Below are 57671 nucleotides of genomic sequence, written 5' to 3' on the forward strand. Positions count from 1 at the left end.
TTTCGGCGCGGTGAGCAAAGCTCACCGCGCCGAAACTTTTTTTACATTAACAATTGTTATTCAGAACGAAACGCAGTGGGAAGAATCTACCTTAATAATTTAAACCTCTTAACAAAAACTTAATGGTTGAATTTTAAGATATTAAAAGACTTTCGTGAAATTTGTGTTTAAAATTTAAAATAAAATATCTTTGCCCAATGAATCAAAGCACAAAAAAAACCGTTCTCATTCTAGGCGCAAATTCTGATGTTGCCAAACAAGCCATCAAACAATATATTGAAAAAGGATTTTCAGTAATAGCTGCTTCCAGAAATACAAAGTCTTTGGATGAATTTGTGCAGGAAAATAATTTCGGTTCAAAAGTGAAAGTTTTATCTTTTGATTCGGTAGATTTTGATTCTCATCAGAAATTTTATGATGAACTACCTATAAAACCTCATATCGTTGTTTATGCAGCGGGATTTTTAATTGATAATGAGAAAGCGTTGAATGATTTTAATGGAGCTCAACAAATGATGTTTGTAAATTACATGGGAGCAGTTTCTATTCTGAACATCATCGCAACCGATAAAAACAATAAAAACTTAAAAAGAATTATCGGATTGTCATCGCTTTCAGGAGTTCGTGGTAGAAAAAGTAATTTCGTTTATGGAAGTACAAAGGCTGCCTTTACGACTTATTTGGCAGGTTTAAGACAGGAATTGGTTTCACGAAATATTAAAGTAAATGCTTTGGTCATTGGTTATATCCGAACAAAAATTAATGAGGGTTTACAATTGAATGAATCTTTGATCATGGAACCAGAATACGTTGCAAAACATATCGTCAATGCCGGAAATTCTTTCACCATTGTTCCGAATTTTAAATGGAAACTTATTTATTTGATTTTAAAAGTTTTGCCGGAGGTTTTGGTGGCGAAGTTACCGTAATTACTTTTTTTTATTAGATTTTTTCTTCAAAAAATCGATTATATTTTTATATTGATTAGTCTCTTCCTCGTTTACAATATACGTGAAAGGTGTTCCCATTTGAACAGTAATATAAACGGTTTTTCCAGAAACCTCGTATGAAACATATTTCCAAATACTTCTGATATCATACTGCTCACTTTTGATGTAAAAAGAATTTTCATCAAAGTATAGTTCTGAAACAGGGTTAAATCCCTTAATTTCAGCTATGTGTTTGTTTAATTTAGAAATGTGGTTTGCTTTATTTAAAAGGAAAATAAATAGATAGACAACGCTGAAAATGACCAGGAAGATCCCGAGAAACTTTAAAAAATCAATTCTGCTTCTATCGCTTTTGAAAATACTATCAACGATACTTAAAAATAAAACAATAAAGAAAAAATTCTTTAGTAAGGTTGGTAATTTCTTTTTCCAAGTGTAGAAATAGTATTTCTCGAGTTGCATTTTTGTGATTTTTTCATCAAAACTGATGAATACCTGTAAATAACTTTCCATGAGCATTTAGTTTTTGTAAAAATATTGATTTACTCAACATCCTGCAACAATTCCAGAGCCTTCATCATATCAATTCCCTTTCCTAAAACAGGTTTAAATAAATCTCCCTTTTCCTTAATTCTTTCCAAAGCATTATGAATATTAAAATCGGTTGGTTTCAAACCTTTTTTCAATTCTTCCCATTCCAAAGGCATTGAAACAGGTGCTCCTTCCTTTGGTCGAATGCTGTAAATACTTGCCAAAGTCTGCCCGGTTCTGTTTTGAAGATAATCAAGATAGATTTTCTTATCGTCACGTTTCTGTAAACTTCTTTCCAATGTCGTGAGTTTTGGTAATTTTTCATTGACTTGTTTCATCAAAATATGCGCAAAATCTTTTACTTGATTGAAGTCATATTGTCCACCCATCGGAATATAAATGTGAATTCCTGTACTTCCTGAAGTTTTGCAATAGCCTTTAATCTTAATAGATTTTAAAACTTCATTTACCTGTAAAGCAGTTTCAATCACATCATCAAAAGTATTTTTCTTGGAAGGATCGAGATCTAAAACCAAATAATCAGGATGCTCCAAATCAGGAAGCGAAGAGTTCCACGGATTCATATCGATGCAACCTAAATTATTCAGATAAGCCAAAGTCGCTTTGTCATTGCAGTAAACATAATCGATATTTTTGTCTGTAGATTCCGAATAAACTTCCGTCGTTTTTACCCAATCTGGTATGCTGTCGCCTGCATCTTTCTGATAAAATCCAAGTTCCTCAATACCATTCGGAAAACGGTTTAAAGAAAGCGGACGATTCTTTAAATGAGGCAAAATATACTTTGAAACAGATTGATAATAATCTATCACCTCACCTTTGGTAATTCCATCTTTTGGAAAGTAAATTTTATCTTGATTCGTTAGTTTTACTTTTTGTTTATTCACAGTAATTTCCTTGTCATTATCGGAAGTTTCTGCTTTTTTAGTTGATGTTTTGGCTTTCATTTCTTTAGGTTTTTGATTAAGATCTTCAGGATTTTTGTCTTCCCGAATTGCCACAAATACAGGGTGTCTGAAAATACCGTCTTTCGTTATTTCTGAGAATTTTATTTCACAAACCAATTCAGGTTTTGTCCATGTTGCGGGCATGTTTGTTTTAGGAATATTTTCAAACGGTGAATTTTTATTAGCTAATTTCAAAAGCCTTTTATGAATTTCATGAATTAATTCTTTGTTAAAACCTGTTCCTGTATGACCAGAATAAATTAGTTTTCCATCAATGTATTTCCCCAAAATTAAAGCCCCAAAACCTTCTCTTGAACCTCGTGGCTCCGTAAATCCGCAGATAATTGCTTCTTCAGTGTTGTTAAATTTTATTTTAAGCCAATCTGAACTTCTGCTATTTTCATTATAAACACTGTCAGATTTTTTTGCAATCATTCCTTCAAGCTGCATTTTTTTCATCTGCTTGAAAAAATCAATTCCTGTTTCTTGAATATGATCGCAATATTTTATGAGATCTGTTTCAACTAAAGCATCTTTAAGCAATTCTTTTCGCTGAATTAAGGGCAGTTCTTCTGTAGAATGACCATTCAGCCAAAGCAAATCAAAAACCTGATAGGTAAGAGCTAAATCAGGATTGTCAGCAATTTGTTGTAAGAATTGAAAGCTCGGTTTTCCGTTTTCATCGTAGGCAACAATCTCACCGTCAAGAATCATTCTATGTTTCTGATTTTCTAAATCGACAGCGATTTTGTCAAATTTAGATAAGAAAGAAATCCCATTTCGGGAGTAGAATAATGGCTGTTTTTTGCTGAGATCGGCAATTGCACGATAACCATCCCATTTTATTTCAAAAATCCAGTCTTCATCATCAAATGCTTTGTCGTGAAGTTTTGCGAGCATTGGTTTAATGAAATTCTCAATTTTTTTCTCGTCAACTAAAGAATTAAATCTCTGGAATTTTGGTTTGGTTTCAGAAGTTATGACTTCTTTTTGCTGTTTTTTAGGCTTTTTTTTTCCTCTAAAAATTTTGTGACCTGAGAGTTTTTAGCAGTGTTTTCTTCAGCATCATATTTTTCAGTCGCAAATTTATCTTTATGTTTAATGAGAAGCCAGGCGTTGTTTTCGGCATTTTTCATTTTTACTAAAGCAAATTCACCTTTCAGTTTTTTTCCATGTAGAATAAATTTTAAAGAACCTGCCTTTAATTCTTTCAATAATTCTTTTTCATCGGAAAGTTTAGAAGTCTCATCTAAAGGTTCGTACGTTCCACTATCCCAAACCTCAACTTGTCCTGCACCGTAGTTTCCTTCAGGAATCTTTCCTTCAAAATCTTTGTAATCGTAAGGATGATCTTCTACCATCATCGCCAAACGTTTATCATCAGGATTTAATGACGGACCTTTCGGAACGGCCCAGCTTTTTAGAACACCTTCCATTTCTAATCTGAAATCGTAGTGAAGACGAGATGCTGCATGTCTTTGAATCACAAAAATAAGTTTGTCGTCACTCTTTTTTGTTTTTCCTTTCGGTTCGGTAGTTTCGTTGAACTTCCTTTTGTCGTTGTAATTTTTCAGAGCCATAATCAGGAAGCGGTTTTAGATTTCGGAGGTTGCAAACTGGCTTTCAATTGAGCCATCAAATCGATTACTTTGCCTTGCTTGGCTGGTTCAGATTTTTTCAGTTTAACAGATTTTCCTTTCGCTTTTTTCTTAATGATTTTAAGCAATTCTGCTGAATATGTATTTTTATAAAATTTAGGGTCAAAAGGTTCTGAAAGCTGCTCAATCAGATTTTTTGCCATCTTCAGTTCGGCTGGTTTCGGTGCTTTTTTAGCAGGAATTTTCAGTTGTTTGTAATCTCTGATTTCCTGATCAAATCTCAGTCGGTTTAAAACCAAAACATCATCATTGTAAGGACGAATCATCCCGATCGCTTCACTGTCGCGAAGAACGAATGTTCCGATACCGACCATTTTTGTCTGTTGAAGTGCTTTAATTAAAAGTCTGTATGCATTTTCGCCATTCTTTTGTGGCTCAAGAAAATAGGGCGTTTCAAAATAAACTGAATCTACTTCTGCTTCTTTCACAAAATGTTCAATAGAAAGAATTTTAGATTTTTCCGGACTTGCTGCAGCGTAATCATCTTCATCTAAAACAACATATTTGTCATCTATGAGATAGCCTTTTACAATGTTTGCCCATTTCACCTCTTTACCTGTTTTTTCGTTAACTCTTTTGAATTTAATATTAGAAAAATCAGATTTATCCAGCATATCCAAATCGAGCTTGCTTGTTTCTGTTGCAGAATAAATTTTCACAGGAATATTGACTAATCCAAAGCCAATGGCACCGTTCCAAATTGCTTTCATTTTGTCTGTTTTTTAGATAAAACTTACAATGATTGTGCCGTGAAAAATTATTTGTAATTTGAGCACAATTAAATAATTTTTAGATGAAAACAATTTTTACTTTTTTATGCGTACTTGGAATTAATATTTTCCTTTCTGCGCAAAAGGTTGATTACAAGAATAATATTATTACAGTTGATGGTCAGAAAATAGGAAAAGTCGAGGTGCAGAAACAAAATTTAGGCTTAACCAAAAATTTTAATCTATATTCAATGGAAGGCGAAAAATTAGTAATTGCCGTTTTGAGTACCGAGTTTGAAGGTGATAAAAATGACAATACAAGTATGTATTATCGTTTTACTTTTTTGCCTACTAATCAGGTTGGAATTTTTAAATTATCAACATTGGGCATGGAAAAAGGTTTCGTAAACCTTATCGGAAAAGGAGGTGTTGTTGATGGAAGTAGTTTGAATGAAGCGAAAATTACTGAGCTTATTGCGTCAAAAGGTGTTTCACCACGAACTGCCGTGAATTATACTTTAGTTTCACGAAACAAAAGTTGGCCAATTGAATTAAAGGAAACAAAAGCAATTGAGCAAGGTGGTGAACAAATTGGATTTTTTAATCCTACAGGAAATAGAAATGGTCAGGATTTTTACGAATTTTTTATTCCTGGAGGAATTTTGGTCGCTAAAGTAAATTTTGCAGGTGGTAATAATGCGCAGAATTTTGAACTGTTTAGCGCTAAAGATAATGTAAGAAAAATAGTTTCTATTCCTCAAAAGGATAATGTTAAATTTCTTTCATCTGCTGTAGATCCGAATGCCCTTACTCTAAAAAGAATTACGGCTTGGTTGGTGCAGAATGGGTATTTGTAAATCGAATTTATATTAAAGTTTCAAAAAAGCGGAGAAATGGTTCTCCGCTTTTTGTTTCAAGATGGATTATTGCTTTTCATGCTGAAAATAAATTGACTTAAAATCAATAATATTCAATCTTTCTGATGTATTTCTTTTTTTGATTCTCTTTTTTAGGTGCATCGTTATTATAAATTACATTGATGGTTTCGGAAATATTGATCTCATTCCAGTTTCCATTTTTATCGTAAGTATAATGCGATTCTTTGATGAGTTCATTTTTGTCATCGTAATATTTCTGTACAGCTAGTTTTTGGTTTTCATCATATTCATAAACCGTTCTGTAGCCAACTCTATTATCAGAAACATTTTGTTTTTCTACAATCTTACCTTTTTGTTTTGGATATGTTAACTCAATTTGGTACAGCTTTTTATCTTTTGGCGGACTTGCAGAATATTTTAAAATTTTTGCCGTGTCATTTTCTTTAATATAATCATAAGATGTTTCATACAGGCTATTGTTATAGTTTTGTTTTTCAAGTTTTATTCTTCCGAGATTATCGTAGAAATAATTCATTTTTAATTCAGGTCGGTTTTCACTTTTATTGATTTCTTCAGTTATTAAATTACTTTTGTTGTAAATATTTTTAGTACTCGAAAGCAATTTGTTTTCATCATCATAACTTTCTCTTGAAAGAAGTTTTGATTGAATATTGTAAGTAGATTTTGCGACAGAAGTCAGATATCCATCTTCTGTATAATACTTTTCCAAAACAACATTGCCTTTTTTATCTGTGGTTTTGAAAATTTTTCGTTTTACACTGGGATCATTAGTTAGATATCCGGAATAAGGATATTTTTGATTTTCTTTAATCGAAAATTTAGAAAAATATTGGTCAAAATTATCACCACAAGATTCACAAAGCGTTGTAATAATTTGATTGGGTTTGTACTCGTTTCGTTCTTCGCTTCTGAAATATCCATCACTGTATTTCTTTACAACGAGAGGTCTTCCTTTAATGTCAAAAGTTTTTAGTTCAACAGGTTTTTCTTTATTACCATATTCAATAATAAACAAATCGATAGATTTTACATTTCCTTTTAGTTTTTCATTCTCAACTATATAATTTTGAGCTGAACTGAAAAATCCTATCAGAAGAAAAAGATAATTTAATTTTTTCATATCAATAAAATAAAAAAGCGGAGAAAAATCTCCGCTCTAAATTTATGCTTTTAGATTTAATTTCAATTCCAATTCATCAAGCTGTTCATCAGCGATTGCAGCCGGAGCATCGATCATTACATCACGTCCTGAGTTATTCTTAGGGAAAGCGATATAATCTCTGATCACCTCGTTTCCATCAAGAATTGCTACCAAACGGTCAAAACCAAAAGCCAAACCACCGTGAGGCGGCGCTCCGTATTTGAAGGCGTTCATTAAGAACCCGAACTGAGCTTCTGCTTCTTCTTTTGTAAATCCTAAAAGGTCAAACATTCTGGATTGAAGATCTCTGTCGAAAATTCTGATAGAACCACCTCCGATTTCGTTTCCGTTCAACACCATGTCGTATGCGTTGGCTCTTGCTTTTCCGGGATCTGTTTCCAATAAATGGATGTCTTCAGTTTTTGGTGAAGTAAAAGGGTGGTGCATTGCGTGGTAGCGTCCGCTTTCTTCATCAAATTCTAGTAAAGGGAAATCGACAACCCAAAGTGGTGCGAAAACATTACCTTTTCTTAACCCTAAACGGTTTCCAAGTTCCATTCTTAACGCTGAAAGCTGAGTTCTTACTTTGTGTTCGTTTCCTGAAAGAATCAACATTAAATCGCCTTCTTTCGCTCCGAAATTTTCAATAATTTTTGCTAAATCTTCTTCGTTGTAGAATTTATTCACAGAAGAAGTTTTCACCCCATCATTCTGGAATTTAGCCCAAACCATTCCCGAAGCTCCGATTTGTGGTCTTTTTACCCAGTCAACAAGCTCATCGATTTGTTTTCTTGTATAATCTGCACATCCTTCAACATTGATTCCGACAACCAATTCTGCATCATCAAATATTTTGAAATCTTTTCCTTTTACTAAGTCGTTCAACTCAACGAATTCCATTCCGAAACGGATGTCCGGTTTGTCGTTTCCGTATTTCTGCATTGCATCCGCAAACGTCATTCTTGGGAAAGTTCCGAATTCCTGACCTGTAATGTCTTTGATTAATGTTTTAGTCATTCCTTCAAAAACATTCATCACATCTTCCTGCTCTACAAAAGCCATTTCGCAGTCGATCTGTGTAAATTCAGGCTGTCTGTCTGCTCTTAAATCCTCGTCCCGGAAACATTTCACAATTTGGAAATATTTATCCATCCCACCAACCATCAACAATTGTTTGAAAGTCTGCGGCGACTGTGGCAATGCGTAAAACTGTCCCGGATTCATTCTGCTCGGTACAACGAAATCTCTTGCTCCTTCCGGAGTTGATTTAATTAAAACCGGAGTTTCAACTTCAATAAATCCTTCGTCTGAAAGATAATTTCTCACTTTCTGAGCCATTTTGTGACGGAAGATCAATTTATCTCTTACCGGAGCTCTTCTGATATCCAGATAACGGTATTTCATTCTTAATTCTTCACCACCATCCGTTTCATCTTCAATGGTAAAAGGCGGAAGCTGAGATTCATTAAGAACTTCTAATTTTTCAACTAAAATTTCAATTTCTCCTGTTGGAATATTGGGGTTTTTGCTTACTCTTTCGATGACGCGTCCAGTAACCTGAATGACGAATTCACGTCCCAGTTTTTTTGCATTTTCCATCAATTCCGTTGAAGAACGGTCCTGATCGAAAACCAACTGCGTAATTCCGTAACGATCCCGAAGATCTATCCAAATCATAAATCCTTTATCACGAATGGTTTGTACCCATCCTGAAAGTGTAACTTCTTCATTAAGATGTTGAAGAGATAATTCTCCGTTTGTGTGCGATCGAAACATTGTTTTTAGATGTTAGATATTAGACGTTAGATATTAGACTTTTATGAGCCTAATTTTTCGTTGGCAAAGATAAGGTTTTTGAAAGTTTTTAAAACAAAAAAACTCCCCGAAGGAAGTTTTAAATATTATTTTTGAGATTTTCTAAAGAATTGCAGCAGTTGCTGTATGTTTGTACTCTACAGCGTAATCTTTTGCTGTTTTACCATTTTTATCTTTGATATCTTTCTTTGCACCATTTTTAAGCAAAACTTTTGCAGTATCTGTTAAACCATACATTGCGGTGTACATCAAGGGAGTCATATCGCTGCAAGATTTGTTAACGTCAACTTTATTGGAAAGAAGATAATTCATTACATTTTTTCTTTCGTGTATTGCACTAAGAGTGAAAAGATTGAATGATGTTTCTTTAATCTGAAAACATTTTGTAAATTCTTCTTTCGTGAATGCCTTTTTTACGTCTTCCAGTTTATCTGTTTGGAAAATTCTCATTTTATCACCTGACATATCCTGAGCAAAAAGAGTATTACCAAAAATAGCAATTCCAAATAATAGAGTAGTAGTAATTATTTTTTTCATAAATCTTAATTTTATCTAAACAATAAACAAAGTTAATTAATTTTTTTGATACATGTTGCTAATTATTAATCCATTTCGTTGCTTTTTCCAAAACTTCGTCTTTGTTGTTTTTGATACCATCAATTGTTGGTTTTACTTCTTCATCAGGAATAATTCCTATTCTTTGGGTTTCTTTTCCATCAGGATAATAAATTCCGATTCCGCTAATTTGGGTTTTAATATTTCCGGGAAGTACAAATTCTGAAACATTCCCATCGGCTCCTGCAGTTTGAGAACCAAAAACTTTTGCATTCGGAGCTGTTCTGAAAGCCATTGTATGGTATTCTGCGCTACTTTGAGTCGTTTCATTAATTAAAATAGCAATTTTTCCTTTGTAAGAATTATTTCCAGATCCGGGAACTTCTAAATTTGAAGAGAATGTAAAAAGTCCGGGTTGATAATTTTTTGTATGTGTGAACTTAACAAAAGCAGAAGCATCAGGTTTTAATAGTTTTCCCATTTTGAATACAACAAAATCTGAAGGATAACTTCTGAAGTCTACAACCAAACCTTTAGTATCTTTAATTTTCTCAAAAATTGCAGGAAGATCATCGGCTTTCACACTTCCCATGTAAAAATAAGCGGTATTATTATCAAGCATTTTTAAAAATTCTTTCTTGTCTCTTTTAAAATTTAGCTCAGTTGGAGTATAAGTTTTAATGGTCTTCTCTTCGGTGTTTCCGTTTCTTAGCAATTTTATTTTAATGGTTTCATCATTGCTTTTTAAAAGATTTCCTGCAACATCTCTCAATTGGGCAGCGTAATTGGAACCTGGAATATATTTCAGCAGATTGTTTACAAAATCTTCTGTTTTTATGCCGTTAATTTCTGTAATCACATCACCAATCTGAATTCCGGCTTCTTTAGTGAGATTTTCATTATAAAAATCATCAACAACTGCTTTGTTCTCCACAAAATTTAACTGAAAAGCGGGATATCTTTTCCCAAAAAACTCATATGTGTTTTTATTATAATTAATGATGTTGGCATGGCTGTCTTTTACTCGTCCTATAATTTCCAAAGATGCCAAAGCGTATTCCTTTTCATCCTTCGCATTGATAAATTTAGGTACAAATTCTTTCAACACATCTTTCCAGTCTTCCTCAATAAGATTTTTATAAGGAAAATAATATTGAATCATATTCCAATACCTGTAAAGTGAAAGCAAACGGAAACCTTCGTCTGGATAAGTCATTTTGCGGTAAGCATTTTCATTTTTAAAATCTGGATTTCCTACATTTGGAAAAAAGTCTACATAATAGTTTTCACGCGGTCTTTTAGCATTTTTTAAGTTTATAAGTTCCTGCGAAAGTTCTTTTGAAAAATCAGAATTTGTAATCCAATCTAAATCTGGTTTAAATTTTACATTTTCTGGCTCAGTATTTTTTATGGTTTGATATTTACCCAAATTTTTAATCCATTGTAAAAGAATGGCATCCCTTTGATTTGACGAAACACTTTTTGTTTTTTCATATATTCTGAAAAGTTCATAATCCCAATTATAATTTCCTTCTGCAACACTTGGATGATAATATTTCAGGTAACCCCAAATTAAACCCAGTTTTGTAAGATAATCTACATTTTCTTTTTCAAGATTGATGTTTGAAATTTTTGAACCAAGGTCGAATTCTTTATCCAGCTCAACTTTAGTCAGCTTTTTCTGAAAAACTTTTGCGTTTTTAATGTCTTTTCCATCAATAGAAACCGTAAGATTATCAACCCACATTTTTCCTTTTCCGACCAATAAAGCTCCCAAAACAATTTTATCTGTGTTTTCTGGCGATAAATTGAGTGTGACTTCGTACTTTTTCCAGTCTTTAGTTCCTTTCAAACCTACTTTTTGCATATTCTCGAAAGCTACATCAGGATCAATTCTCAACCAAAGACCGGCATATCCATCGGAAACGTTTTCTGTTTTGATATATCCTGAAAGTGTAATTTTTTTGCCTGCGTAATTTTCGGGAAGTTTGTACATCAATGCTTTAAATCCTGAGTTTTCTGTCGCATTGAAGAGAACCGAAGTTTTTCCCTCCTGTTTTACTTGATAATCTGCAGTTATTGTTGCTGAACTTTCACCAAATGTTGTCCAATGAGTGGGAAGTTCTTTATCAAAACTTTCAAAATTTAGATTTTCAATTTTTTGTTGGGCAAAAGAATGTAAGGCAAGAAATAATGAGGTAAGAAAGAAATATTTTTTCATAGTATTAAATTTTTCCAAATGTAGTGAGCTGTGTCCTTTTGAATCTACAAAAGGACTGTGTTTTAAGATAGTTTGGTAAATTGATATTTGAATTTAACAGAATCTTAGAAGTAAGATTCTTAATAAATCTTAATCTTTTACGTATTCTAAAAGATCTCCAGGTTGGCAATCGAGAATTTTACAGATTGCTTCTAATGTTGAAAGCTTCAATGCCTTTGCTTTTCCGGTTTTTAGGATGGAAAGATTAGCCTGAGTAATTCCTATTTTCTCTGCAAGCTCCTGAGATTGCATTTTTCTTTTCGCCAACATGACGTCTACGTTGATTATTATTGGCATAATTTATATTGTTAAATCGTTTTCAGATTGTAATTGATACCCTCTTTTGAAAAATGCGGAAGTAAAATACATTGTAATTCCTAAAAAAAAGAAGATAAAACAAGTAATGAGCATAGAGCTATCTAAATGAGCGTTAAAAAGATAAAGCCAAATGAAAAAATATAAGGGAGCATAAAGAATATTTATAATCGAAAAAGTTTTTAGTTGCTTTATTATTTTTTCTGTGAAAAGCCTTTGACTGCTCAACTGAGTAAAAATTTTATACAAAAAGTAAAAAAATAAACAGAAGAATATATTTTGAAAAGAATGAAACATTACAGTTTGCTTGGTGAAAAATCCCATCATCATTTGTTGATTTGAAAATGGATATTTAAAGATAAAATAAACATCAAACGGAGGCGAATAATTTCCTTTTGATTTTCCCATCTCGATGACTTCGGGTAATAGATTCTCAGAGTAACTGTGGTTATAATAACTGACTCCAAATAAAAAACTCATGTAAAGTGTGTGTAATAACAAAAAGATAAACAGGAATAGAAATAAATAAGATAATCCTGTAGAGATAGATTTTTGTCCGAGTAGTTTCATTGTTTTAATATTTTATTATTGCAAATATATAATTAATTATTGTTTTACGATAATTAATTATTAAAATTTTAAAATTTTTTAAATTTGACATAAAAAAAGTACCGAAGAAAAATCTTCGGTACTTCCTTATTTGTATGTTTGAAAACTATTTTCCTCCAAAAAGACCACCAAGAAGGTCTCCTAAACCGCCTCCGCCTTGTTGTTGTTTTTGTTGTCCGCCTCCCAAAACGCTTCCTAAAATATCGTTAAGTGGATTTCCTGAAGATTGCGATTGTCCGCCTCCTAAAACACTTCCAAGAATATCGTTCAAAGGATTTGACTGTTGTTGCTGAGCCTGACTTTGAGCACCGCCCAGAATTCCGCCTAAAAGATCTCCAAGACCTCCTGCTCCAACATTATTTTGTTGTTTTTCTTTTCCGATGTAGCCCATAATTACAGGAGCAAGCATTGCTAAGATAGGTCCTATTTTATCGATAGAAATTCCCGTATTTTGAGATAATTGATTTTCTACATTGTTTTTCTGATTTCCGAAAACATGAGAAAGAATCGATCCGCCTTCATCCTGTCTATTGTCAAGCTGTGAAGTGTCGTCTAAAATGCTTCCGTCATGATCTTTATCTAGTGCGTTGTTTAAAGCTTCAGCTTCCTTTGCATCCTGAGATTTGTTTCTAAGATAAGAAATTACCAGTGGAGTAGCCACTGCCAAAAGCGCAATAATTTGATTTTTGCTGATTCCGAATTTGTTTTCAGCCTGTTCTGCAACCTGATTTCCAGTGTTTCCTGTAAGTAAGTCGATTAAACTCATTTTGTGTTTATTTTTTAATTGTTACTAAAATCAAAGTTATCAAAAAAAATGAAATACTGTGATTTATTTACAATTAAAATGTTAAAACTAAACTTTGAAAAATGAAATTTAATTTTTCAGAATTGGAACGTTCGAACAAGCCTCCCCAAACATCAGAGATTTTACAATCGGTTGAATTTTTTCCACCAATTCTACATAAGCGTTTTCAGGAATTGCTTTATCCGAACAGCCTTTTACCAAAACTCTTTTTCCGTTCATTTCTGAAAAATCGTGATTTGTAATGGCATCATGCATTAAAATTATTTCTAAATTTTCCAAGTTTCCGAAAACGATTTTCTTAGTAACACCGGTTAATTTAGCAGTAATGAGGAAATAAGCCCAAAGCGGAACAATGGCATCTGCAGAATTATACACATAAACATATGAATCTTGGTATTCTTCAACATTGATTGCAGCTACTTTTTCACGGAAATCTTTTTCTTTTAAAACCATTTCCATAAACAGAAAATCTTTTAAATCAATTCCTTTTCTGATGCCTTTCGGAACCAAATCGGTAAGGTCGAAATTGATTAATCCGCTTGCAGCTACTTTATTTTTTATTTCAAATTCTTCTGACATTTTTATCATTATCTTTGAAGCAAATTTACTCAATTATTATTTGAATTTTGATGTTTTGAAACTGTCAGTTCAATAGATAAAATCATTCATCGTACATCACTCATCCTTTATGAAATATTACATCATCGCAGGTGAAGCTTCCGGAGATTTGCACGGAAGTAATTTAATGAAAGCTTTAAAAGAAAAAGATTCCAACGCAGAATTCAGATTTTGGGGTGGAGATTTAATGCAGAAACAAGGCGGAACTTTGGTAAAACACTATCGTGACTTAGCTTTTATGGGTTTTCTTGAAGTTGCGATGAATCTGAGAACTATTTTAAATAATATTAAAATTTGCAAAGAAGACATCAAAAACAATAAACCAGATGTTTTGATTTTGGTTGATTATCCGGGTTTCAATCTTAGAATTGCAAAATTTGCCAAAGAATTAGGAATTAAGGTGATCTACTATATTTCTCCACAACTTTGGGCGTGGAAAGAAGGTCGTGTTGAAATTATCAAAAAGTATGTAGATGAAATGATGGTAATTCTGCCTTTCGAGGAAGATTTTTATCATAAACATGGCGTGAAATCTCATTTTGTTGGTCACCCCTTATTAGATGCAATTTCTTCACTTCAGGAAATTAATATTGAGAATTTTAAATCTGAAAATGGTTTAAAGGAAAAAGAAATTATTGCACTTTTGCCCGGTTCACGTAAGCAGGAAGTCGAAAAAATGCTTGAAATCATGCTCTCTGTTCGTCCGCATTTTGAAAATTATCAGTTTGTGATTGCTGGTGCGCCAAGTTTAGAAAAAGAATTTTATCAAAAATACGTTGATGAAAATGTACATTTTGTTTCCAATAAAACCTACGATTTATTGAGGTGTTCAAAAGCTGCTTTAGTTACTTCCGGAACAGCAACTTTGGAAACCGCTTTGCTTAATATTCCCGAAGTGGTTTGTTATCGTGGAAGTAAAATTTCTTATGCTATTGCCAAAAGATTGGTGAAAAATATCAAATATATTTCATTGGTAAATTTGATTATGGACAGGGAAGTGGTGAAAGAATTAATTCAAAACGAACTCAATACAAAAAATCTTGTCGAAGAACTGAATTTCATTATCAAAGGTGAAAAAAGAAGCGAAATGCTTGATGATTTCAGACTTTTGAGAGAAAAATTAGGTGGAAAAGGGGCGAGTGAAAATGCGGCAGATATTATTTTAAATCTAAAAAAATAGTGTGATCTAGTTTTAGTATTCCAAATTTTTTTAACTTAGTCTGTACAAACACAAATGATTTTGGACAGACAACCTCTCTTGATTCTTGTCATTTCTTTTATCCTAGGAATTTTCTTTCAGGATAAATTTTCTTTGGAGCAGAATTCAATTCTAATCATTTTACTGTTTTCTTTTCTCTTTTTGGGGTTACTTTCTCTGAAAAATCAGATTGTATTTAAGCTTAGAAATGTTTTTCTCGTTAGTTTATTTTTCGGATTAGGAATTTCATTTCATTTTTATAATCAGTTGAATGATGGAAAATTTAATTTAAAAACCAATGAAACCATAATTTTTAAAGTTTCAAAAAAATTAAACTCAAACGAAAAATATAAAAAGTATGAGATTTTTGCTGAGGTTGGAAATCAATCTTTCGACGCAATCGTAAGTGTTGAAAAAGACCAGAAAGAATTAGATTTTAATTATTATTACAAAGCAAAAGCTTATGTTGTTCAACCCAAATCTCCCGAGTATGATTTCCAGTTTGATTATTCTAAATATTTACAGCGAAAGAATATTTATTACCAATGTTTTATCAACGGAGAAATTTCTTCTGCAACAAGAAATGATGTAAGTTTTTCTGAAAAAATCAAACAAAAACGTTTAGAAACTTTACAGGAAATCGACGATTCTAAAATGAATTTTCGCAGTCGTGAATTTCTAAAAGGAATTATTCTCGCTGACCGCACAGAAATTGATTCTGAAACTGTTCAGGATTTTAATCGTTCTGGTTTAGTGCATTTTTTAGCTATTTCGGGAACGCATATCGTCGTAATTTTTGGAATGTTTTATTTTTTGATGATGAGGTTTTCATCTGTTAAATTTAAAAAATATGCAATCATCATCAGTTTAATTTTTATCTGGATTTTTGCTGTCTTCATCGGATTTGGAAATTCTGTTGTGCGTTCGTGTATAATGATTTCTGTGTATTTTATTTATGTTTTGCTTCAAAGAAAACCAGATTTGCTTCATTCTATGGCGCTTTCTGCATTTATTATTTTAATGATTGATACGCAGCAGATTTTTGATGTTGGTTTTCAATTAAGTTTTCTCGCAGTTTTGGGGATTTATTGGCTGAATCAACCCATTTTAAAATATCTTCCAAGACAGGATAATTATTTTAAAAAGCTTATTTACAATACAATTTCGATTTCAATCGCAGCGCAATTGGCAACTTTGCCTTTGGTTTTATATTATTTTCATCAGTTTTCTTTGATTTCAATCTTAGCAAACTTTTTTATCGTACCATTTTCAGAATTGATTATTGTTTTTTCTTTCTTAATGACTGCATTAATTGGATTTAATTTAGATTTTGAAATTGTTAATTTGATTTATGATTTTATCATTCAAATTTTATTGAAAATAATTCATTGGTTTGCTGGTTTTGATACTGTTTTCTTTGAAAATATTCCGTTAAATTTAGCTGAGGTTTTTGCTTTATTTGGAATTGTCTATTTCTTGAGATTTATGCTTGAAAAATTTAATTTCAGAAGTATTTCAAACATCGTTTTAAGTATCTTAATATTCTCTTTGATTAGAATCTCATTTAATCTTATTGAAAATCGAAAAGATGAAGTTCTGGTTCATCATTATAAAAAAGAAACTATTATTTCAATCAAAAAAGGAAGTAAGGTAGAATTTTGGTTGAATTCAGAAAAAGATAAAAGTAAAATTCAACAGTATATTATTAATCCCTATCTATCTTCACGAAGAATAAAAAATATGGAAATCAAAAATATTCCAACTTCTGCAAGGATGGTTAGATTTAATAATCAAATTTATCAATTAAAGTAATCTCAAATTTTACAGGTTTTTCTTGAATTAAATATCGTTACAAATCTTATTTAGAAACATTACAAACTGTCTAATAGTGAGATTTCTCACTTTTTAGTATTGTTAACATTTCCTAATTTTGTGGAAATTCAAATTAAAAGCTAATTATGGCAGGTTTAACAAGTTCTACTATAGGTAGGAAGTATGCAATGGCACTTTCGGCAATGTTTCTGCTGAGTTTCTTGGTGATACACGTGTCGTCAAACATCACATCGATTTTCAGCGTTGATGTTTACAATGAAGTTGCTCATTTTATGGGTTACAATCCTTTGGTTCAGTACGCTTTGCAGCCTGTGCTTACCATCGGGATTCTTTTCCATTTTATTATGGGATTCATCCTTGAAATCAAAAACAACAAAGCACGTCCGATAAAGTATGCCAACAACAACGGTTCGGCAAATTCTACTTGGGTATCGAGAAATATGATTATTTCAGGTGCTGTAATTTTAGCATTTTTTGCACTACACTTTTATGATTTCTGGTTTCCGGAATTGGATTATAAATTTATTCAGGCTAATACTCCTGACGAAACAAGATACTGGGATGAGCTTCATCATAAATTTCATGATATATGGAGAGTGGTGCTTTATGTAATTTCATTTGTTCTTTTAGGACTGCATTTGGCTCACGGATTCCAGTCTTCATTCCAATCTGTTGGAGCGAGACACCCAAAATACACACCGGTAATTAAAGCTGTTGGGTTTTGGTTTTCAGTAATCGTTCCGCTTGGATTTATTATCATCGCAGTTTTTCATTACGTAACTCAATAATTTCAATATACTAATATGAGTAAATTAGATTCAAAAATTCCTGCTGGTCCTCTTAAGGATAAGTGGAAAAATCATAAAGACCATATGAACCTTGTTGCACCAAACAACAGAGATAAAATTGATATTATTGTTGTTGGTACTGGTTTGGCAGGTGGTTCTGCTGCAGCTACTTTAGCTGAGCAAGGGTATAATGTAAAAGCATTCTGCTATCAGGATTCTCCAAGAAGAGCGCACTCGATTGCGGCTCAAGGAGGTATTAATGCAGCTAAAAATTATCAAGGAGACGGTGACTCAACTTACAGATTATTTTATGACACGATTAAAGGTGGAGATTATAGAGCAAGAGAGGCAAACGTCTATAGATTAGCTGAAGTTTCTGCAAATATTATCGATCAATGTGTTTCTCAGGGAGTTCCTTTCGGAAGAGATTACGGCGGACAATTAGATAACCGTTCATTTGGTGGAGTTCAGGTTAAAAGAACTTTCTACGCAAAAGGACAAACTGGTCAGCAGTTATTATTAGGTGCATATTCTTCATTAAGCCGTCAAATCGGAAAAGGAAGAGTGAAAATGTATAACCGTCACGAAATGCTTGAATTAGTAATCGTAGACGGAAAAGCAAGAGGGATTATCGCAAGAAACCTGGTAACAGGTGAAATCGAAAGACACTCAGCTCACGCAGTGGTTATTGCTTCAGGTGGTTACGGAAACGTATATTTCCTTTCTACTAATGCAATGGGATCAAACGTTTCTGCAGCTTGGAAAATTCACAAAAAAGGAGCATATTTTGCAAACCCTTGTTATGTGCAGATTCACCCAACTTGTATTCCGGTTCACGGTACGCAGCAGTCTAAATTGACTTTGATGTCTGAATCACTAAGAAACTCTGGAAGAATCTGGGTTCCTAAAAATATTGATGATTCAGTAGCGATCAGAGAAGGTAAGCTTAGACCTGAAAATATTAAAGAAGAAGATAGAGATTACTATCTTGAAAGAAGATATCCTGCATTTGGTAACCTTGTTCCTCGTGACGTTGCGTCTAGAGCAGGTAAAGAAAGATGTGATGCAGGTTACGGAATCGAAAATAACGATACTAAAGAAGGTGTTTATCTGGATTTCTCTACAGAAATCATGAAAAAAGGTAAAGAAGCTGCTATTGAAAAGCATATTCATAATCCTACAGAACAGCAAATCTACGATTTAGGAAAAGCTTGGATCGAAGAAAAGTATGGTAACTTATTCGTAATGTACGAAAAGATTACTGCCGATGATCCTTACAAAACTCCGATGAAGATTTATCCTGCTGTTCACTATACAATGGGTGGTGTTTGGGTTGATTATAACTTACAGTCTACAATTCCTGGATGTTTCGTTGTTGGGGAAGCTAACTTCTCGGATCACGGAGCAAACAGACTAGGGGCTTCTGCATTGATGCAAGGTTTGGCAGACGGATATTTCGTACTTCCTTACACAATTGCAGATTATCTTTCTGCAGACATCAGAACGGGAGAAATTCCTACAAATTCTGCTGAATTTGATCAGGCTGAAAAAGAAATTAAAGATAAAGTAAACTTCTTTGTTAATAATAAAGGAACACATTCAGTAGATCATTTCCACAAAAAATTAGGACACATTATGTGGAATAAGGTTGGAATGGGAAGAACTCCTGAAGGCTTAAGAGAAGCAATTGCAGAAATCGACGAAGTGAAAAAAGATTTCTGGCAAAATGTAAAAGTAATGGGTGAATCTGAAGGGATGAACACAGAGCTTGAAAAAGCGTTCAGAGTTGCAGATTTTATCGAATTAGGACAGTTAATGGCTATCGATGCATTACACAGAAACGAGTCTTGTGGAGGACATTTCAGAGAAGATCACGCTACGCCGGAAGGTGAAGCAGAAAGAGATGATGTCAACTTCAAATATGTAGGAGCCTGGGAATATCAAGGTGATGATATTAAAAATGAAGTTCTGCATAAAGAAGATCTTGTCTATGAAAACATCGAAGTTAAAGCGAGAAGTTATAAATAATCTCCAACCTATAAATATAAAATTATGAGTGCAAAAAAAGGCCTTCATCTTACGCTGAAAATTTGGAGACAAAAAAATACGAAAACTAAAGGTCAGTTTGAGACCTACAAAATATCAGATGTTTCTACAGATTCTTCTTTCCTGGAGATGTTAGATATTCTGAACGAAAACTTAATCAACGACGGAAAAGAGCCAATCGCTTTTGATCACGACTGTCGTGAAGGAATCTGCGGGATGTGTTCTCTATACATCAACGGTAGAGCACATGGTCCGGATACAGGAATTACGACGTGTCAGCTTCACATGAGAATGTTCAAAGACGGTGAAACCATCGTTATTGAACCTTGGAGAAGTGCTGCGTTTCCTGTAATCAAAGATTTAATGGTAGACAGAAGTGCATTCGACAGAGTAATGGCTGCAGGTGGATTTATCTCGGTTAATACTTCTGGAAATACACTTGATGCAAACGCAATTCCGGTTCCTAAAGAAGATGCAGACAAAGCAATGGATGCTGCAGCTTGTATAGGTTGTGGGGCTTGTGTTGCAACTTGTAAAAACGGTTCTGCAATGTTGTTCGTAGGAGCAAAAGTCTCTCAGTACGCACTTTTACCTCAAGGTAGAGTAGAGGCTAAGAGAAGAGTTCTGAATATGGTGAAAGCAATGGATGAAGAAGGATTTGGTAACTGTTCAAACACAGGAGCTTGTGAAGTAGAATGTCCTAAAGGAATTTCTCTTGAGAATATCGCAAGAATGAACAGAGAATACATGGCTGCTTATGCAGACAGAGGATAATCTGTTTTAAAATAAATAATAAAATCGTCTTCTTCAAAGAAGGCGATTTTTAGTTAAATGTTTCATAAAATAAGTTCAAAAATTATATCTAGTTGAGTTGAAAAACTTACTTTTGCTAAATTATTTAAAATCAAAAATGAAATCGAAGATTCAATCTTTCAAAAAAAATAATTCCACAAAAATGATTAAAAAATATCTTTTGTTGTTTGTCATTGCAATATTTGTAATGTCTTGTTCAAAAAAAGTTGAAGTAAAAGGAAAAATTGCAGGTGGTTCTCCATTGGAGAGAATTGATTTTGCTGAAGCTTCAGGTGTTGCAACATTACCTTTGATAAACATTGGTGTTGATAAAGACGGAAATTTCTCAGGAAGCTTTGAAGCTCCAAAAAATGGGATGTATGTTATCAATTATGCAGGAAAACAAAACTTAATCTTCCTTAAAGGAGGTCAGTCTATAAATATTTCTGGTAATTCTGCTACATTCCCAAATGAATATGTAGTTACGGGTGATGGAAAAGCTGATAATGATTTCTTCCAAGCTTGTCAGAAATTCTTGATGACTTACGGTCAGACTCTTAATATTCAGGAATTAGCTGCAGGTGATGAAGTGAAGTATGTGAAAGGAATGCAGAAAATTGAAGCTGATATCAATAAGAATATTGAAGAAAATATCAAAAAATTCAATCCTGGAAAAGAAGTAGTGGAATGGAAAAAAACAGATGCTAAAGTGGCAATTCTTAATTTAATGGTAAATTATGAAATGACTAAAAAGCAGATGTCTGGAAACAATCCTTCATTTAAATTAGGTAAAGTTTTCACAGATTACGAAACTAAGCTTCAAGAAAATAAAGATTCAATGATAAAGATGAGTCCGTTTTACAGACAATATCTTTTAACTAAAATGAGTCCAGGTTTCCAAACATTTGCTCAAGGAAAAGCTCAGGGTAAAACGGATATTACGACTTCAGAATTATTCAGCGAATATTTAAAAGATCAAAAAGAAGTTTCTCAAACTGAAAAAGATTATCTATTGGCGTTTGTAATGGCTCAGTCTGATATTCATCCACAAACTCCCGCTGCTACAACTGATAAGATCAAAAAAATTATCGAAGAAGATATCAAAGACGCTACAATTAAAGCTGATTTGAAAAAAATGCAGTTCGCTATCAACGGATTTAAAGTTGGTGACGATGCTCCGGAAGCTTCTTTGGTAAAACAAGACGGTTCATCTTACAAATTAAGTGAGAATAAAGGAAAACCTTACATGATGGTATTTTATGCATCTTGGAATCCTTACATTGCTGAAGGAACAGTTCCTGTTTTGAAAGAAGTGGTGAATTTCTATAAGTCTAAAATGAATTTCGTATTCGTAAATGTTGATGATACCAAAGATCAGTTTACAAAAACAAGTAATGCTTTGTTAAAAGGAATTCAAGGAACAAATGTTTATGGTGACGGAGGGTTAAACTCAGATGTTGCCAAAAAATATGGAGTGTATGGTTTCAAATTGCCAAGCTTTGTAATTGTAGATAAAAATGGAAAAGTTGCAAGCAGAACTTTCAACAATCTTGGAGATCAGGATTTAATTACAGTTTTGGATAAACAAACCGGTTTATCTGCTCCGAAAGTTGATCCTGCAGCTCAATTGCAAATCGATCCTTCTGCATTACAGCAAGCTCCGCAAACAGCACCGGCTCCTGTAGAGGCAAAAAAATAAAAACTTTAATAAAATATAAAGAAAACCTTGTCTTCGGATAAGGTTTTTTTTATTGTATTTTTGCAGACAGATTTGACACTGAAAAGTTTCAAAAAAATTATTAGAAAAAATAGATGGAATTTAGGGTAGAAAGCTATTTTCCGTCACAGTGATTTGTTATGAGAAAGAAGAAAGACGTAATTCTTGAAAATATAAAACTTTTTGCAGCAGGTGCAAAAGGTGTAGCTATTGGAAAAACTGAAGAAGGAAAAACAGTATTGATTTCAGGAGCTATTCCTGGAGACGTTGTGAATGCAAGAGTGAGAAAATCAAAGTCAAAGTATTTTGAGGCTGAAGTAAAAGAGATTGTTGAAAAATCTCCATTCAGAGTTGAACCGAAGTGTATTCATTTTGGAACTTGTGGCGGTTGCAAATGGCAAAATATGAGCTACGAAAAGCAACTTGATTTTAAACAGGAAGAAGTTTATAACAATATTAAAAGAATTGGCGGAATTGAAGATTTTGAAACTGTTCCAATTTTAGGAGCAGAAGAACAATATTTCTACAGAAATAAAATGGAATTTTCTTTCTCCAATGCAAGATGGCTTTCTCAATATGAAATAAGTTCTGAAGAAAATTTTGGAAGCAGAGATGCTCTTGGTTTTCATATTCCGGGAATGTGGAGCAAGATTTTAGATTTAAAAGAATGTTTCCTTCAGGAAGATCCTTCAAATGCAATTCGTTTGGCAGTTAAAAAATTCGCTGAGAATAAAGGATTAGACTTTTTTGATGTGAAAGAGCAGAAAGGTTTCCTGAGAACTCTGATGATGAGACAAAACTCTAAAGGAGAATGGATGGTTTTATTCCAGCTTTACAGAGAAGAAAAAGAAAACCGCACTCAGCTTTTTGACTTTTTGTTGGAGCAATTCCCACAAATAAAAACTTTGGTTTATGCAATTAATCCAAAGCAAAATGATTCTATCTATGACTTAAATGTAAATGTTTATTTCGGAGAAGGATTTTTAATGGAAGAAATGGACGGTTTGAAATTTAAAATCGGTCCGAAATCTTTCTTCCAGACTAATTATAAACAGGCTTTAGAATTATACAGAAAAACTCTCGAATTTGCTGATTTGAAAGGTGATGAAGTAGTTTATGATTTATATACAGGAACAGGAACGATTGCTCAGTATGTTGCAAGAAATGCAAAACATGTAATCGGTATTGAATCTGTACAGGAAGCAATCGACGCAGCAATCGAGCACGCTGAATTAAACGGTTTAACCAACACGACTTTCTATTGTGGTGATATGAAAAACGTCTTTAATGATGAGTTTTTAGAGAATCATCCAAAAGCTGATGTTTTAATTACCGATCCACCAAGAGACGGAATGCACCAAAAAGTTGTTGAGCAGATTCTGAAATTAGCTCCTGAAAAAGTAGTTTATGTAAGCTGTAATTCTGCAACTCAGGCTAGAGATTTAGCTTTGATGAAAGATCATTATACATTGGTGAAAATTTTGCCGGTTGACATGTTTCCGCAAACGCATCATGTCGAAAATATTGCGTTATTGATTAAAAAATAATTTAATTAAATTTGAAAAGATAAAAATCAAAAGTTTAATAAATATGATAAAGAACGGTAAAGCTTTTTTCTTAGTTGGTGCATTATTTTTCAGCCAGCAAAATTTATTTTCTCAGGAAAAAGAGAAAGATTCTGCTGCAGCGGTAAAAAAAGATACTGCCACTGTAAAAAAAGATGATAAAAAGAAAAGTCTGATTAAACCATTTAAGGAAATTATTACCGATAAAGCGGTTTCAGATCAGGGGGTTTTTACGGTTCATAAAGTTGACGACAAATATTATTTTGAAATCCCTGATTCTATGTTGAAAAAGGAATTTCTTTTGGTGACAAGATTAACAAAAGCAGCTGCAGGAATGCGTTCCGGAACTTCCGGTTATGCGGGAGATCAAATTGGTCAGCAAGTGATCGCTTTTGAGAAAGGTCCGAAAGATAAAATCTTATTGCGTTCAATTTCTCATGTAGATTATGCTAAAGATTCTACGTCGCAAATGTATAATTCTGTGACGAGAAATAATGTGCAGTCTATCATTAAATCTTTTGATGTAAAAGCTTACGGAATCAAGAAAAACTCATCAGTAATTGAAGTTACAGATGTTTTAAATTCTGATAACGAACTGACATCTTTTTCGGTTTGGTCTAAAGATTCTTACAGAGTCGGGACTTTCCAGAAAGATATGTCGTTTGTAAATTTCGTAAAATCTTTCCCTGCAAATATTGAAATCAATACCACTAAAACTTTCGCAAGAACATTAGGAACGCCCGTAACTCCGGCTGTTGCGGGAAGACCTGCACCAAAAATCAGTGGAAATTATACGGTAGAAATCAATTCTTCTTTCGTACTTCTTCCTGAAAACAAAATGCAGGCAAGATATTTTGATCCCAGAGTTGGATATTTCACAGTGGGTTATACTGATTTTGACTTAGATCCTCAAGGTGTAAAAAGAATTTCATTGGTAAAAAGATGGCGTCTTGAACCAAAACCACAGGATTTGGAAAAATATAATAAAGGTGAATTGGTAGAACCTGCAAAACCGATTGTATTTTATATTGATCCGGCAACTCCAAAAAAATGGGTTCCTTATTTAATGCAAGGTGTAAATGATTGGCAGAAAGCTTTTGAAAAAGCAGGATTCAAAAATGCAATTGTTGCAAAAATACCAGATCCAAAAGTTGATACAGAGTGGAGTTTAGAAGATGCAAGATTTTCTGCTATTGTTTATAAACCTTCAGATGTGCCAAATGCTTCAGGACCTTCCATTGCCGATCCAAGAACGGGTGAGATTTTAGAAAGTCATATCAATTGGTATCATAATGTGATGTTATTGCTGAGAAACTGGTATTTTGTACAGGCTTCCCCAAATGATCCAAGAGCCAGAAAAATGGAGTTTGACGAAAAACTAATGGGTGAGCTAATTCGTTTTGTTTCTTCGCATGAAGTGGGACACACTTTAGGATTAAGACATAACTATGGTTCAAGCTCAACGGTTCCTGTTGAAAAGCTTAGAGACAAAAAGTGGTTGGAGAAAAACGGTCACACTCCTTCAATTATGGATTATGCAAGATTTAATTATGTTGCACAGCCGGAAGATAATATCGGAGATTCAGGGATTTTCCCAAGAATTGGTGATTATGATGATTGGGCAATCGAGTGGGGGTATAAAAGATTTAATCAGTTTAAAACTCCTGATGCAGAAAAAGAATATCTTAATAAATGGGTAATCAAAAATCTTAAAAACGAAAGATTATGGTTCGGAACAGAAACCAATCCTTTAGATCCAAGATCTCAAAGTGAGCAGGTTGGTGATAATGCGATGATTGCAAGTACTTATGGAATTAAAAATCTAAAAAGAATTGTTGATAATCTGAATGACTGGACGAAAACTCCAAATGAAGATTATAAAAATCTAGATATGATGTATGATCAGGTAACAACGCAGTTCAAAAGATATTTAGGTCACGTTTCAAAGTATATCGGCGGACAAATGGAAACTCCGAAAACGACAGAACAATCGGGATCGGTTTACGAAGTTGTTGCGAAAAAAGATCAGAAAGAAGCGATGCAGTTTTTAAATGAAAATGTTTTCGCTACACCGCAATGGTTATTGAAAAAAGATATTTTTGAGAAAACAGGAAAAACTCCGGTAAAAACTGTGGAAGAAATTCAGAATGTAGTTTTAGGTAGAGTTTTAAGTCCGTTTGTGCTTCAAAGTTTGTATGAATCAGAAGCGGTTGATCAAAATTCATATTCTTTGGTCGAGTTTTTCTCGGATATGAATAATTCAATTATTAAAAAAGACAACGTAGATATTTACGGAAGAAATCTTCAGAGAAATTATGTTGATACTTTAATTAAATTAATTGATACTAAAAATTCTGATAAATCTGATGTTTCTGCAATCGTAAGAGGAAATTTAAATACAATCAAGAAAGATCTCTCTGCAAAAACAGCTTCAAATGATTTGGTTAATAAATATCATTATGAAGATTTGATTTTCCGTATTGAGAAAGCTTTAGACCCAAAATAAATTATGAAATACTTAAAATTCATCCTACTCTTTTTTGCTTTATCGTCGATCATTTCCTGTGGAGGTGATGATGATATTTGCGACAGCGGTGAAGGTACGCCGAGAATAAAAATTATGTTTAAAAAGCAAAATAAGATTGCAGAAGTGGATTCTATCAGAGTATATGCCGATCTTGGTACCAATATGATAGATTTGGGCTGGAAAACTGCGGTGGATTCTGTATTTGTTCCATTACGTGTTGATGATTCTGCTTTTACCGACCTTTATGTGAAAACTACAACTCAGGAAGATTCTACGAGAGTTCGGGTAAATTATACAACTAAGTCAATATATGTATCTCCAGGATGTGGTGTAAAAAGAAACTACGAAAATGTAAATTCGGTATTATCAACGCCAAACTCTTTGAAAAGTGTAGAACAGGGGCAAAATTTTATAGAAAATGAAGACAAGACTAATTTATTCTTTAATTTTTAGTGTTTTCGGTTTGCTGATTTTTTCTGCACAGGAAAAAGATGAAGCTGAGAAACCAAAATGGAAATACGAACCCAATTTCATGGTGGGTGTTGATGTTTTGAATGCTGGAGTTTCGTTTTTTTCGGACAGACAAATGTTTCAGGGATTTATTTCATCAAGAATTAAAGATAATTTTCACGGAATCATCGAAGCTGGTTTTGATAAAAATATTTACCAAAATAACGGATACGATGCTGAAGCAAGCGGACCTTTCGTGAAAATCGGTGCCTTTTATATGTTGGCAAGAGATCGTGAAAATGATTTTAACGGATTTTATGGAGGCGGAAAAGTTGCTGGTGCATTTTATACTCAGGAATACATGGCAATTCCGGTAAGAGGATATGCAGGAAACAGTTCATCCGTTTCAATGCCTTCGTCTTCGCAATCTTCATTTTGGCTGGAAGGAACTTTAGGTGGAAGAGTACAATTATTTGAATCTAATTTTTACATCGATGTGAGTGTGCAGCCGAGATATTTGGTTGTTGCCGGAAAGCAAGATGAAGTGGTACCCATGATTGTTCCGGGTTTTGGAAAAAGCTCTAATAAATTTACAATGGGTTTTGCCTGGAATATAGCGTATAAATTTTAAACAGATATTTTAAAATAAAAAAGAGCAGGTTTTTACTTGCTCTTTTTCGTTTCTATCAATTTCTGAATTTCATCATAAAGGTTTTTCAATTCCACAGGAGGATTTCCTGAATCAAAAGCTGAAGATTGATATTCGGTGTTATTTTTAGTGATAGTTATAATTGAAGCAAGTGCAGCATCACTATATCGTTTGGTAGACGGTGCTTCTAATTTTGAAATTTTTTCAAGTTTTATTTTATCTGCGAAATCTGTAGTTTTAGACCAGTCATTTTGAGAAATTTCCTTATTATTAATAATTGCATTAATAGATGACTCTAATTTTCCATTTGATAGTGTGAAAACTCTGTTTGTGCCTCTGGTTCTTTCGGATAAAGAGATTTTTTCAATCATGGAAATTGATTTTTCAGAAAAAACAGCTTTTGATTTGCAACTTAATATGGTTAATAATGATATTGTTGCTGTTATGATAAAATATTTCATAATGATTTGTTTTTCAATAATTGGTAAATGTAGATGCGTTGTTATAATGTAGGCAAAGTAATGTTTTTTTTTAAATAAAATTAATACAATATTAATGTAATTGTAATTTATATTATATTTGCCAAAGATTTAAATTAATTTTAAAATGAAGAAATTTACAGTTTCAAAATTAATTTTGCTGTTTTCTATAGTTTTTGCTGCAACTTTCAGTGCACAGAAGTTCGAAAACAGTAAATTGGTTTTTGGTAAAGCTTATACAATGGATGAGCTTAAGGATGCGAATGGGGTAATGCGTTGTGCTACTACAGGATATGAGAAATATCTGCAGGCAATGTATCCTGATAGAATGACAGATTCTCAATTTGAAGCATGGATTAATCCTTTAATTGAAAATGCAAAACAAAACAAATCTCAAAACGGAGGGATTATTACCATACCGGTAGTTGTACACGTTATACATGCGGGGCAGGCTTATGGCGTGGCTCCAAATATTACAGATACTCAAGTTCAATCTCAGATAACTGTAATGAATAATGATTACAGGAAAGCATCTGGCACTCCGGGATTCAATACCAATCCTGTAGGTGCAGATATAATGATACAATTTGCTTTGGCAAAAGTAGATCCAAACGGAAATCCTACAAATGGTATCGATAGAGTTAATCTATGTTATACAAGTTGGACACAAGCGGGAGTTAATTCTTATGTGAAACCAAGAACAATTTGGGATCCTACCAGATATATGAATATGTGGAGTGTTCAATTTGGAGGTTCTAGTTCTACGCTCTTAGGATATGCACAGTTTCCTTCAAATTCAGGATTGGCAGGTCTAAATACAAGTGGTGGTCTTGCAACTACTGATGGTGTAGTAGCAAATTATTCTACATTTGGAAGTTCTGATTATGATGATGGTACTTTTATTTTGGGAGCTCCTTATGATAAAGGAAGAACAATGACTCATGAGGTGGGTCACTTTTTAGGATTAAGACATATTTGGGGCGATGCTACTTGTGGAACAGATTACTGTGCAGATACTCCTACAGCACATACGGCAAATTATACATGTAATGAATTTATCGCAAGCTGTGATAATGCAAGCGTATTTGAGATGGTTCAAAATTATATGGACTATACAAACGATACTTGTATGAATATCTTTACAGTAAATCAAAAAGACAGAATTACTGCTGTAATGAACAATTCTCCAAGAAGACTCGAGCTGAAAACATCAACGGCAGATATTGCAATCCCTCTTTTTGCAAATGACGGAGAAGTAAAATTAGAAACAAATTGTACAACAACTGCAAATTCTACATGTAGTGGAACTGCTGCTTCTACAACTAAAATTTCTTTATACAACAGAGGAACAAGTACAATGACCTCAGCGGTCATTACTTATGGGGTCGGTACTAATACTCAGAGCTATACTTGGTCTGGAAGTTTAGCACCAAATCGTTACGCATTGATTGATTTGTCAGTTCCAGGTACAATGCCTTCTGGTAATATGACGATTACAGTTACTACTGTAAATGGTGTAGCTGACCAAAGAGCAAGTAACAGTTCTTTAACAACTTATTTTGTAGGGTCTGGTGCGGTACCAGCAGTTCAAGGTACTTATGCATTTAATTTGCAAAGAGATATTTATGGTTCTGAAACTACTTGGAATTTGAAAAACAGCGCAGGGACTATTGTTTATAGTGGTGCTGCTACTGCAGATACTTCTACTCTTCCAGTAGTTTATACTCAAAACTGGAATTTAACTCCTGGCTGTTATACTTTTACAATTAATGATTCTGAATCTGATGGAATTTACGAATATGGTGGATATTATAATTTGAAAGATTCTGCAGGAAATATTGTTTTTCAAGGAAGCTCGTTCTTTGATATTCAAACAAGAGCTGTAAATGTTACTGTTTTAGCTACAGGTGAAACTAAACTTGAAAGCTTCGCTATTTATCCAAACCCAGCTACTGATGTTTTAAATATAACTAAAGTTTCTAACAAAGCTAAATTTGAAATTCATAATGCTGTTGGACAAATTGTAAAAGCTGGTGAAATTAACAACAACCAAGTTAAAGTATCTGAATTGGTGAGAGGTACATATATTATTACAATTAATGATAAAGGTGTATCTGAAAGCGTGAAATTTATTAAGAAATAATAATTTCTTTTATATACTAATGAATCCTCAAGTAAAACTTGAGGATTTTTTTATTATGTAAGTATAAAGCCGTTTTTAATGAAGTAATAATAAAAAAAAATCTAATCATTTGTTGGAAATAACAAAAAATGATTAGATTTGTATTTAATATAAAATAATTTAGCCTATGAAGAAATTCTTTACATTTTTCTATTTTTCAAATCTCAATAATCTTTCGAAGCAATAAATGTTTCATGGATTTAAATAATTAATCCTAATTTATTTATGTATAACTTTCAAATCTTAATAGATTTAAATAATTAATAATATGAAGAAGATTTTACTACTTTTTTCATTAATACTGGCCTTTTTTACAAGTGCTCAGGTAAACTATTCGCAAGATTGGACGGCAACTGGCCTTAGTAACTGGACTAGTACTTCTTCAGTATTTACTAGAAATGCTACTGCAGGTCAAATTTGTGGTACTACTGGCGGAACAATTAGAGGTAACAGATACAGTGGAAATGCTGGAGATTTCACGTCTCCTAACATTCCGGGTAATAATCAAGGTCTTGTAACAATGTCCTTTGATTATAAAATAACAGATTGGTCGGCGGGAACTGTTGCAACTCCTGCAGCAACTATCGGTACAATAGCTGTACAATATTCAAACAACGTAGGAGGACCATGGGTTACTGCATATACTGTTAACTCTACAAATCACGTTACCGCTAATACATGTGTAACAAGAACTGTAACATTTAGTCCTTTAGCAGGTAATTTGTTTGTAAGATTTTATGTTACTTCAGGTACAAATGATAGCTACTACTATTTTGATAATGTTGTAATGACTCAGGGGGCAGCACCTTCTTGTTTAGCTCCGTATAATATTGCTTTGGTGAATGTAACAGCAACTAATGCAAATATTTCTTGGACAGCTCCTACACCAGCACCGGCAAACGGTTATGATGTTTATTACAATACGACAGGTATTGCTCCTGTAGCAGGTACAGTATTAAATGCTACCAATTCTGTACAGAGTACTACAACAACTGCGACTATCTCAGGTTTAACACCTATAACAACATATTATGTATGGGTTAGAGCAAAATGTAGTTCTACAGATTTAAGTACATGGACACCAATGCAGTCGTTTATGACTTTATGTGTGCCTGTATCTGTTCTTCCTTGGACAGAAAATTTCGATTCTATGACTACTTTAGGAGCGGGAATTTTGCCTCCTTGTTGGAAAAATGTAACTGGAACAAGTGCGTGGACATCTTCAAATGCTGCTTTCTCTACCACATCTCCAGGTCCTAGATCTACACCAAACTATGTAAGAATTCAATATGGTAATACCAATGCAAGTCAACTATGGACTCCTGGTTTTGCATTAACTGCTGGAGTTAACTATGAATTTTCATTCTACTATCATACTGGTGGAACAGGTACTAGTCTTATTGGATACACCGGTAATGTCTTGGTGAATACTTCGCAATCTACTGCTGGAGCAACTAACTTAGGAGCTTACATTACTGCAACACAAGGTACAAGTGCTTATACTCAATATAAAGTATATTATACGCCAACAACTTCTGGAACATATAATTTTGGTGTAAATACTTCATCAAATTTCACACCGTGGTATTTGGGTGTTGATGACTTTAAATTAAGAATCGCACCTACTTGTCTAGATCCACAAGGATTTAGTGTAGCAAATGTTACAACATCAAGTGCTACTGTACAGTGGACAGTACCAACACCTGCACCAGCTGGTGGATATGATATTTATTATACAACTTCAAGTGCTATTCCTGCACCGGGTGTTACTCCTCAATATACTGGAGTTACAGGACCTACGCAATTAATAAATGGTTTAGCAGCTAGTACAACTTATTATATTTGGATTAGAGCAAGGTGTAGCAGTACGGATATTGGCGATTGGACGGGACCACTTTCTATATACACAAATTATTGCGTTCCTACAGGTGGCTCATCTTCGACAACATATTATCTGAAAAATATTACAACGACAAATGGTTTTACTAATCTTAATTATGCAGCAACTACATATAGTGCTTATGTAAATAATTCTGCTACTAGTTTCTCTGTATTGCCAGGAAATTCTGTAGATGTTACCATGAATGGTGGAAGTACAAGCAGCTACTATTATATCTGGATAGATTGGAATAACGATATGGTATTCACTCCTGGTACAGGTCCAGGTGGTGAAGAAGTTTATTGGTCGGGTGGATATGTGCCAAATGGATCGACAACAATTAGTTCTGTAGGACGTCCTGCAGGATCGTATAGAGCAAGATTTGCAACATCGTGGTCAGGTACACTTACTCCTTGTGGGGCTGCAAATTATGGTAACTATGTAGATTTTACATTTATCATTAAACCATGTTCTACTGTGGCACCTACAAATGTTACTGTAAATACAATTACTCATAATTCAGCGGTGGTAAACTGGACAGCTTCTCCGGATAACCTAAACTATAGAGTATATTGGAAAGAGTTAACTTCTGCAACTTGGACAAATTCATCAGTAATTTTGGCACCACCAACAACAAGTTATACTATTAATACAGGTCTACAACCTGCTACAAATTATGAAGTAAAGGTTGTTGCAATTTGTAATGGTACTGAAGGAACAGCTCCTTCGATTCCGTTTGTTACAAAATGTGATCCGGCACCGCCAACTGTTACAATAAGTAATATTACTCCAAATTCTGCTGTAGTAACTTGGAATCCTTTAGTTGCAAGTGCTGTATATACAATTAGATGGAGAAAAGTTGGTTCAGGTGTAGCAGGATGGCAATCACCTCCAGCTCCTGGAACTCCACAACCTCCATTAAATAGCTATACCATTACTGGTTTAGATTCATTTGAAAATTATGAAGTACAAGTAAGTACTACTTGTGTTGGAGCTAGCGTTGCAAATCCATGGTCTAATCCGGAAGTGTTTACAACAATAAGAGTTTGTGAAATACCACCTCCAGGATTAACGATTACACAACTTACACCAACAACTGCGGAAGTTATTTGGGATGCATATACTGGTGCAGGTGCTACTAACAGCTATGTTTTAAGATATAGAAAAGTAGGTATACCAAGTTGGACGACTGTGAATGTAAATACTAATACTTATACTATTACAGGATTATTAGAATTAACAAAATATGAAATGCAGGTAGCAAATGTTTGTACTGGTACATCAGGTAACTTTACTCCTCTCTATTACTTTACAACACCTACTGTAGTGTATTGTCAGATGGGATCTACAAATTTCGCTAGTGAGTTCATTTCAAAGGTTACCGTAACACCTACAGGAAAACCTCAAATGGCTAACACAACAGCAGGATCTCAATATTCTGATTATACAGGTACACCTACGAAATTCATTGAAATGATTCAAGGATCAACAGGTAACCAAATTGTTGTTGATAAAAAATTAGGTTCAGGAGTAAAAGGAGGTGTTGCAGTTTGGATTGACTTTAACAGAAACGGAACTTTCGATTTAAATGAAAGAATCCTTGCTGATGGTCCAAATGAAAGTACTACAGCTAGTGCTACATTCAATGTACCGGCAGATGCTTTTGTGAGTATGACGGATTATAAATATGTTGTCATGAGAGTTGCAATGTCTAAAGATGCTATTCCTGTAAACTGTACAAGTTTTGCTAACGGTGAAGTTGAAGATTACACAGTAAGAATATCTAAACTTCCTGTAGCGAATGCTCTTAATCAAACAGACATAATGATTTATCCTAACCCGGTAAAATCAACATTGAATGTTAAGAATATCAGCAAAAAAGCTAATTACAAGATTTATAGTGCATCTGGTCAGCTAATCTCAAGCGGAATAATCTTAAACAATAAGATTGATGTAAGCAGATTGATCAACGGTGTCTATATGATCGACATTGATGATGTTCAGGGCACAGCTCAGAAGAAATTCATTAAAGAATAATTAAATTTTTTTAATAGAATAAGCTCTCAGAAATGAGAGCTTATTTTTTTTGTATTAAATCTAATTGAATAATTAATTTAATCAACAAAAACTCCCGCTAAATTATTAACGGGAGTTTTGTTATTCTATATCAAAAATGACTTTTTCAGTTTGATCTTTTAAGTCATCCAAATTGGTATTGTTGTAAATAACACAATCTGCCAATTTGATTTTATCTTTTTCAGGTAATTGCTTTTCCATAACAGATTGTACTTCTCTGTACGTTTTTCTGTCGCGATCCATTACTCTTTTAATTCTGATATTATCTTCCGCAGTAACTAAAATCGAACGATAACATTGCAGATGTAGTTTTAATTCAAACAGTAAAGCAGTCTCTTTAAAAACTAAATATTTCTTTTGCTTTTTCACCCAATCTTCAAAATCAATCCGAACTGCAGGATGAATAATTTCATTTAATTTTTGAAGTAATTCTTTATCATTAAAAACTTTCTCAGAAACAAATTTCCTGTTATAAAGCCCATTTTGATCATATGCTTCATTTCCTAAAAGTTCCGTGATTTTTAGTTTTAAATCGTCGTTGTCATTCACAATTTCCTTTGCTCGATCATCTGAATAATAAACTGGAAATCCACAGTCTTCAATAAATTTTGCAACGGTAGTTTTACCGGAGCCGATTCCACCGGTCAAACCAATTATTTTGGATGTCGATAAGGGATCGGGTTCTGCTTTTTTAGCTTCTGAATGTAATTCTTCCATAATTCAATTAATATCCAAAAACATCATTAAAACTAAAAGTCTCATCCAAGCGAACTCCTTTTTCTGTCATTTTTAAACTTGCCAATTCGTGATGCGCATCATGTTCAAAAAATAAGAGATAATCATTTTCTACGCACTGTTTTAAAAACTTAGCTTTTTCTTCAATTGTCAACAAAGGTCTTGTATCGTATCCCATTACATAAACCTGCGGAATATGACCAGAGGTAGGAATTAAATCTGCCGCAAAAACAATCGTTTTTTCCTGATATTGAATGACAGGAAGCATTTGCTTTTCCGTATGTCCATCAACAAAAATCACATCCATCTTCAGGTCCGGAGCAAATCCATAATTTCCATTTGCAGGAAGTGGTAAAAAGTTCAATTGTCCGCTTTCCTGAATAGGAAGAATATTTTCCTTTAAAAAGCTTGCTTTTTCTCTTGCATTAGGCTCAGTTGCCCAGTGCCAGTGATTTTCATTCGTCCAAAATTGTGCATTTTTAAAAGCAGGTCTGTATCCGGATTTATCATCATTCCATTCAATAGCGCCACCGCAATGATCAAAGTGAAGATGAGTTAAGAAAACATCGGTAATATCTTCTTTTACGAAACCATATTTTTTTAGATTTTTATCTAAATTATCATCTCCCCAAAGCGAATAATGACCGAAAAATTTATCATCCTGTTTGTTTCCAAGACCGCAATCAATTAAAATTAATTTTTTGCCGTCCTCCACAAGAAGAGAGCGTGTTCCCAGTTCGATTAGATTTCTCTCGTCTGCAGGATTGGTCTTCTCCCACAAACTCTTTGGGACGACTCCGAACATTGCTCCGCCATCGAGCTTAAATTTTCCACATTGTATTGGATATAATTTCATATATATTATGTTTTTATTTTCTTATTTAAATTTTAAGTAGTGCTTTAAGCACTGCACTAAAATAATTCTCCCGGATTTTTCGGTCTCGAAATATTCAAATGTTTATAGGCTTTATCCGTCACCTCTCTTCCTCTCGGAGTTCTGATAATAAATCCTTCCTGAATCAAAAACGGTTCATAAACTTCCTCTAAAGTTTCAGGGTTTTCAGCGATGGAAGTTGCCAAAGCTGAAATGCCGACAGGTTTCCCTTTAAAGTTTTCAATCATTACACGCATGATCTTATTATCCATTTCATCCAAACCAAATTCGTCTACATTTAATGAATTTAAAGCATATTTTGTAATCTCAATTTCAATTTCTCCGTTTCCTTTAATCTCAGCAAAATCGCGAACTCTTCTTAAAAGTGCATTCGCAATTCTCGGTGTTCCACGGCTTCTTCTTGCAATTTCAATCGCTGCATCTTCATAAATTTTTACACCCAAAACTCTTGAACTTCGGATAATAATCATTGATAAAAGTTCAATTGTATAATATTCCAATCTGCTTTGAATACCGAATCTTGCCAGCATTGGTTTTGTTAGCATTCCGCTTCGGGTTGTTGCTCCAACCAATGTAAAAGGATTCAACCCAATCTGAACACTTCTCGCATTCGGACCGCTTTCCAGCATAATATCGATTTTATAATCTTCCATTGCCGAATAAAGATATTCTTCAACTACGGGAGAAAGACGGTGAATTTCATCAATAAAAAGCACATCGTTTTCCTCAAGATTAGTAAGTAAACCGGCTAAACTTCCCGGTTTGTCTAAAACTGGGCCGGAAGTAATTTTACAACCTACTCCAAGTTCATTGGCGATAATATTGGCTAAAGTTGTCTTTCCCAAACCTGGAGGACCGTGTAAAAGTACATGGTCGAGTGCACCGCCACGCTTTTTGGCAGCAGTGACGAAAACTTCAAGATTTTCTAAAGTTTTTCTTTGTCCTGCGAAATCTTTAAAGCTCTGCGGTCGAATCTGCTCTTCCTGCATGAGCTCTTCATTGGAGTAATTGTCTTTATCTGGATGTAAAAAATCAGGCATTAATTCAGTTTCATTTACCGTAAAGATAGCAATTTTAGGTTTAGGCAGAGACTGGGATTGACGAAAAATTCAGGATTTGAATACAACAGATATTTTGAGTATTTTTGAGAGAGAAAATTTTAGAGTTGAGGTTTTTAGCCTCAACCTTAACCTCAACCCTTATTTAATGAAACTAATTGGTCCTTTCAAGCAGGTCGTAACACTTGCCAATCTTCCTTTAAGAGGAAAACTTTTTGACGAACAACTTGAAATTATTGTTGATGGCGGAATTTTAATTCAGAATGAAAAAATTCAGAAAGTTGGAAATTTTGAAGTATTAAAATCAGAAAATCAATATATTGAAATCGAAGCGATTGAAGGCGAACAAATCGTTCTTCCTGCTTTTGTAGATTCTCATACCCACATTTGTTTTGGTGGAAATCGGGCGAACGATTTTGCGATGCGAAATGCAGGGAAAACCTATCTTGAAATCGCTGAAAGTGGAGGAGGAATCTGGAGTTCTGTTCAACATACAAGAAATGCTTCAGAAGAAGAACTATTAAGAACTTTATTGGAAAGAATAAATTTATTGATTTCTCTCGGAATTACAACGATTGAAGTGAAAAGCGGGTATGGTTTAGATGTTGAAAATGAACTGAAAATGCTTCGGATCATTAAAAAAGCTCAGGAACAAACAAAAGCGACATTAGTTCCTACTTGTCTTTCAGCCCACTTAAAACCACGAGATTTTGAAGGAAACAATGAAGAATATTTACAATATATTTTGACCGAAATTTTACCTAAAGTAAAAGAAGAAAACTTGGCAAAACGTGTTGATATTTTTATTGAAAAATCGGCATTTCAACCTGAAGAAAGTAAAGGTTTCTTACTTAAAACTAAAGAGCTAGGTTTTGAAATTACGGTTCATGCGGATCAATTTACAGCGGGAAGTTCAAGAATCGCAGTGGAAGTTGGTGCAAAATCTGCGGATCATTTAGAAGCAACAATTGATGAAGATATTGAGTTTTTAGCAAAATCAGATACCGTTGCAACAGCTTTACCAGGCGCTAGTTTAGGATTGGGAGAAAAGTTTACTCCAGCAAGAAAATTATTAGATGCAGGAGCAATTTTAGCCATCGCAAGCGATTGGAATCCCGGTTCTGCACCAATGGGAAATTTGATTACACAAGCTTCTATTTTAGCAACATTTGAAAAATTAACAACCGCAGAAGTTTTAGCGGGAATTACTTTCCGTTCAGCTTTTGCATTAGCTTTAGAAGACAGAGGAAAATTGGAACAAGGTTTGAAAGCAGATTTTGTAACTTATACAACCAATAATTTCCAGAATATTCTTTACAATCAAGGAGGTTTGATTGCGGAGAATGTTTATATTGATGGAAAGAAAATAAAATAAGATGGGAATTTTCGATAAAGTTTTTGGTAAAAAAGAAGAGCATAAGGAAAACGAAATTAAAAATTATAAAGATTTTTGGGATTGGTTTTTAACCAAAGAAAAAGATTTTTTTCAAGTAATTAAAAACCATAAAAATATAGAGACCGACTTTTTTGAGATACTTTCACCCAAACTGAAACAACTTAATGAAGGTTATTATTTTCTTTGTGGAATGAGCGAAGATGCTATAGCCGAATTAATTATTACTGCAGACGGAGATATTAAAAATATTGTTTTTGCAGAGGAGATTATTGCAGAAGCACCAAAACTTGCGCAGTGGAAATTCACGGCACTTAAGCCTGAAATGAATCTCGACCACGGAATCAAAATGGGTGAAAGAGATTTCTCTCAAGATAATATTTATTTTTATTCAAATGAAATTGATGGCTATCCTGATGAAATTGATATTACATTTGTGTATGAAGGCTTAACTGAAGAAAACAAAAGCGATTGCGTCACGGGTGTATGTATTTTTCTTGATAATTTTTTAGGTGAACTGAATTTTGCAACTCAAATCGATACCTTTAATATCGTGGGTAAAGATGATGCAGAGAAAGAACTTGTTCCCATTTCTAAGCTGAAAGATTTTTTATTATGGAGGGAAAGAGAATTTATTGAGAAATATAAAAACCTCAAAGATATTGGTGATGATGATGCTTACACAGTTTTGGAAGCTGTTTTGACTAACGGATCACCATTGATTGCTACGGTGAATACAACTGCACTAAAGTATGATGCTAAAACCTCTTATCCATGGATTTCTGTTCTGAAAATTGAATATGATGGAAACGAAAACAGTGGACTTCCCGAAAGCAAAGAGTACGAAAAACTAGACAGTATAGAAGATGAAGCTTATCAAAATTTTAAGAATGATGGCGGAACTGTTTACATCGGGAGAGAAAGTGCAGATAATACCAGAGAAGTTTATTTTGCGAGCAAAGACTTTAGGAAGCCATCAAAAGTTTTACAAAACCTAATAAAAAATTATCCTGAATATAAAATGACACTCGAAATTTATAAAGACAAATATTGGCAGAGTTTTGAACGTTATAATGTAAATCAAAATTAAATAAAATGATTTGGCAAGGAAGATTAGACGGTGATGAATTATTGCATCACAGAATATTTCAAAGAGTAAAAGAAGAAAATAATTACGATTCTATTTCAACGAACGATTTCGTTTTACACGGATTTGCCGTTGATGAAGGCGTTCGAAGAAATAAAGGAAGACTGGGTGCGAAAGATGCACCTGATATTATCAGAAAAAATATGTCGAACTTTCCTGTAATTCGTCCCGATTTTTCTATTCTTGATTTCGGAAATATTACTTGTGATGATGCAAACCTAGAAAAAACGCAAAATGAATTAGCAAAAAATGTTTCTAAAGTTTTGTTAAAAGGCGGAAAGTCCTTGGTTCTTGGTGGTGGTCATGAAGTTACGTTTGGTCATTATCGTGGAGTGCGAACTGCTTTTCCTGAAAAAAAAATCGGAATTATTAATTTTGATGCACATTTCGATAACAGACAACCGGAAAATGGAGTAGGAGCAAGTTCAGGAACTGGTTTTTGGCAGATTGCTCAGGAAGGAGAGATTAATTCCTTGCATATCGGAATTCAAAGAAATTCAAATACATTGAAACTTTTTGATACTGCGCATCAATTCGGGATGAAATATATTTTGGCAGATGAATTGTTTTTCGAAAATCTTCCATCGGTTTATGAAAGAGTAAACGAACTTGCAGATTCAGTTGATATTCTTTACATGACAATTTGTATGGATGTTTTTAATGCTTCGATTGCTCCGGGAGTTTCCGCTTCTGCCTATAATGGAATTTTTGCCGATGCAGCTTTTATGCATTTATACAGACATATTTTAAGAAACGATAAGTTAGTCGCATTGGATATTGCAGAAGTGAATCCATATTTTGACATTCAGGATCGTACAGCAAGATTGGCTGGAAATCTGGCAAATGAATGGTTTATGATTTAGAATTTTTCTTTACATGATTTAGTAAATTACGCAGATTTTATCACTATAAGATTTTCTTAATCTCCTGAATCATTGAGAAATATATCTATTATATTAATTTAGCCAAAATAAATAAATTACATAGAATTTATCATTAATTAAATATGGTATAAGGAACATTTTTTGTTGCCTTAATAATGCTTTATCCAAAAGCAGAAGATTCTGTTCTGAATCTTTAAACATGGAAAATTTAACATGGAAAACTTAATAGAAAACAAGCTGTTAAAAGCTGACCAGACTTTTCAGGAATGGAAAAAAGTTCCCTTTGAAGAAAAGCAAAAACTCATTGCAAAAGCTGCAGAAATTTTTAAATCTCAATCTGAAAATTTTGGCGAAATGATTACCAATGAAATGAATAAACCCATTTCACAATCCATTTCGGAAGTTGAGAAATCTGCTTTAATGATGAATTATTATGCTAAAGCTGAGAATGTTTTAAGTGCGGAAAAAATTGAGTCTGAATACAGCATTTCAGAAATTCATTATGTTCCTAAAGGTGTTATATTAGGGGTAATGCCTTGGAATTTCCCTTTTTGGCAGGTTTTAAGATTTGCAACTCCTGCAATTTTGGCTGGAAATACAGTTGTTTTAAAACACGCTTCCATTTGTTTCGGAAGTGGAAATGCCATTGAAAAAGTTTTTATTGAAGCAGGTTTCCCTGAAGGCGTTTTCCAAAATCTTGAAATCGGACATCAAGAAGTTCAAGAGGTTTTAGAACATAAAACCGTAAAAGGCGTAAGTCTTACCGGAAGTGAAAAAGCAGGAGCAGAAGTTGCTGCAACTGCGGGGAAAAACATTAAAAAATCTCTGCTCGAATTAGGCGGAAGTGATGCATTCATCGTTTTGAATGATGCAGATTTAGATGAAGCTGCAAAAGTAGGTGCTTTGGCAAGACTTCAAAATTGCGGACAAACGTGTGTTGCGGCCAAAAGATTTATTATCCAAAGGGATATTGAGTTTGATTTTCTTCCAAAATTTATTGAAGAATACAAAAAATATGTTCCCGGAAATCCGAAATTGAAAGAAACAAAATTGAGCGGAATGGCAAGACCAGATTTAGCAGATGATTTGGAAAAACAATATCAGAAAGCTTTGGATCATGGTGCAGAAGCAATTATTCCGCTGGAAAGAATTTCTAAAAATGAATTTAATCCTGGATTGATTAGAGTAGAAGAAGGAAATCCTATTTTACAGGAAGAATTATTCGGTCCGTTAGGAATGATTATGATTGCTGAAAATGACGATGATGCTCTAGAAATTGCAAATAATATTCCTTTTGGTTTGTCTAATGCAGTATGGACAAAAAGTAAGGAACGTCAACAATTTTTCATTGATAATCTAGAATCCGGAACAGTGAATATCAACAGAATGACGAGCTCTGATCCACGTTTTCCGTTTGGTGGTACAAAGTCTTCAGGCTATGGAACTGAGCTTTCTTTATTGGCTTTAAAGGAGTTTGTTACAGCGAAAACTATTTTAGGAAAATAGACATAAAAAAACTCCCGACAAAATCGGGAGTTTTCATTTATATCAAAGACAATATTAAATCGTTGTTAATCTCAAAGTATTTGTTTTTCCACCTTCGTAAGATGGTGTTGCATTGATATTGATTACAAAATCTCCGCTTTCAATATAACCGTGATTGTGCGTTAACATATTTACCTGAATGATGGTTTCGTCAGTTGGCTTATTCATGTCATAGTAATAAGCACGAACTCCCCAAAGTAAATTCAACATCGTAATTACTTTCTTGTTTCCACTGTAAACAATGATGTGAGAATTTGGTCTGTGAGCCGATAATTGGAAAGCTGTATATCCAGAACTTGTCAAAGTAACAATTGCTGAAACATTGGTGCTTTTTGCAATTCTTACAGCCGCAAGACAAACTCTATTGGTGATAAACCTTTCGTCGATACAATTGTAATCTTTCTCGATTGGTTCGTTTTTATTTTGGTAAAAACTCGTCATTTCGATATTTTTTACAATTTTCGCCATATTTTCAACAACTTGAATAGGATATCTACCTACAGAAGTTTCACCTGAAAGCATTACTGCATCAGCTCCATCCAATACAGAGTTTGCAACGTCATTTACTTCCGCTCTTGTTGGCGTTAAACTGCTAATCATTGTCTCCATCATCTGAGTAGCAATAATTACAGGTTTTGAGAAGAATCTTGCTCTTTCAACCAAGTTTTTCTGAATCGCCGGAACTTCTTCCATTGGAACTTCAACTCCTAGATCTCCACGAGCAACCATTAATCCATCACATTCCAATAAAATCTGATCAATATTTTTTACACCTTCCGGTTTTTCAATTTTCGCAATAATTGGAGTTTTAAACTTGCCATTTGGATGCTTAGCAATTAACTCTTTTAGATCAATAATATCCTGTGCATGACGAACGAAAGAAAGTGCGATCCAGTCTACTTCCATATCCAACATAAAGTTGGCGTCCTGAATATCTTTTTCAGTCAAAGCCGGAAGAGAAACGTTTGTATTAGGAAGATTAACTCCTTTTTTAGAACTTAAAGGTCCGCCCTGAATAGTTTTAGCTTTTACAGTATCAATTTGGTTGGTCTCAAGAACCTCCAACATTAGTTTACCATCATCAATAAGTATTCTTTCACCTACTTTCACATCCTGAGGAAACTGCTGATAAGTCATATAAACTTTCGTAGAATCTCCTTCGATCTTTTCGTTGGTAAACGTAAGAATGTCTCCAGGATTCAGGTAAGAACCTTCTTTTACAACTCCAACTCTCAATTTTGGCCCCTGTAAATCTCCTAAAATACTTACTGAATAACCATATTCCTTATTAAGGTCTCTGATGATTTCTATATTCGAACGAACTAAATCGTAATCTGCGTGAGAAAAATTGATTCTAAAAACGTCAACACCCGCTCTCATCAATCCTAACATTACCTCCTTCGATGATGAAGCAGGCCCAAGTGTTGCGATAATTTTTGTCTTCTTTAAATACTTATTCATAATACTGTATTATTTGATAAAGTTCTTCTTCAGAACTTAGATTGTAATCTTGAATTGGAAACGCAAGATTTTCAGCCAGCAAAATTACGGAAAAATCAGGAAATTGTTCCGAACTATGCAGAATATATTCTACATCTGGATGATTATTTAATAAAAACTTAATGTTTTCTTCTTCTGTGAAGAGTTCAGTTTGTAATTTTTTTTGATTACTTTCTGAACATTTGTTGGAGATAAATGTAAAACAGGTTTTGGTATGCTTGTGATAAGCTTCAAACCTTGGGAAACAAAAATCATAATAAATCCCGTTATAAACAAGATCTGTAATTCTTGAAAATTTTAAATCGTTCTTTTGATTAATTTTAAAAAAAAACTCGTGATCTGGTATATGTTTGACTAATCTTACCAAAGCGATGGCAATATCTTCAAATTCTATATCGTCAAGATCATAAAGTTTTTGGATTTCCAAGTATATTTTCTTTTTTGTTTAAAATATAAAATGCTCTTTGTGCAGCTTTCTCTTCTGCTTTTTTCTTCGAAGTTTCTGTGGCGTTTGAAATTTTCTCTGTTCCCAACCAAACATGGCATCGGAAAACGACCGATTTATTTACCTGAATTTCTTCGCAGGTTTCGTATTTTATATTCAGTTTCTTTTTCTGGCTCCATTCCAACAAAAGACCTTTGTAGCTTACAATTTTATTTTCAAGCTTATTGATTTCTGTTGGCGTAAGTAGTCTCTCCAAAACGATTCTTTTGCAAGTTTCGTATTGAAAATCTAAATAAACTGCACCAACGAGTGCTTCAAAGAGATTCCCTGAAATGTTTTCTCCCAAAGCAACAGCATGATTGTTTTTTTGTAAAAGACCGGTAAGCTTTAAATCTTCTCCTAATTTGTTGAGATTTTTCCTATTTACAATCTTCGATTTCATCTGAGTCATATATCCTTCATTAGCTTTAGGATAAGTTTGAAACAAATGGCACGAAATAATTGTACCCAAAACTGAGTCTCCTAAAAATTCAAGCCTTTCGTAATTGCTTTCCTGATTTTTAGAAGAGGTTTTAATTGAAAAAGCTTCACGGTAAAAATTGACATTCTGAACCTCAGTACCTAAAATTTTATTTAGTTCTGTACTCAGGAAATAGTCTCTTTCCGTAAGTTGTCTTTTTCTTTTTTTGAGAAGGAATTTAGAAAAGTATTTCTGTAACTCCATTCAGTAATAATTAGATTTTCTTAAACAGAACGCAAGCATTGTGCCCACCAAATCCAAAAGTATTACTCATGGCAACTTTTACATCTTTTTTTGCAGCGGTGTTAAATGTGAAATTTAATCTGCTGTCGATGTTCTCATCATCAGTAAAATGGTTGATTGTAGGAGGAACAATACCATGAATAATAGTTCCTATAGCAGCAATTGCTTCAATAACTCCGGCTGCACCCAAAAGGTGACCGGTCATTGATTTTGTAGAATTAATCTGAATGTCATAAGCGTGCTCACCCAATAATTTTGAAATTGCGCTAGATTCTGCAATGTCTCCTAATGGAGTAGACGTACCATGCATATTGATATGGTCTACATCATTAGTAGTTAATCCAGCATCTTCCAGACAATTTTTCATTACTAAATAAGCTCCTAAACCTTCAGGATGTGGTGCTGTCATGTGATGTGCATCTGCACTCATACCGCCACCTAATAATTCTGCATAGATTGTTGCACCACGCTTCACAGCGTGTTCGTACTCTTCAAGGATGATACAACCAGCTCCTTCACCTAAAACAAATCCGTCTCGGTCTTTGTCAAAAGGTCTTGATGCAGTTGTAGGATCATCGTTTCTTGTAGAAAGTGCCATCATTGCATTAAATCCACCAACACCACTTGCCGTAACGGCAGCTTCAGAACCTCCACAAACGATTACGTCTGCTTTACCTAACTGAATAAGCATTTTAGAATCAATTAATGCATTTGCTGATGAAGCACAGGCAGAAACTGTAGTATAATTGGGACCATGGAAACCATATTCGATAGAAATATGCCCCGGTGTAATGTCCGCAATCATTTTAGGAATAAAGAAAGGGTTAAATCTTGGGATGTCTGTATTCGCCCAACCCAAAACTTCAGTTTCGAAAGTTTCTAAACCACCAATTCCTGATCCCCAAATCACTCCGACTCTGTTTTTATCAACATTATCTTCCATGATTTTTGAATGACTGACTGCTTCTCTAGCAGCAACCATTCCAAGCTGAGTGTTTCTATCCATTTTCTTAGCTTCTTTCTTATCGAAATGGTCTAATGGATTGAAGTTTTTCACCTCGCAAGCGAATCTTGTTTTGAAGTTTGTGGCATCAAAAAGAGTAATAGGAGCGGCTCCGCTCTCGCCTTTCACAAGACTTTCCCAGTATTCATTCGCATTATTACCGACCGGTGTTATTGCGCCAAAACCAGTTACAACTACTCTTTTTAATTCCATAAACTTTTAAAATTTTCTGTTGAAGAATATTATTTATTTACTACTTCTTCTATATAAGCGATAGCGTGCCCTACAGTAGTAATTTTTTCAGCTTGGTCATCAGGGATTTGAATGTTAAATTCTTTTTCAAATTCCATGATAAGTTCAACTGTATCCAGAGAGTCTGCTCCTAAATCATTTGTGAAGCTAGCCTCAGGAGTTACTTCTGTTTCTTCAACGTCAAGCTTATCAGCGATGATAGCTTTTACTCTTGATGCAATGTCTGACATAGTAAATTATTTTTTTTAATTGTTAGATGGTGCAAATATATAAAATTCTTTACGATAAAACATTTTTTTAATCTTTTTTGTGGGCAGAGTAATGATAATTTCTCGTATTTTGAGATAGTCTTTTCGTAATCAGGACTTTATATTTTGCTAATTTTAATATATATTTATTGTAGCATGATAAGAAGCTATTTTAATACTGTACAAAAACAAAAAGAGAAAATGTAATTATTTAAATTTCAATAATTTACAAATTCTCTTTAGTTTAAAAAGTGGAGTTGGAGGGATTCGAACCCTCGTCCAAACAAGCAATACATAAGATTTCTACATGCTTATTTTGCTATTGGTTTTCGAACTTAAGCAGAGAGCAAACACCCAACTTAAATCTTAGCTTCTGAGTTTTTCGAGTTTTGGTCAAAGCTCCCAAAACCTTATTTCTGCATTACTATATCTCAGAATCAAACGCCGCAAAACAGAGCATTTGTGAGACATCTTGCTTCCTTACTATCTTCGGGAAAGCGCTTGAAATCTTACTTTATTCGGATTAAGCTGCAAGAGCGAACTCTTCGTTGCCAGTTAAAATTTTGTAGCAAGGGATTTAAGAGATCGCGCTACGGTTCTCTGCATGCTTACTTACCCATTGACCTTGCTGTCGAAACCAGTCAACCCCATGTTAAAGTAAATACAAAGATACTACTTTTGTTTAAATTCTATTAACATTGCTTCTTGTTTTTTAATTTAGATTTATTTTTAGGAGCTTATTCCCGCTGTCCACTGTATCTTTTTTGCAACGGTCTCCTCTTTGTTCCGTCCGCCACAAAAAAGGATGCCGTTTCCATCGGGGCTAAATTGTGGTCGGTTATTTAAAATTTAGTGATTATAGAAATTGTAGTGAAGTAATTGCAAAAAAAAAGTGCCGGAGAAATTCCCAGACACTTTTTTAAATTAAATCTTAGCCTCAACCTTAATCTCTATTTTTAAGTAAAATCCAACCATTTATTTGTACCGGTTTTTTGGTGATTTTGTCTTCCCAGTATAATTTGTACCAATAAGTTTCTGTAGGTAGAGGTCTTCCAAGGTATTTACCATCCCAAATCGGAGTTTTAGTTGAAGCTTTAAATACAGATTTTCCATATCTGTCAAAAATACTGCCTTCAAAATTTCCATATTTGCTGATTTCACTGAAGTCGATAACGTCATTTTTGCCGTCGCTGTTTGGTGTGATAACATTGGTCATGAAAAATGTATAATACTCTGCGGAAGTTTCACAAGCAACACCTCGATATTTTAATTTAATAGAATATTTTGTGTTTTTCATTACACTGAAAACATTTGATGTTTGCCATGTTACGCCATTATCTATTGAATATTCAATGGGTAAGGTTCCTGTATTTTTAACAATAATGGTTAAAATACTATTGCTGTAAGTAATTTCTGTTATTTCTGGTGTCACAATATATCCTACTGTTGCTGTAAAAGTTTTTGAGCAAACTCCATTGTTGATTGTTACAGAATAAGTTCCTGCTGTTGCTGTGCTTATTGTTTGTGATGTTGCTCCTGTGCTCCAAATGTATGTGTAGTTTGGTCCTGAACCTGCATTCAAAACTCCTTTATCTCCCTTACAGATTTCTATATTATGCAGGGTTGAGGCAATTTCTGGAACTACAGTTATCGCTATTGTTGCCGATGTAGTCGCTGAACATCCATTTAATCCTATTCCGGTAACGGTATAAGTTGTTGTAGATGTTGGCGAAACAGTTTGTGTACTTCCGTTTCCTGGCAATCCTGTCCATGTGTAAGTATTGGCACCAACTGCGGTAAGTGTAACTGACTCACCTTTACATATTGTCAATTTTGGAGCTGAAATATTAATTACTGGTGGAGTAGTGTTTTTAATAACAGTTACCGCAGCTTGCTTTGTACATCCATTTGTGGTTGCACTTGTAATGGTTAAAGTATAGGTTCCTGCAGTGTTTACAATTGGAGTTAATGTATTCGCTCCCGAAACAATATTTCCGCCTGCTGTTGCAGTCCATAAGAATGTTGCTCCAGCTTGATAAACTGAAGATGTTGCGTTTAAAGTAATTTGTGTATTAGTACAATTTATTTCTCCCGGTGCATTAATGTTGACAAAAATTGCAGGATCAATTATTGTAGTAACTGTTTTCGTGTATTGACAACCGTTTGGAGTTGTTACTGTTACACTGTGATTTCCCGGAGTATTTACAATTGTTGTAGTTGTTGTGGCTCCGTTTGACCAAAGGAATGTATTTCCTGTTCCGTTTGCTGTTGCGGTTAATGTTGTTGAATTGCCTTCGCAGAATGTCAATGTTCCTGAAATTTGAACATTCGGATCTACTCCTTGAATAATATTTATTGAAACAGGAAGACTTGTACAAGTTCCATTATTGTTAGTTAAAGAATATATTCCAGGTGTAGAAATAGTTATCGATTGAGTTGTTGCTCCATTAGACCAAGTATTTCCTGTGGTGAAATTTGAGGTTAAAACTACAGGAGTGTTGCTGCAAATTGCATTAGACGAGCTTGTAATTGAAGCAATTGGTGTTAAGTTAACGATTAATTGCAATTCTGCAATCTTTGAACAAGAACCTGTTTTAACCAAAACATAAATAGTTGCATTTCCTGAAGTATGAGTTGTTGGGGTTGTAATTATATTACCGTTTCCGGCTAAAGCGTCCGCTTGATTTAAATAATAACTAAAAGTTACTCCGGAAGTTGTACTTATATTGGGTTGAGCTGATGTTAAATTAAATATTCCTGTATTAGTCGTTGAGCATAAACTTAATGATGAATTTTGCACAACAGGAATTGCACCTTGTGTTAGTGTTACAGATTTTGTGTATTGACAATTTGCAGGTGTTGTAACGGTTACTGAGTAAGTTCCGGGTGTAGAAACTGAAATCGTATTTCCTGTAACTCCGTTTGACCAGATATATGTATTTCCGGTTCCACTCGAAGTTGCTGTTAAAACGGATGGTGAGCTACAAATAATGAGGTTACCCGAAATCTGAAGGTTTGGATCATTTTCTGCGGTTAAGGTTATTGAAGCTGGATTACTTGTGCAAATTCCGTTCGAACTTGTTACTGAGTAAGTTCCTGCTGTAGTAACGGTGATAGACTGTGTTGTTGCTCCGTTTGACCATGTATTTCCTGTTGTTGCACTGGATGTTAACGTTACACTTCCTCCAAAACAGATTGCTGAAGAGGTGCTCGTAATTGTGGGAACTGGAAGTTGAGAAACATTTAGTTGTAATGATACGACTTTTGAGCAGGTTCCAGACTTTACTCTTACATAAATTGTTGCGTTTCCGGAAGTATGAGTTGTTGGAGTTGCAATTGTGCTTGTATTTCCTGCCAATGCATCTGCTTGATTTAAATAGTAATCAAAAGAAACTCCTGGAGTTGTACTGATATTTGGTTGAGCTGTAGTTAAATTAAATACTGCTGTTGTTGTGTTAGAGCAATTGGTTAAAGTAGCATTTTGTACTACTGGAACCACACCTTGAACAACAGTAACAGACTTTGTGTACAGACAATTTGCCGGAGTTTTTACGGTTACTGTATAAGTTCCCGGAGTTGTTACGGTAATTGCTGGAGTTGTTGCTCCTGTTGACCATAAATAAGTATTTCCGGTTCCTGTTGAAGTAGCAGTAAGCGTTGTTGAGGTCGCTTCACATAAAGTTAAATTTCCTGTAATCTGTGGATTCGGATCAGTGTCTTGACTGATAACTACTGAAGCTTGCGGACTTGTACAGATTCCGTTTGTGCTTGTTAAAGTATAGGTTCCGGGAGTTGTTACCGTAATAGATTGAGTCGTTGCTCCTGTCGACCAGGTATTTCCTGTGGAATTACTTGATGTTAAGGTAATATTTCCGCCAATACACAATTTTGTTGCAGATGCTGTGATTGAGGTAGTTAAACTTTTGTCTTTGAAAATAATAGCATTGGTTTGTTTACAAGAATTGGCTGCACTTGTTGGATTGGTTATATCTTGATAACTAATACTGTAGTAATAAGTTGTAGAAGTATTTACAGCAGTTGGAGCTGTAATAGGATTTGTTCCTGTTGCCGCATTGTTTGCTGTACTGTAATAATTGACAATGAAGTTAGGGTTTCCATTGATTATTCCGGCTGATAATGTGTTGAAATTAAAAGTTGTATTGTTTCCGCAAATGTCGATTTCTCTCGGAGAACCGGGATTTGGTCCCGCTGTTCCTGGTGGAATAAAAGGATTCGGAGCGGTCGTCGAGTTGGTGAAAGGAGATACAAAAGTTGCTGTTCCTCCCCATGTTAAATTAAATGTATATACCGTTGTTGACCAATTATCAACATATAAATAATAGGTTTGTCCGGCTACAACATCCATGTATCTGCAATAAGGATTGGTGTTTCCAGCTCCGGAAGTAGTATTGGTATTGGTCATATTCATCCCTGTGTTGGTGAAATTCCCGGAAGCATTACATCTTATTGGTGTTCCTCGGTTTGCACAAGTTACGTTCGGTCCATAGATTGCCCAGTCGTAATCAACAGGTCCGGTTGGAGCAAGATCGAAAGTAAGTGTTCCGCTTGTTGCAATCGTAAATTTATACCATACCGAGTGGTTTTCGTATGAAAGGCAGCCTCCAAGTGTTTCGTTGATGTTTCCAATTCCAACAGGAGTGTAATTAATGCTCGAATTTCCACACACAGTAATTGCAGAAATACAATCCTCTTGTGCGAATGCGAAAATGTGGAAGATAATGAGTAATGAAGAAAGTAGTTTTTTCATCAAATAGAAAATTTATTTGCATTTTTAATTAAAAGTTCCTCTTATTTCTCTCTTGCTTTGAAGTAGAAGAGCTATTAAAAGAATAGTAATTATTGATTACAATAAGTGAGATTATTCTAAAGTGTAGAATTTTATAAGTGATTTAGAGCTTGTTGCATCGTTCTCATGATTGTTTTAGTTTATGGTTTAAGTATTGGTTTTTAGTTATTTAAATTAATTTACAAATCTAAAATAAATATGGTATGTAAAAGTAAAAATTTTATCGATTTCATTTTAATTAATAAATTCCTTTCAAAACACCGTTTTAAAAAGGGTTTTATTTTGGTCTTAAATATTTAAATAAACACTTGTTGCATTATAGAAAAAGGGTATTCATAATATGACAAGTTCATTTATTTCATTGATTTTCAATTGATTAATTTATGGGTAGCCTTGGTGTAATTTATGATTTTATGTTAAGTGAATTAAAGAAGTTCATCTTAGATGAGAACTTTTATTTGATTCGATGCCTTTAAAAATTTGTGAAAATGCAAAGAGTAAATCGCTCCAAAATTTGTAAGAAAGTGAATTTTCATTTCTAAGGAGAGGTTATTGCGCTCCTCAATCCGGTTATTATTACAGTTATAAACTGTGCGTGTTGTATGTTCTGTTTCTGGAGTTTTCAGAGTTTTAATATTTCTACTGCACGCATTCACGATATTCATTTTTTGAAAGATATAAAGCAAGAGATGAATAACTGTACGTTGAGCGGAGGAGGTTATTTGTATACTTAGGTGCAAACAGATTTGTTCAATTATGCTAATATAAAAATGGATACGCCTTTGAGATACAATCAAAGAAATTATCAAAATCAAAAATAATTATGGAAAACCCTTCAGTGGCTTTAAAACTAGAATGTTGAATAAAGTAACCGCATTAACATTCATCCAATTCCTAAATATTTTATATTTAATCAAAAAATGAATGATATTAAAATAGCTCTAATTTAATAATACACTACATGTTCATTATATAAATTTACAATATAAATTGAAATAAAAAAACCACCTTCGAGAAGGTGGCTTATATTATAAAATTTCTTTTTTATACTTTTTCTACTTGCATATAGCTCAACTCCATTGGAGTTTTTCTTCCGAAGATTAAAACTGAAACTTCAATTTTCTTCTTATCTTCAAGAATTTTCTCAACTGTTCCGTTGAATCCGTTGAAAGGACCATCGATCACTTTAACGTTTTCTCCAACGATGAACGGAATTTCAGCATCAGTAGCAAATTCTGAAAGCTCATCCATTCTACCCAACATTCTGTTTACCTCAGATTTTCTCATCGGTACAGGATCTCCACCTTTAGTTAAGCTTAAGAAAGAAATTACACCCGGAATATTTTTAATTACGTGAGGAATCTCTCCCATTAAATCTGCTTCAACCATCAGATAGCCTGGGTAATAAGGTCTTTCTTTAGGAACTTTCTTGCCATTTCTAAGCTGAATTACTTTTTCCATAGGAATAACTACCTGAGTAACGTACTGCTCAAACCCTAAACGTTTGATTTCCGTCTCAATATAGTTTTTCACTTTATTTTCCTGTCCGCTGATTGCTTTCAGCACATACCATTTTAATTCGCTCATTATGGGAAATTACTTTTTGTTAGTTGAAGCTGTTAATCAATATTCCTAAGATGTTACTTATTGCTTTAGAAAACAACTCATCAACACCAAAAGTAAATAACGCTAAAATAACAGTTGCAACAGTAACTACAATTGTAGAAGACTGTAAGTCTGACCATTTAGGCCATTCAACTTTATGTCTAAATTCGTTATAAGAACCTTTTAAAAAATCAACAAATGAACTCATAATTTATATTTGCACGGGCACAAGGATTCGAACCCTGATCAACGGTGTTGGAGACCGGTATCCTACCATTGGACGATGCCCGTAGATAAAAGTTCCGTAAGTTTCCTTACGGAACTTTATTTATATTAAGATGATTAGTCTAAGATTTCAGTAACCTGACCTGAACCAACTGTTCTACCTCCTTCTCTGATCGCAAATCTAAGACCTACGTTAAGAGCGATTGGCTGTAACAATTCTACAGTGATCTCTAAGTTATCACCAGGCATTACCATTTCTACACCTTCTGGTAAGAAGATCTCACCTGTAACGTCAGTAGTTCTTACGTAGAACTGAGGACGGTATTTGTTGTGGAATGGAGTGTGACGTCCACCTTCTTCTTTAGAAAGGATATAAACTGAAGCTTTGAATTTCTTGTGAGGTTTCACAGAATCTTTCTTAGCGATAACCATACCTCTCTTGATGTCAGTTTTTTCAATACCTCTCAACAATAGACCTACGTTATCTCCAGCTTCACCTCTATCTAGGATTTTTCTGAACATTTCAACTCCTGTAATAGTAGAAGTTAATTTTTCTTCACCCATACCGATGATATCTACAGGATCTCCTGTGTTGATAATACCAGCTTCAATTCTACCAGTTGCAACAGTACCTCTACCTGTAATAGAGAATACGTCTTCGATTGGCATCAAGAAAGGCTTATCAGTATCTCTTGGTGGTTGCTCGATCCACTCGTCAACAGCATCCATTAATTGCTCAACAGATTTGAACCATTGATCATCACTTTTAGGACCTCCTTCTGCAGTAGCAGCAGTAAGAGCACCAAGTGCAGAACCTTGAATTACTGGAGAGTTATCTCCGTCAAATTCGTAAGTAGACAACAAGTCTCTAAGTTCCATTTCAACAAGCTCTAATAACTCAGCATCGTCAACCATGTCAACTTTGTTCATGAAAACAACGATTCTTGGTACGTTTACCTGACGACAAAGAAGGATGTGCTCTCTAGTTTGAGGCATTGGTCCGTCTGTAGCAGCACATACAACGATAGCACCATCCATCTGAGCAGCACCAGTTACCATGTTCTTTACGTAATCTGCGTGACCTGGACAGTCAACGTGAGCGTAATGTCTTTTTTCAGTTTCGTACTCGATGTGAGCAGTATTGATAGTAATCCCTCTTTCTTTTTCTTCCGGAGCAGAGTCAATAGCAGAGAAATCTTTTTTCTCAGCAAGACCTTTGCTCGCTAATACAGCAGAAATAGCTGCAGTAAGTGTAGTTTTACCATGGTCAACGTGACCAATAGTACCAATGTTCAAGTGTGGTTTGTTACGATTAAACGTTTCCTTTGCCATGATTTAAATTATTTATTTTATTGTTTTATTCAAATTTTCGGTGTGCAAATATAATGAATTTTTATATACCAAAATCTTTTTATGAAAAAAAGTTTTATATTAAACCCAGAAAGTTACAAACCGTAGTATTTTCTGTAAACAGAATTGCAAATTTAAACAAAAAAATGTTTTAAAAAAAACTGTTTATTAAAATCCAGCATTATTTTTGCCTCGTATATAGAATTACAAAAACCTTAAAATAAATTTTTATGAAAAAACTATCCTACATCTGTTTAGCTGCATTTACTTTTGTCTCGGTAATTTCTTGTGACGATGATGTGGTTGAAATGCTCCCGGAATTGATTACTCCAGCTCCCGACATGATGGTCTATGGATTGACCGACAACAATCAGTTGGTCGCTTTCAATTCAAACAATTCCGCTTCTTTTACTTCTACAAAAGCAATTGCCGGTTTACCTTCGGGTGAAAAATTATTAAGTATTGATTTCAGGCCTGCAACAGGAGAGCTTTATGCTGTTTCTAATGCAAGTAAGTTTTATATTATCAATACCTCAACGGGAAGTACAAGACCTGTGAGTACAACTGCTTTCACACCTGCAATTTCAGGAACAGTTACTTCAATTGATTTCAATCCTACAGTAGACCGTATCAGATTGGTAACAAATACCGGTCAAAATCTTCGTCTACATCCTGAAACTGGCGCTCTTGCCGCAATGGATACAAGTATAGCAACTTCTTCATCTATTATGGGTATTGCTTATACAAATAGTGTTTCAGGGGCTGCATCGACTGTTTTATATGATCTTGATGCCACTTCAGGAAAATTATTTAAACAAGATCCTCCAAACAACGGAACTTTAGTTGAAGTAGGAAGTTTAGGTATTACTTTTACAGGACAAGCTGCTTTTGACATTAATCCAGAAAGTACCGTTGCATTAATGGCTGCAACATCGGGAAGTCAAAACAGTCTTTATAGAGTTGATTTATCTAACGGAAAAGCAACAAACATCGGAAATCTTTCACAGAAGATTCTTGATTTAGCAATTCCAACAAACCCAGTAGCTTATGCTGTAAATGAAGCAAATGAATTACAAATTTTTGACCCTAATAATCCTCAACCTGTTAAGAAAACCATCACAGGACTTCAAACAGGAGAAAATATTTTAGGAATTGATTTCAGACCATTAAACGGACAGTTGTACGCTTTAGGTAATTCAAGCAGAATTTATACGATTAACTTAGGAACCGGAGCTGCAACTCAAGTTGGGACAGGAACACTTACAACTGCACTTGTAGGAACAGAATTTGGTTTTGATTTTAATCCAACGGTTGATAAAATAAGAGTAGTGAGTAACTTGGGACAAAATTTAAGATTAGATCCAGTTACAGGAGGTGTTACCGGAGTTGACGGAGCAATTAATCCAGGAACTCCAACCTTAGGTTCTGCAGCTTACACCAATAACTTTGCAGGTGCAACGACTACTTCTCTATTTGTAATTGATCATTCTACTGATAAATTATATCTTCAAAATCCCCCAAACAACGGAACGCTGGTTGAGCTGGGTGCTTTAGGAATAAATATTACAGGAGCGAATGGTTTTGATATCGGAAGTACAAGCCAAAAAGCATATTTAGTGGCAACAGTTGGCGGAGCTACAAAATTGTACACCGTAAATACAACAAACGGAGCTGCAGCTTCTTTAGCAAACTATCCTAATGCTGTAAGAGGATTTACAGTGGGACTTGGTTTCTAAAATACAGATTCAAACATAGTTTTATTATTAAAGAAGGGCTGGAAAAATTAATTTTTCCAGCCCTTCAAACTATATAATGTAAATGAAAGATAATTTTTAAATAAGTTCTTCAGTCTTTTTAGTTCTGTTAAAAATCCAAAATATAATCGGAAAAATTAATAAGGTTAAAACAGTGGCTGTAATCAAGCCTCCGATAATGACAATTGCCAGCGGTTTTTGAGATTCTGAGCCGATTCCTGTAGACAAAGCTGCAGGCAATAGTCCGATGGATGCCATTAATGCCGTCATAATTACAGGACGTGTTCTAGATTTTACTCCGTTCAAAACAGCTTCATCTATTTTTAATCCATCTTTTATATTTTGATGAAATTCCGTGATCAGAATTACACCGTTCTGAATACAGATTCCTAATAAAGCAATCATTCCGACTCCGGCAGAAATTCCGAAATTCATATTCGTCAAATGCAATGCGATAATCCCACCAATCAGAGCAAACGGTACATTTGCCAAAACTAAGAGCGAATCTTTCATGTTTCCGAAAAGAATAAACAGCAGGAAGAATATTCCTAAGAAACTTATGGGTACGATTTCCGTTAATCTTGCCGTTGCACGCTGCTGATTTTCAAACTGACCTGTCCAACCCACTTTATAACCTTCGGGAATATCAATTTTTGCCACTTCTTTCTGTGCATCAGCAATGGTTCCACCCAAATCACGGTCACGGATTGAGAATTTAATTCCGATATAACGTTTAATATCATCGCGGTAAATAAATGCAGCACCATTGTTTTTTTGGATTGTAGCGACTTCTTTCAGCGGAATCATCGATCCATCCTGCGTAGGAATCATCAGTGACGCCATATCATTCTCATCTTTTCTGTATTCGTGGGAATACCTCAGACGAATCGGGAATTTTCTTTCGCCGTCATACATTTCAGAAGCTGTTTTTCCACCGAAGGCCATTTCCAGAACGGTTTGTGCATCTTCCGGCATTACGCCGTACGCTGCCATTTTATTTCTGTCCCAGACGACATTTACTTCGGGCTGACCAATATTTTTAATAATTCCGGCATCACGAACTCCGTCTACATCTTTGATTGATTTTAAAACTTTCTCCGCCAGTTCATCCAAAGTCTGAAGATTATCTCCATAGATTTTAATTCCGTTTTCTGCTTTAAAACCGGCAACCGCTTCAGCGACGTTATCGGAAATGGGCTGAGAATAATTAAAGGTAATTCCCTGATATTTACTCAGTTTTTTATCGATTTCTTCCGTCAGTTGTTCGTAAGTTATTTTCCGCTTCCACTTATCTTTGGCTTTAAGATTCACGGCAAACTGTACGAAACCAAATCCGTTCGGGTCGGTTCCGTCGTTGCTTCGTCCGGTCTGCGCCAAAACATCGGTAACTTCAGGAACGCTCATGATATCTTTCTTCAGAATATCTGCAGTTTTCAAAGATTCTTTTAAAGATGAACTCATCGGCATTTCCGCGGTTATCCAAAGTGAGCCTTCATTGAGTTGCGGTAAGAATTCTGTTCCTAGAAACTTCCCAGAGAATAAAGTAACGGCAACAATTGAAACAGAAACAATTAAACTTGTTTTTTTATTTTTAAAGGTAAACCTGAAACCTTTCAAAACAATCCTGTCCCAAAAGTTTACAAACGGATTGTTCTTTTCTCTTACATTTTTATTTAAAAGCAAATGCGTTAAGACGGGAACCAAAGTTAATGTGAAAATCAAAGCTCCTAACAAAGCAAAACCTAATGTAAATGCCAATGGCGAGAACATTTTCCCTTCTACTTTCTGGAATGCGAAGATGGGAAGTAATGAAGTAATGATGATTAATTTAGAAAAGAAAATTGCTTTTCCCAAACCGGTTCCGGTCTGTTTAATCCAACCTGCCTTTGCCATTTTGTTGAATCTTTCATGACCATATTTCTTGGCTTTGTGATCGAGCATCACGAAAATTCCTTCGACCATCACGACGGCTCCGTCAATGATAATTCCGAAATCGACGGCTCCGAGTGACAGTAAATTGGCACTCATCCCACAAAGTTTTAAACAT

At 34.2% G+C, this 57671-nt stretch carries 45 protein-coding genes, 1 tRNA gene, 1 other RNA gene and 1 pseudogene (1 of these 48 running past the window's edge); 20 read left to right on the forward strand and 28 right to left on the reverse strand.

Features of this window, described 5'->3' with window-relative positions; genetic code table 11:
• The first annotated feature begins 197 nt into the window (after window positions 1-197).
• Window positions 198-929: an SDR family NAD(P)-dependent oxidoreductase gene (locus OEA66_RS15490; protein WP_267282240.1), complete on the forward strand. Its 732-nt coding sequence runs from the start codon at window positions 198-200 to the stop codon at window positions 927-929.
• Here OEA66_RS15490 and OEA66_RS15495 read toward each other — a convergent pair whose 3' ends face one another.
• The 4 genes from OEA66_RS15495 to ku form a co-directional block, all read right to left on the reverse strand.
• On the reverse strand, window positions 930-1463 hold the full coding sequence (locus OEA66_RS15495) for a hypothetical protein (protein ID WP_267282241.1): 534 nt from the start codon (window positions 1461-1463) through the stop codon (window positions 930-932).
• Between the two features lie 29 nt (window positions 1464-1492).
• The gene (gene ligD / locus OEA66_RS15500) at window positions 1493-3349 is read right to left on the reverse strand and encodes a DNA ligase D (RefSeq protein WP_267282242.1); all 1857 of its coding nucleotides are present in this window, start codon (window positions 3347-3349) and stop codon (window positions 1493-1495) included.
• Between the two features lie 77 nt (window positions 3350-3426).
• On the reverse strand, window positions 3427-4029 hold the full coding sequence (locus OEA66_RS15505; protein WP_267282243.1) for a DNA polymerase ligase N-terminal domain-containing protein: 603 nt from the start codon (window positions 4027-4029) through the stop codon (window positions 3427-3429).
• A gap of 2 nt (window positions 4030-4031) precedes the next feature.
• The gene (ku, locus tag OEA66_RS15510; RefSeq protein ID WP_267282244.1) at window positions 4032-4817 is read right to left on the reverse strand and encodes a non-homologous end joining protein Ku; all 786 of its coding nucleotides are present in this window, start codon (window positions 4815-4817) and stop codon (window positions 4032-4034) included.
• An 83-nt stretch (window positions 4818-4900) separates the two neighbouring features.
• Between ku and OEA66_RS15515 the strand changes: the two genes are divergently transcribed.
• The gene (locus OEA66_RS15515) at window positions 4901-5674 is read left to right on the forward strand and encodes a hypothetical protein (protein WP_267282245.1); all 774 of its coding nucleotides are present in this window, start codon (window positions 4901-4903) and stop codon (window positions 5672-5674) included.
• 103 nt (window positions 5675-5777) lie between these two features.
• On the opposite strand, the gene OEA66_RS15520 is transcribed toward OEA66_RS15515, so the two are convergent.
• The 8 genes from OEA66_RS15520 to OEA66_RS15550 all read right to left on the reverse strand — a co-directional run bounded on the left by OEA66_RS15520 (window position 5778) and on the right by OEA66_RS15550 (window position 13795).
• On the reverse strand, window positions 5778-6836 hold the full coding sequence (locus OEA66_RS15520; RefSeq protein WP_267282246.1) for a hypothetical protein: 1059 nt from the start codon (window positions 6834-6836) through the stop codon (window positions 5778-5780).
• Between the two features lie 42 nt (window positions 6837-6878).
• Window positions 6879-8633: an aspartate--tRNA ligase gene (aspS, locus tag OEA66_RS15525; RefSeq protein WP_267282247.1), complete on the reverse strand. Its 1755-nt coding sequence runs from the start codon at window positions 8631-8633 to the stop codon at window positions 6879-6881.
• Window positions 8634-8774: 141 nt separating this feature from the next.
• Window positions 8775-9209: an ankyrin repeat domain-containing protein gene (locus tag OEA66_RS15530; protein WP_267282248.1), complete on the reverse strand. Its 435-nt coding sequence runs from the start codon at window positions 9207-9209 to the stop codon at window positions 8775-8777.
• Between the two features lie 58 nt (window positions 9210-9267).
• The gene (locus OEA66_RS15535; protein WP_267282249.1) at window positions 9268-11448 is read right to left on the reverse strand and encodes a S41 family peptidase; all 2181 of its coding nucleotides are present in this window, start codon (window positions 11446-11448) and stop codon (window positions 9268-9270) included.
• A gap of 129 nt (window positions 11449-11577) precedes the next feature.
• A complete protein-coding gene (locus OEA66_RS15540) occupies window positions 11578-11784 on the reverse strand; it encodes a helix-turn-helix domain-containing protein (RefSeq protein ID WP_129535932.1) in 207 nt (68 codons plus the stop codon).
• 3 nt (window positions 11785-11787) lie between these two features.
• A complete protein-coding gene (locus tag OEA66_RS20540; protein WP_375379302.1) occupies window positions 11788-12372 on the reverse strand; it encodes a DUF2975 domain-containing protein in 585 nt (194 codons plus the stop codon).
• Window positions 12373-12517: 145 nt separating this feature from the next.
• Window positions 12518-13177 carry a DUF937 domain-containing protein gene (locus OEA66_RS15545; protein ID WP_267282250.1) on the reverse strand — a complete coding sequence of 220 codons (660 nt, stop codon included), beginning with the start codon at window positions 13175-13177 and terminating at the stop codon, window positions 12518-12520.
• A 108-nt stretch (window positions 13178-13285) separates the two neighbouring features.
• On the reverse strand, window positions 13286-13795 hold the full coding sequence (locus tag OEA66_RS15550; RefSeq protein WP_267282251.1) for a DUF2480 family protein: 510 nt from the start codon (window positions 13793-13795) through the stop codon (window positions 13286-13288).
• A gap of 109 nt (window positions 13796-13904) precedes the next feature.
• Between OEA66_RS15550 and lpxB the strand changes: the two genes are divergently transcribed.
• The 10 genes from lpxB (at window position 13905) to OEA66_RS15600 (ending at window position 27381) form a co-directional block, all read left to right on the forward strand.
• Window positions 13905-15014 (forward strand): lipid-A-disaccharide synthase, encoded by a 1110-nt coding sequence (gene lpxB / locus OEA66_RS15555; protein WP_267282252.1) that lies wholly within the window; start codon window positions 13905-13907, stop codon window positions 15012-15014.
• Between the two features lie 54 nt (window positions 15015-15068).
• On the forward strand, window positions 15069-16844 hold the full coding sequence (locus tag OEA66_RS15560; protein WP_267282253.1) for a ComEC/Rec2 family competence protein: 1776 nt from the start codon (window positions 15069-15071) through the stop codon (window positions 16842-16844).
• A 146-nt stretch (window positions 16845-16990) separates the two neighbouring features.
• Window positions 16991-17653, forward strand: a complete 663-nt coding sequence (locus OEA66_RS15565; protein WP_267282254.1) for a succinate dehydrogenase cytochrome b subunit — start codon at window positions 16991-16993, stop codon at window positions 17651-17653.
• Window positions 17654-17668: 15 nt separating this feature from the next.
• Window positions 17669-19681 (forward strand): fumarate reductase/succinate dehydrogenase flavoprotein subunit, encoded by a 2013-nt coding sequence (locus OEA66_RS15570; protein WP_267282255.1) that lies wholly within the window; start codon window positions 17669-17671, stop codon window positions 19679-19681.
• A 24-nt stretch (window positions 19682-19705) separates the two neighbouring features.
• Window positions 19706-20473, forward strand: coding sequence for a succinate dehydrogenase/fumarate reductase iron-sulfur subunit (locus OEA66_RS15575; protein ID WP_267282256.1), 768 nt, complete (start codon window positions 19706-19708; stop codon window positions 20471-20473).
• A 181-nt stretch (window positions 20474-20654) separates the two neighbouring features.
• Window positions 20655-22190 carry a TlpA family protein disulfide reductase gene (locus OEA66_RS15580; protein WP_267282257.1) on the forward strand — a complete coding sequence of 512 codons (1536 nt, stop codon included), beginning with the start codon at window positions 20655-20657 and terminating at the stop codon, window positions 22188-22190.
• Between the two features lie 158 nt (window positions 22191-22348).
• Complete coding sequence (rlmD, locus tag OEA66_RS15585) at window positions 22349-23755, forward strand: 23S rRNA (uracil(1939)-C(5))-methyltransferase RlmD (protein ID WP_267282258.1); 1407 nt, start codon at window positions 22349-22351, stop codon at window positions 23753-23755.
• A 43-nt stretch (window positions 23756-23798) separates the two neighbouring features.
• Complete coding sequence (locus OEA66_RS15590) at window positions 23799-26279, forward strand: zinc-dependent metalloprotease (RefSeq protein WP_267282259.1); 2481 nt, start codon at window positions 23799-23801, stop codon at window positions 26277-26279.
• A 3-nt stretch (window positions 26280-26282) separates the two neighbouring features.
• Entirely contained in the window at window positions 26283-26753 is a 471-nt protein-coding gene (locus OEA66_RS15595) for a DUF6452 family protein (RefSeq protein ID WP_267282260.1), read from the forward strand.
• The gene (locus tag OEA66_RS15600; protein ID WP_267282261.1) at window positions 26719-27381 is read left to right on the forward strand and encodes a DUF6048 family protein; all 663 of its coding nucleotides are present in this window, start codon (window positions 26719-26721) and stop codon (window positions 27379-27381) included. Before OEA66_RS15595 ends, OEA66_RS15600 begins: the two co-directional genes overlap by 35 nt.
• A gap of 32 nt (window positions 27382-27413) precedes the next feature.
• Here OEA66_RS15600 and OEA66_RS15605 read toward each other — a convergent pair whose 3' ends face one another.
• On the reverse strand, window positions 27414-27860 hold the full coding sequence (locus OEA66_RS15605) for a hypothetical protein (RefSeq protein ID WP_267282262.1): 447 nt from the start codon (window positions 27858-27860) through the stop codon (window positions 27414-27416).
• A 145-nt stretch (window positions 27861-28005) separates the two neighbouring features.
• Between OEA66_RS15605 and OEA66_RS15610 the strand changes: the two genes are divergently transcribed.
• Window positions 28006-30021 carry a M43 family zinc metalloprotease gene (locus tag OEA66_RS15610; protein WP_267282263.1) on the forward strand — a complete coding sequence of 672 codons (2016 nt, stop codon included), beginning with the start codon at window positions 28006-28008 and terminating at the stop codon, window positions 30019-30021.
• Window positions 30022-30328: 307 nt separating this feature from the next.
• Window positions 30329-33976: a fibronectin type III domain-containing protein gene (locus OEA66_RS15615; protein ID WP_267282264.1), complete on the forward strand. Its 3648-nt coding sequence runs from the start codon at window positions 30329-30331 to the stop codon at window positions 33974-33976.
• 120 nt (window positions 33977-34096) lie between these two features.
• Here the strand turns inward: OEA66_RS15615 and coaE are convergent, their stop codons facing one another.
• From coaE to ruvB, 3 genes are read right to left on the reverse strand one after another with little or no spacing between them, the layout of a single operon-like run.
• A complete protein-coding gene (coaE, locus tag OEA66_RS15620; protein WP_267282265.1) occupies window positions 34097-34732 on the reverse strand; it encodes a dephospho-CoA kinase in 636 nt (211 codons plus the stop codon).
• A 7-nt stretch (window positions 34733-34739) separates the two neighbouring features.
• Window positions 34740-35606 (reverse strand): MBL fold metallo-hydrolase, encoded by an 867-nt coding sequence (locus OEA66_RS15625; protein WP_267282266.1) that lies wholly within the window; start codon window positions 35604-35606, stop codon window positions 34740-34742.
• Between the two features lie 56 nt (window positions 35607-35662).
• Window positions 35663-36685 (reverse strand): Holliday junction branch migration DNA helicase RuvB, encoded by a 1023-nt coding sequence (gene ruvB, locus OEA66_RS15630; protein ID WP_267282267.1) that lies wholly within the window; start codon window positions 36683-36685, stop codon window positions 35663-35665.
• A 166-nt stretch (window positions 36686-36851) separates the two neighbouring features.
• Here ruvB and hutI point away from each other — a divergent pair, with 166 nt between their 5' ends.
• The 4 genes from hutI to OEA66_RS15650 all read left to right on the forward strand — a co-directional run bounded on the left by hutI (window position 36852) and on the right by OEA66_RS15650 (window position 41633).
• The gene (gene hutI / locus OEA66_RS15635; protein ID WP_267282357.1) at window positions 36852-38078 is read left to right on the forward strand and encodes an imidazolonepropionase; all 1227 of its coding nucleotides are present in this window, start codon (window positions 36852-36854) and stop codon (window positions 38076-38078) included.
• 1 nt (window position 38079) lies between these two features.
• Window positions 38080-39186, forward strand: a complete 1107-nt coding sequence (locus OEA66_RS15640; protein ID WP_267282268.1) for a DUF695 domain-containing protein — start codon at window positions 38080-38082, stop codon at window positions 39184-39186.
• Window positions 39187-39191: 5 nt separating this feature from the next.
• Window positions 39192-40106, forward strand: coding sequence for a formimidoylglutamase (hutG, locus tag OEA66_RS15645; RefSeq protein WP_267282269.1), 915 nt, complete (start codon window positions 39192-39194; stop codon window positions 40104-40106).
• A 234-nt stretch (window positions 40107-40340) separates the two neighbouring features.
• A complete protein-coding gene (locus OEA66_RS15650; RefSeq protein WP_267282270.1) occupies window positions 40341-41633 on the forward strand; it encodes an aldehyde dehydrogenase family protein in 1293 nt (430 codons plus the stop codon).
• Between the two features lie 54 nt (window positions 41634-41687).
• Here OEA66_RS15650 and pyk read toward each other — a convergent pair whose 3' ends face one another.
• The 7 genes from pyk to OEA66_RS15685 all read right to left on the reverse strand — a co-directional run bounded on the left by pyk (window position 41688) and on the right by OEA66_RS15685 (window position 50651).
• Complete coding sequence (pyk, locus tag OEA66_RS15655) at window positions 41688-43133, reverse strand: pyruvate kinase (RefSeq protein ID WP_267282271.1); 1446 nt, start codon at window positions 43131-43133, stop codon at window positions 41688-41690.
• On the reverse strand, window positions 43126-43599 hold the full coding sequence (locus OEA66_RS15660; protein WP_267282272.1) for an IPExxxVDY family protein: 474 nt from the start codon (window positions 43597-43599) through the stop codon (window positions 43126-43128). The genes pyk and OEA66_RS15660 overlap by 8 nt, the downstream gene beginning before the upstream one ends.
• Window positions 43577-44341 carry a ribonuclease III gene (gene rnc / locus OEA66_RS15665; RefSeq protein ID WP_267282273.1) on the reverse strand — a complete coding sequence of 255 codons (765 nt, stop codon included), beginning with the start codon at window positions 44339-44341 and terminating at the stop codon, window positions 43577-43579. The genes OEA66_RS15660 and rnc overlap by 23 nt, the downstream gene beginning before the upstream one ends.
• 10 nt (window positions 44342-44351) lie before the next feature.
• The gene (fabF, locus tag OEA66_RS15670; RefSeq protein WP_267282274.1) at window positions 44352-45596 is read right to left on the reverse strand and encodes a beta-ketoacyl-ACP synthase II; all 1245 of its coding nucleotides are present in this window, start codon (window positions 45594-45596) and stop codon (window positions 44352-44354) included.
• A gap of 29 nt (window positions 45597-45625) precedes the next feature.
• Window positions 45626-45865: an acyl carrier protein gene (locus tag OEA66_RS15675; RefSeq protein WP_002976354.1), complete on the reverse strand. Its 240-nt coding sequence runs from the start codon at window positions 45863-45865 to the stop codon at window positions 45626-45628.
• A gap of 267 nt (window positions 45866-46132) precedes the next feature.
• Window positions 46133-46532, reverse strand: a transfer-messenger RNA (tmRNA) gene (gene ssrA / locus OEA66_RS15680).
• Window positions 46533-46826: 294 nt separating this feature from the next.
• Complete coding sequence (locus OEA66_RS15685; RefSeq protein ID WP_267282275.1) at window positions 46827-50651, reverse strand: FIDD domain-containing protein; 3825 nt, start codon at window positions 50649-50651, stop codon at window positions 46827-46829.
• A 493-nt stretch (window positions 50652-51144) separates the two neighbouring features.
• Between OEA66_RS15685 and OEA66_RS20545 the strand changes: the two are divergent.
• Window positions 51145-51640: pseudogene (locus OEA66_RS20545) on the forward strand (transposase); the annotation flags it as partial.
• A 94-nt stretch (window positions 51641-51734) separates the two neighbouring features.
• On the opposite strand, the gene nusG reads toward OEA66_RS20545, so the two are convergent.
• The 4 genes from nusG to tuf form a co-directional block, all read right to left on the reverse strand.
• Window positions 51735-52277: a transcription termination/antitermination protein NusG gene (gene nusG, locus OEA66_RS15690; protein ID WP_034679142.1), complete on the reverse strand. Its 543-nt coding sequence runs from the start codon at window positions 52275-52277 to the stop codon at window positions 51735-51737.
• Between the two features lie 19 nt (window positions 52278-52296).
• On the reverse strand, window positions 52297-52503 hold the full coding sequence (gene secE / locus OEA66_RS15695; RefSeq protein WP_034679301.1) for a preprotein translocase subunit SecE: 207 nt from the start codon (window positions 52501-52503) through the stop codon (window positions 52297-52299).
• Window positions 52504-52515: 12 nt separating this feature from the next.
• Window positions 52516-52586: transfer RNA gene (locus tag OEA66_RS15700), tRNA-Trp, on the reverse strand.
• Window positions 52587-52637: 51 nt separating this feature from the next.
• A complete protein-coding gene (tuf, locus tag OEA66_RS15705) occupies window positions 52638-53852 on the reverse strand; it encodes an elongation factor Tu (protein WP_066678598.1) in 1215 nt (404 codons plus the stop codon).
• Between the two features lie 248 nt (window positions 53853-54100).
• Here tuf and OEA66_RS15710 point away from each other — a divergent pair, with 248 nt between their 5' ends.
• Window positions 54101-55606 (forward strand): DUF4394 domain-containing protein, encoded by a 1506-nt coding sequence (locus OEA66_RS15710; RefSeq protein ID WP_267282276.1) that lies wholly within the window; start codon window positions 54101-54103, stop codon window positions 55604-55606.
• A 96-nt stretch (window positions 55607-55702) separates the two neighbouring features.
• Here the strand turns inward: OEA66_RS15710 and OEA66_RS15715 are convergent, their stop codons facing one another.
• Window positions 55703-57671 carry the 3' portion of an efflux RND transporter permease subunit gene (locus OEA66_RS15715; protein WP_267282277.1) on the reverse strand. Its footprint extends 1133 nt past the window's final position, so the window shows 1969 of its 3102 coding nt (coding positions 1134-3102); its start codon lies beyond the right edge, outside the window; it ends in the stop codon at window positions 55703-55705.

The organism is Chryseobacterium luquanense, from assembly GCF_026460945.1.
GTDB lineage: Bacteria > Bacteroidota > Bacteroidia > Flavobacteriales > Weeksellaceae > Chryseobacterium > Chryseobacterium luquanense.

What these genes read in the sequence shown, in the direction of transcription:
- OEA66_RS15490 (WP_267282240.1), top strand. Translation starts at nt 198, where the DNA reads ATGAATCAAAGCACAAAAAAAACCGTTCTCATTCTAGGCGCAAATTCT.
- OEA66_RS15495 (WP_267282241.1), bottom strand. Translation starts at nt 1,463, where the DNA reads ATGGAAAGTTATTTACAGGTATTCATCAGTTTTGATGAAAAAATCACA.
- ligD (WP_267282242.1), bottom strand. Translation starts at nt 3,349, where the DNA reads ATGCTCGCAAAACTTCACGACAAAGCATTTGATGATGAAGACTGGATT.
- OEA66_RS15505 (WP_267282243.1), bottom strand. Translation starts at nt 4,029, where the DNA reads ATGGCTCTGAAAAATTACAACGACAAAAGGAAGTTCAACGAAACTACC.
- ku (WP_267282244.1), bottom strand. Translation starts at nt 4,817, where the DNA reads ATGAAAGCAATTTGGAACGGTGCCATTGGCTTTGGATTAGTCAATATT.
- OEA66_RS15515 (WP_267282245.1), top strand. Translation starts at nt 4,901, where the DNA reads ATGAAAACAATTTTTACTTTTTTATGCGTACTTGGAATTAATATTTTC.
- OEA66_RS15520 (WP_267282246.1), bottom strand. Translation starts at nt 6,836, where the DNA reads ATGAAAAAATTAAATTATCTTTTTCTTCTGATAGGATTTTTCAGTTCA.
- aspS (WP_267282247.1), bottom strand. Translation starts at nt 8,633, where the DNA reads ATGTTTCGATCGCACACAAACGGAGAATTATCTCTTCAACATCTTAAT.
- OEA66_RS15530 (WP_267282248.1), bottom strand. Translation starts at nt 9,209, where the DNA reads ATGAAAAAAATAATTACTACTACTCTATTATTTGGAATTGCTATTTTT.
- OEA66_RS15535 (WP_267282249.1), bottom strand. Translation starts at nt 11,448, where the DNA reads ATGAAAAAATATTTCTTTCTTACCTCATTATTTCTTGCCTTACATTCT.
- OEA66_RS15540 (WP_129535932.1), bottom strand. Translation starts at nt 11,784, where the DNA reads ATGCCAATAATAATCAACGTAGACGTCATGTTGGCGAAAAGAAAAATG.
- OEA66_RS20540 (WP_375379302.1), bottom strand. Translation starts at nt 12,372, where the DNA reads ATGAAACTACTCGGACAAAAATCTATCTCTACAGGATTATCTTATTTA.
- OEA66_RS15545 (WP_267282250.1), bottom strand. Translation starts at nt 13,177, where the DNA reads ATGAGTTTAATCGACTTACTTACAGGAAACACTGGAAATCAGGTTGCA.
- OEA66_RS15550 (WP_267282251.1), bottom strand. Translation starts at nt 13,795, where the DNA reads ATGTCAGAAGAATTTGAAATAAAAAATAAAGTAGCTGCAAGCGGATTA.
- lpxB (WP_267282252.1), top strand. Translation starts at nt 13,905, where the DNA reads ATGAAATATTACATCATCGCAGGTGAAGCTTCCGGAGATTTGCACGGA.
- OEA66_RS15560 (WP_267282253.1), top strand. Translation starts at nt 15,069, where the DNA reads ATGATTTTGGACAGACAACCTCTCTTGATTCTTGTCATTTCTTTTATC.
- OEA66_RS15565 (WP_267282254.1), top strand. Translation starts at nt 16,991, where the DNA reads ATGGCAGGTTTAACAAGTTCTACTATAGGTAGGAAGTATGCAATGGCA.
- OEA66_RS15570 (WP_267282255.1), top strand. Translation starts at nt 17,669, where the DNA reads ATGAGTAAATTAGATTCAAAAATTCCTGCTGGTCCTCTTAAGGATAAG.
- OEA66_RS15575 (WP_267282256.1), top strand. Translation starts at nt 19,706, where the DNA reads ATGAGTGCAAAAAAAGGCCTTCATCTTACGCTGAAAATTTGGAGACAA.
- OEA66_RS15580 (WP_267282257.1), top strand. Translation starts at nt 20,655, where the DNA reads ATGATTAAAAAATATCTTTTGTTGTTTGTCATTGCAATATTTGTAATG.
- rlmD (WP_267282258.1), top strand. Translation starts at nt 22,349, where the DNA reads ATGAGAAAGAAGAAAGACGTAATTCTTGAAAATATAAAACTTTTTGCA.
- OEA66_RS15590 (WP_267282259.1), top strand. Translation starts at nt 23,799, where the DNA reads ATGATAAAGAACGGTAAAGCTTTTTTCTTAGTTGGTGCATTATTTTTC.
- OEA66_RS15595 (WP_267282260.1), top strand. Translation starts at nt 26,283, where the DNA reads ATGAAATACTTAAAATTCATCCTACTCTTTTTTGCTTTATCGTCGATC.
- OEA66_RS15600 (WP_267282261.1), top strand. Translation starts at nt 26,719, where the DNA reads ATGAAGACAAGACTAATTTATTCTTTAATTTTTAGTGTTTTCGGTTTG.
- OEA66_RS15605 (WP_267282262.1), bottom strand. Translation starts at nt 27,860, where the DNA reads ATGAAATATTTTATCATAACAGCAACAATATCATTATTAACCATATTA.
- OEA66_RS15610 (WP_267282263.1), top strand. Translation starts at nt 28,006, where the DNA reads ATGAAGAAATTTACAGTTTCAAAATTAATTTTGCTGTTTTCTATAGTT.
- OEA66_RS15615 (WP_267282264.1), top strand. Translation starts at nt 30,329, where the DNA reads ATGAAGAAGATTTTACTACTTTTTTCATTAATACTGGCCTTTTTTACA.
- coaE (WP_267282265.1), bottom strand. Translation starts at nt 34,732, where the DNA reads ATGGAAGAATTACATTCAGAAGCTAAAAAAGCAGAACCCGATCCCTTA.
- OEA66_RS15625 (WP_267282266.1), bottom strand. Translation starts at nt 35,606, where the DNA reads ATGAAATTATATCCAATACAATGTGGAAAATTTAAGCTCGATGGCGGA.
- ruvB (WP_267282267.1), bottom strand. Translation starts at nt 36,685, where the DNA reads ATGCCTGATTTTTTACATCCAGATAAAGACAATTACTCCAATGAAGAG.
- hutI (WP_267282357.1), top strand. Translation starts at nt 36,852, where the DNA reads ATGAAACTAATTGGTCCTTTCAAGCAGGTCGTAACACTTGCCAATCTT.
- OEA66_RS15640 (WP_267282268.1), top strand. Translation starts at nt 38,080, where the DNA reads ATGGGAATTTTCGATAAAGTTTTTGGTAAAAAAGAAGAGCATAAGGAA.
- hutG (WP_267282269.1), top strand. Translation starts at nt 39,192, where the DNA reads ATGATTTGGCAAGGAAGATTAGACGGTGATGAATTATTGCATCACAGA.
- OEA66_RS15650 (WP_267282270.1), top strand. Translation starts at nt 40,341, where the DNA reads ATGGAAAACTTAATAGAAAACAAGCTGTTAAAAGCTGACCAGACTTTT.
- pyk (WP_267282271.1), bottom strand. Translation starts at nt 43,133, where the DNA reads ATGAATAAGTATTTAAAGAAGACAAAAATTATCGCAACACTTGGGCCT.
- rnc (WP_267282273.1), bottom strand. Translation starts at nt 44,341, where the DNA reads ATGGAGTTACAGAAATACTTTTCTAAATTCCTTCTCAAAAAAAGAAAA.
- fabF (WP_267282274.1), bottom strand. Translation starts at nt 45,596, where the DNA reads ATGGAATTAAAAAGAGTAGTTGTAACTGGTTTTGGCGCAATAACACCG.
- OEA66_RS15675 (WP_002976354.1), bottom strand. Translation starts at nt 45,865, where the DNA reads ATGTCAGACATTGCATCAAGAGTAAAAGCTATCATCGCTGATAAGCTT.
- OEA66_RS15685 (WP_267282275.1), bottom strand. Translation starts at nt 50,651, where the DNA reads ATGAAAAAACTACTTTCTTCATTACTCATTATCTTCCACATTTTCGCA.
- nusG (WP_034679142.1), bottom strand. Translation starts at nt 52,277, where the DNA reads ATGAGCGAATTAAAATGGTATGTGCTGAAAGCAATCAGCGGACAGGAA.
- secE (WP_034679301.1), bottom strand. Translation starts at nt 52,503, where the DNA reads ATGAGTTCATTTGTTGATTTTTTAAAAGGTTCTTATAACGAATTTAGA.
- tuf (WP_066678598.1), bottom strand. Translation starts at nt 53,852, where the DNA reads ATGGCAAAGGAAACGTTTAATCGTAACAAACCACACTTGAACATTGGT.
- OEA66_RS15710 (WP_267282276.1), top strand. Translation starts at nt 54,101, where the DNA reads ATGAAAAAACTATCCTACATCTGTTTAGCTGCATTTACTTTTGTCTCG.